This window comes from Sphingomonas sp. CBMAI 2297, from assembly GCF_029870595.1.
Lineage (GTDB): Bacteria > Pseudomonadota > Alphaproteobacteria > Sphingomonadales > Sphingomonadaceae > Sphingomonas.
In genome coordinates this window covers 1-57,671 of record NZ_JAPDIR010000002.1, presented here as the reverse complement: position 1 = coordinate 57,671, position 57,671 = coordinate 1, and the positions used below count along the sequence as shown (strand labels likewise).

General features: G+C 68.3%; 48 protein-coding genes (1 of these 48 running past the window's edge). 28 read left to right on the top strand and 20 right to left on the bottom strand.

What is annotated here, in order from left to right; translation table 11 throughout:
* The 4 genes from OMP43_RS02980 to OMP43_RS02965 form a co-directional block, all read right to left on the bottom strand.
* Nucleotides 1–784, bottom strand: the 5' portion of a protein-coding gene (locus OMP43_RS02980; protein ID WP_280278176.1) for an acyltransferase family protein. 1,244 nt of this gene lie to the left of the window's left edge; only the first 784 of its 2,028 coding nucleotides appear in the window; its start codon is at nt 782–784; its stop codon lies off the left edge, out of view.
* Between the two features lie 96 nt (nt 785–880).
* Entirely contained in the window at nt 881–1,489 is a 609-nt protein-coding gene (locus OMP43_RS02975) for an FKBP-type peptidyl-prolyl cis-trans isomerase (RefSeq protein WP_280278174.1), read from the bottom strand.
* A 93-nt stretch (nt 1,490–1,582) separates the two neighbouring features.
* On the bottom strand, nt 1,583–1,789 hold the full coding sequence (rpsU, locus tag OMP43_RS02970) for a 30S ribosomal protein S21 (RefSeq protein WP_010545388.1): 207 nt from the start codon (nt 1,787–1,789) through the stop codon (nt 1,583–1,585).
* 146 nt (nt 1,790–1,935) lie between these two features.
* Nucleotides 1,936–2,502 (bottom strand): DUF3617 family protein, encoded by a 567-nt coding sequence (locus tag OMP43_RS02965; protein ID WP_280278168.1) that lies wholly within the window; start codon nt 2,500–2,502, stop codon nt 1,936–1,938.
* A gap of 90 nt (nt 2,503–2,592) precedes the next feature.
* Here OMP43_RS02965 and OMP43_RS02960 point away from each other — a divergent pair, with 90 nt between their 5' ends.
* The 3 genes from OMP43_RS02960 to OMP43_RS02950 all read left to right on the top strand — a co-directional run bounded on the left by OMP43_RS02960 (nt 2,593) and on the right by OMP43_RS02950 (nt 6,146).
* Complete coding sequence (locus tag OMP43_RS02960; RefSeq protein ID WP_280278167.1) at nt 2,593–3,882, top strand: MFS transporter; 1,290 nt, start codon at nt 2,593–2,595, stop codon at nt 3,880–3,882.
* A gap of 253 nt (nt 3,883–4,135) precedes the next feature.
* The gene (locus tag OMP43_RS02955; RefSeq protein WP_280278166.1) at nt 4,136–4,876 is read left to right on the top strand and encodes a response regulator transcription factor; all 741 of its coding nucleotides are present in this window, start codon (nt 4,136–4,138) and stop codon (nt 4,874–4,876) included.
* 4 nt (nt 4,877–4,880) lie between these two features.
* Entirely contained in the window at nt 4,881–6,146 is a 1,266-nt protein-coding gene (locus OMP43_RS02950; RefSeq protein ID WP_280278164.1) for an ATP-binding protein, read from the top strand.
* A 146-nt stretch (nt 6,147–6,292) separates the two neighbouring features.
* Here the strand turns inward: OMP43_RS02950 and OMP43_RS02945 are convergent, their stop codons facing one another.
* From OMP43_RS02945 to OMP43_RS02935, 3 genes are all read right to left on the bottom strand, one after another.
* A complete protein-coding gene (locus tag OMP43_RS02945) occupies nt 6,293–6,682 on the bottom strand; it encodes a response regulator (protein ID WP_086128821.1) in 390 nt (129 codons plus the stop codon).
* Nucleotides 6,683–6,756: 74 nt separating this feature from the next.
* On the bottom strand, nt 6,757–9,216 hold the full coding sequence (locus OMP43_RS02940) for an ATP-binding protein (protein WP_280278161.1): 2,460 nt from the start codon (nt 9,214–9,216) through the stop codon (nt 6,757–6,759).
* On the bottom strand, nt 9,216–10,655 hold the full coding sequence (locus OMP43_RS02935; RefSeq protein ID WP_280278159.1) for a GGDEF domain-containing phosphodiesterase: 1,440 nt from the start codon (nt 10,653–10,655) through the stop codon (nt 9,216–9,218). Before OMP43_RS02935 ends, OMP43_RS02940 begins: the two co-directional genes overlap by 1 nt.
* Nucleotides 10,656–11,101: 446 nt before the next feature.
* Here OMP43_RS02935 and OMP43_RS02930 point away from each other — a divergent pair, with 446 nt between their 5' ends.
* Genes OMP43_RS02930 through OMP43_RS02920 form a run of 3 tightly spaced genes read left to right on the top strand, consistent with a single transcriptional unit; the run spans nt 11,102 to nt 14,638 of the window.
* A complete protein-coding gene (locus tag OMP43_RS02930; RefSeq protein ID WP_280278157.1) occupies nt 11,102–12,418 on the top strand; it encodes a UDP-glucose/GDP-mannose dehydrogenase family protein in 1,317 nt (438 codons plus the stop codon).
* 25 nt (nt 12,419–12,443) lie between these two features.
* Complete coding sequence (locus OMP43_RS02925) at nt 12,444–13,268, top strand: carbon-nitrogen hydrolase family protein (RefSeq protein WP_280278156.1); 825 nt, start codon at nt 12,444–12,446, stop codon at nt 13,266–13,268.
* On the top strand, nt 13,265–14,638 hold the full coding sequence (locus tag OMP43_RS02920; protein WP_280278155.1) for a glutamate--cysteine ligase: 1,374 nt from the start codon (nt 13,265–13,267) through the stop codon (nt 14,636–14,638). The genes OMP43_RS02925 and OMP43_RS02920 overlap by 4 nt, the downstream gene beginning before the upstream one ends.
* 45 nt (nt 14,639–14,683) lie before the next feature.
* On the opposite strand, the gene OMP43_RS02915 is transcribed toward OMP43_RS02920, so the two are convergent.
* On the bottom strand, nt 14,684–14,929 hold the full coding sequence (locus OMP43_RS02915; protein ID WP_280278153.1) for a hypothetical protein: 246 nt from the start codon (nt 14,927–14,929) through the stop codon (nt 14,684–14,686).
* Nucleotides 14,930–15,121: 192 nt separating this feature from the next.
* On the opposite strand from OMP43_RS02915, the gene OMP43_RS02910 reads away from it, so the two are divergent.
* From OMP43_RS02910 to OMP43_RS02875, 8 genes are all read left to right on the top strand, one after another.
* Nucleotides 15,122–15,802 carry a LuxR C-terminal-related transcriptional regulator gene (locus OMP43_RS02910; protein ID WP_280278152.1) on the top strand — a complete coding sequence of 227 codons (681 nt, stop codon included), beginning with the start codon at nt 15,122–15,124 and terminating at the stop codon, nt 15,800–15,802.
* 84 nt (nt 15,803–15,886) lie between these two features.
* A complete protein-coding gene (locus tag OMP43_RS02905) occupies nt 15,887–16,780 on the top strand; it encodes a BadF/BadG/BcrA/BcrD ATPase family protein (protein ID WP_280278151.1) in 894 nt (297 codons plus the stop codon).
* Entirely contained in the window at nt 16,770–17,651 is an 882-nt protein-coding gene (locus OMP43_RS02900) for an N-acetylmuramic acid 6-phosphate etherase (RefSeq protein WP_280278149.1), read from the top strand. The genes OMP43_RS02905 and OMP43_RS02900 overlap by 11 nt, the downstream gene beginning before the upstream one ends.
* A complete protein-coding gene (gene nagA / locus OMP43_RS02895; RefSeq protein WP_280278148.1) occupies nt 17,648–18,799 on the top strand; it encodes an N-acetylglucosamine-6-phosphate deacetylase in 1,152 nt (383 codons plus the stop codon). The genes OMP43_RS02900 and nagA overlap by 4 nt, the downstream gene beginning before the upstream one ends.
* A gap of 55 nt (nt 18,800–18,854) precedes the next feature.
* Nucleotides 18,855–19,796, top strand: a complete 942-nt coding sequence (gene cysD / locus OMP43_RS02890) for a sulfate adenylyltransferase subunit CysD (protein WP_280278146.1) — start codon at nt 18,855–18,857, stop codon at nt 19,794–19,796.
* Nucleotides 19,797–19,953: 157 nt separating this feature from the next.
* Nucleotides 19,954–21,867, top strand: coding sequence for a sulfate adenylyltransferase subunit CysN (gene cysN / locus OMP43_RS02885; RefSeq protein WP_280278144.1), 1,914 nt, complete (start codon nt 19,954–19,956; stop codon nt 21,865–21,867).
* Complete coding sequence (locus tag OMP43_RS02880) at nt 21,864–22,583, top strand: 3'(2'),5'-bisphosphate nucleotidase CysQ (RefSeq protein WP_280278143.1); 720 nt, start codon at nt 21,864–21,866, stop codon at nt 22,581–22,583. Before cysN ends, OMP43_RS02880 begins: the two co-directional genes overlap by 4 nt.
* A 150-nt stretch (nt 22,584–22,733) precedes the next feature.
* The gene (locus OMP43_RS02875; protein WP_280278142.1) at nt 22,734–23,882 is read left to right on the top strand and encodes an SET domain-containing protein; all 1,149 of its coding nucleotides are present in this window, start codon (nt 22,734–22,736) and stop codon (nt 23,880–23,882) included.
* A 151-nt stretch (nt 23,883–24,033) separates the two neighbouring features.
* On the opposite strand, the gene OMP43_RS02870 is transcribed toward OMP43_RS02875, so the two are convergent.
* Both OMP43_RS02870 and OMP43_RS02865 read right to left on the bottom strand, forming a co-directional pair.
* Nucleotides 24,034–25,884 (bottom strand): CHASE4 domain-containing protein, encoded by a 1,851-nt coding sequence (locus tag OMP43_RS02870; protein WP_280278141.1) that lies wholly within the window; start codon nt 25,882–25,884, stop codon nt 24,034–24,036.
* Nucleotides 25,884–27,776, bottom strand: coding sequence for an EAL domain-containing protein (locus tag OMP43_RS02865; RefSeq protein ID WP_280278139.1), 1,893 nt, complete (start codon nt 27,774–27,776; stop codon nt 25,884–25,886). Before OMP43_RS02865 ends, OMP43_RS02870 begins: the two co-directional genes overlap by 1 nt.
* 146 nt (nt 27,777–27,922) lie before the next feature.
* Between OMP43_RS02865 and OMP43_RS02860 the strand changes: the two genes are divergently transcribed.
* From OMP43_RS02860 to OMP43_RS02850, 3 genes are all read left to right on the top strand, one after another.
* Complete coding sequence (locus OMP43_RS02860; protein WP_280278137.1) at nt 27,923–28,792, top strand: CoA ester lyase; 870 nt, start codon at nt 27,923–27,925, stop codon at nt 28,790–28,792.
* Between the two features lie 61 nt (nt 28,793–28,853).
* The gene (locus OMP43_RS02855; RefSeq protein WP_280278135.1) at nt 28,854–30,998 is read left to right on the top strand and encodes a PAS domain S-box protein; all 2,145 of its coding nucleotides are present in this window, start codon (nt 28,854–28,856) and stop codon (nt 30,996–30,998) included.
* Nucleotides 30,995–31,351, top strand: coding sequence for a response regulator (locus OMP43_RS02850; protein ID WP_280278134.1), 357 nt, complete (start codon nt 30,995–30,997; stop codon nt 31,349–31,351). Before OMP43_RS02855 ends, OMP43_RS02850 begins: the two co-directional genes overlap by 4 nt.
* Nucleotides 31,352–31,671: 320 nt before the next feature.
* On the opposite strand, the gene OMP43_RS02845 is transcribed toward OMP43_RS02850, so the two are convergent.
* Nucleotides 31,672–39,612: an Ig-like domain-containing protein gene (locus tag OMP43_RS02845; RefSeq protein ID WP_280278133.1), complete on the bottom strand. Its 7,941-nt coding sequence runs from the start codon at nt 39,610–39,612 to the stop codon at nt 31,672–31,674.
* 347 nt (nt 39,613–39,959) lie between these two features.
* Here OMP43_RS02845 and OMP43_RS02840 point away from each other — a divergent pair, with 347 nt between their 5' ends.
* The gene (locus OMP43_RS02840) at nt 39,960–40,595 is read left to right on the top strand and encodes a tail fiber protein (RefSeq protein ID WP_280278132.1); all 636 of its coding nucleotides are present in this window, start codon (nt 39,960–39,962) and stop codon (nt 40,593–40,595) included.
* A gap of 94 nt (nt 40,596–40,689) precedes the next feature.
* Here OMP43_RS02840 and OMP43_RS02835 read toward each other — a convergent pair whose 3' ends face one another.
* Nucleotides 40,690–40,980, bottom strand: coding sequence for a hypothetical protein (locus OMP43_RS02835; RefSeq protein WP_280278130.1), 291 nt, complete (start codon nt 40,978–40,980; stop codon nt 40,690–40,692).
* A 143-nt stretch (nt 40,981–41,123) separates the two neighbouring features.
* Here OMP43_RS02835 and OMP43_RS02830 point away from each other — a divergent pair, with 143 nt between their 5' ends.
* Complete coding sequence (locus OMP43_RS02830) at nt 41,124–41,654, top strand: GNAT family N-acetyltransferase (RefSeq protein ID WP_280278129.1); 531 nt, start codon at nt 41,124–41,126, stop codon at nt 41,652–41,654.
* Between the two features lie 6 nt (nt 41,655–41,660).
* Here OMP43_RS02830 and glmS read toward each other — a convergent pair whose 3' ends face one another.
* The 3 genes from glmS to glmU are packed head-to-tail and all read right to left on the bottom strand — an operon-like array spanning nt 41,661 to nt 45,281.
* A complete protein-coding gene (gene glmS, locus OMP43_RS02825) occupies nt 41,661–43,484 on the bottom strand; it encodes a glutamine--fructose-6-phosphate transaminase (isomerizing) (protein ID WP_280278127.1) in 1,824 nt (607 codons plus the stop codon).
* Nucleotides 43,485–43,515: 31 nt separating this feature from the next.
* Complete coding sequence (locus OMP43_RS02820; RefSeq protein ID WP_280278126.1) at nt 43,516–43,923, bottom strand: hypothetical protein; 408 nt, start codon at nt 43,921–43,923, stop codon at nt 43,516–43,518.
* Complete coding sequence (gene glmU / locus OMP43_RS02815; RefSeq protein ID WP_280278125.1) at nt 43,923–45,281, bottom strand: bifunctional UDP-N-acetylglucosamine diphosphorylase/glucosamine-1-phosphate N-acetyltransferase GlmU; 1,359 nt, start codon at nt 45,279–45,281, stop codon at nt 43,923–43,925. The genes OMP43_RS02820 and glmU overlap by 1 nt, the downstream gene beginning before the upstream one ends.
* 342 nt (nt 45,282–45,623) lie before the next feature.
* Here glmU and OMP43_RS02810 point away from each other — a divergent pair, with 342 nt between their 5' ends.
* A complete protein-coding gene (locus tag OMP43_RS02810) occupies nt 45,624–46,310 on the top strand; it encodes an HAD hydrolase-like protein (protein WP_280278123.1) in 687 nt (228 codons plus the stop codon).
* 45 nt (nt 46,311–46,355) lie between these two features.
* On the opposite strand, the gene OMP43_RS02805 is transcribed toward OMP43_RS02810, so the two are convergent.
* From OMP43_RS02805 to OMP43_RS02785, 5 genes are all read right to left on the bottom strand, one after another.
* Nucleotides 46,356–46,721: a VOC family protein gene (locus OMP43_RS02805; RefSeq protein ID WP_280278122.1), complete on the bottom strand. Its 366-nt coding sequence runs from the start codon at nt 46,719–46,721 to the stop codon at nt 46,356–46,358.
* A gap of 87 nt (nt 46,722–46,808) precedes the next feature.
* Complete coding sequence (locus tag OMP43_RS02800) at nt 46,809–47,819, bottom strand: nucleotidyltransferase family protein (RefSeq protein ID WP_280278121.1); 1,011 nt, start codon at nt 47,817–47,819, stop codon at nt 46,809–46,811.
* Nucleotides 47,816–48,661, bottom strand: a complete 846-nt coding sequence (locus tag OMP43_RS02795) for an HprK-related kinase A (RefSeq protein WP_280278119.1) — start codon at nt 48,659–48,661, stop codon at nt 47,816–47,818. Before OMP43_RS02795 ends, OMP43_RS02800 begins: the two co-directional genes overlap by 4 nt.
* Complete coding sequence (locus OMP43_RS02790) at nt 48,658–48,927, bottom strand: HPr-rel-A system PqqD family peptide chaperone (protein ID WP_280278118.1); 270 nt, start codon at nt 48,925–48,927, stop codon at nt 48,658–48,660. Before OMP43_RS02790 ends, OMP43_RS02795 begins: the two co-directional genes overlap by 4 nt.
* A gap of 241 nt (nt 48,928–49,168) precedes the next feature.
* Nucleotides 49,169–49,555, bottom strand: a complete 387-nt coding sequence (locus OMP43_RS02785) for a hypothetical protein (protein WP_086128788.1) — start codon at nt 49,553–49,555, stop codon at nt 49,169–49,171.
* Between the two features lie 128 nt (nt 49,556–49,683).
* Between OMP43_RS02785 and OMP43_RS02780 the strand changes: the two genes are divergently transcribed.
* The 8 genes from OMP43_RS02780 (at nt 49,684) to OMP43_RS02745 (ending at nt 57,450) form a co-directional block, all read left to right on the top strand.
* The gene (locus OMP43_RS02780) at nt 49,684–50,880 is read left to right on the top strand and encodes an ATP-binding protein (protein WP_280278114.1); all 1,197 of its coding nucleotides are present in this window, start codon (nt 49,684–49,686) and stop codon (nt 50,878–50,880) included.
* Nucleotides 50,881–50,972: 92 nt separating this feature from the next.
* Complete coding sequence (locus OMP43_RS02775) at nt 50,973–52,004, top strand: substrate-binding domain-containing protein (RefSeq protein ID WP_280278112.1); 1,032 nt, start codon at nt 50,973–50,975, stop codon at nt 52,002–52,004.
* Nucleotides 52,005–52,057: 53 nt separating this feature from the next.
* On the top strand, nt 52,058–53,434 hold the full coding sequence (gene pstC / locus OMP43_RS02770; RefSeq protein ID WP_280278111.1) for a phosphate ABC transporter permease subunit PstC: 1,377 nt from the start codon (nt 52,058–52,060) through the stop codon (nt 53,432–53,434).
* Nucleotides 53,427–54,725: a phosphate ABC transporter permease PstA gene (gene pstA, locus OMP43_RS02765; protein ID WP_280278110.1), complete on the top strand. Its 1,299-nt coding sequence runs from the start codon at nt 53,427–53,429 to the stop codon at nt 54,723–54,725. Before pstC ends, pstA begins: the two co-directional genes overlap by 8 nt.
* Nucleotides 54,725–55,519, top strand: coding sequence for a phosphate ABC transporter ATP-binding protein PstB (pstB, locus tag OMP43_RS02760; protein WP_280278108.1), 795 nt, complete (start codon nt 54,725–54,727; stop codon nt 55,517–55,519). The genes pstA and pstB overlap by 1 nt, the downstream gene beginning before the upstream one ends.
* Nucleotides 55,520–55,529: 10 nt before the next feature.
* Entirely contained in the window at nt 55,530–56,234 is a 705-nt protein-coding gene (phoU, locus tag OMP43_RS02755) for a phosphate signaling complex protein PhoU (protein WP_280278107.1), read from the top strand.
* 19 nt (nt 56,235–56,253) lie between these two features.
* On the top strand, nt 56,254–56,946 hold the full coding sequence (gene phoB, locus OMP43_RS02750) for a phosphate regulon transcriptional regulator PhoB (protein WP_280278106.1): 693 nt from the start codon (nt 56,254–56,256) through the stop codon (nt 56,944–56,946).
* 213 nt (nt 56,947–57,159) lie between these two features.
* Nucleotides 57,160–57,450, top strand: coding sequence for a hypothetical protein (locus OMP43_RS02745; RefSeq protein ID WP_280278105.1), 291 nt, complete (start codon nt 57,160–57,162; stop codon nt 57,448–57,450).
* Nucleotides 57,451–57,671 lie beyond the last annotated feature (221 nt).

Sequence of the window (57,671 nt, the reverse complement as noted above, 5' to 3'; positions counted from 1 at the left end):
TCGCATCGTAAAGGAAGACAGGCAAGACGAGCAGCACAACTCCGAGCAATCCCGCTGCTTCGGCAAGCGCACGCCGCGCCCGCATCCTATCGCGCAACGCCGGCTCGCCGATGGCGAGCAGCCCACCGACAAGCAGTTCCCAGCTTCGGCTGGGCAGAAGGTAGAAGTTCGCGCCCGGATGGGTTCCGCTCAAATGCGTCGACAACGCGAAGGAGGCGATCGCCACGAGTGCCATTGAGGCAACCGCGACGCGATCACCCATCCTGCGCAGCAACAGCAACGCCAGTGGAAAGAGGATATAGAACTGCTCTTCGACCCCAAGGCTCCAGAGATGCACCAGGGGATTGGGGCCCTCGGGCGCCGCGAAATAACCTTGGGGCTGGCGCCAGAGATAGATATTTGCAGCGAAACACAGAGAAGCGAGCATTTGCGCCCCAAAGGACGCCACCACATCGAGATCCACCACCAGCATCGCCAACAGCGAGCAACAGGTCAGGACGACCAGCAATGCCGGGAAGATGCGCAGGATGCGCCGCGCGTAGAATTGCGACAGGCGAAAAGTGCCTAGCGCGGTCTCGCGCCAGATGATGGATCCGATCAGATAGCCGCTGATCACGAAGAAGATATCGACGCCGGTAAAACCGCCGGAAAAGCCAGGAACCCCGGCGTGAAACGCCATGACCGACAGCAGCGCCACCGCGCGCAGGCCATCCACTTCAGCACGATAGGGAAGTACCGCAGCGGGCTCGCCACTACGGGCCACGGTCCGGCCTTCAGCACTCATGGCGGCACGCGTCTATCCGCAACCCGTTCGCCCGACGCCTGCCGCCCGGATATCGGACGATGCCGAGCCGATCCACTTGCCCAGCCGGGCCGAAAGTCAGCGGACCTCGCCCCCTGCCCCGGGCCCATCCGGTTGTGCGCCGCCCGGAGCGCCGCCCTGCTGCTGCATCATCTGCTGCTGGAGCATCATCTGGCGCAGCTCGGCCGCCGGGATGATCTGCTTGATCTCGAGATCGAACTGCAGGAGCTTGCCGTAGAGCGGATGCTGGGTACCCGCCTTCTCATAAGCGAGATTGGCCGGGATCCAGACGCGCAGCTTCGAATCCTTGCTCATCATCTTGAGCGCTTCGTCGAAGCCGGGGATCGCGCCGCCCACCGGCAGCCGGATCTCGCCCGCCGGCTGGAAGATGGTGCCGTCGCGCAGCGTGCCGACGGTCCAGACGGAAACCCCGTCGCCTTCCTGCGCCTTCGGACCGGTGCCTTCCTTGAGCACCTGATACTGGAGCCCCGACTCGGTGGTCCGCACGCCGAGCTGCCCCTTGTTCCAGGCAAGGAACTGGGTGTCGTCGCCCTTGACGGCGACGGGCGCGCGCGTGCCGGTCCAGGCCAGCGCCACCGCGACGGCGATCGCCAGCACCAGCCCGGCCCAGAGCCAGACCTTGTAGCTGCGCTTGACGGGCTGGAGCGGAACGGCGGTCACGGACATGCGATGAGCTCCAGGCACAGGTAGCCGGCTACCCGAAAGTCAGAAAAGTCACGACGGCATCGCACGCGGCGCGTGCAATGCCCTGTCGCGAAATCAACGGGCGCTGTCGCGCTCCATGCGCTTGCGCTCGAGCTTGCGCGCGCGGCGGACCGCGGCGGCACGCTCGCGGGCGCGCTTCTCGCTGGGCTTCTCGTAGTGACGGCGAAGCTTCATCTCGCGATAGACGCCCTCACGCTGCAGCTTCTTCTTGAGCGCGCGCAGCGCTTGGTCGACGTTGTTGTCGCGAACGATGATCTGCATAAACCCGTCAGTGCTCCGGTCTTCAATTCAATAGAAAAGGGTTCGCCGGAACGCGGGGTTGCGGCGTCGTGGCGGCCACCTAACAGCGCAATTCCGATTTTTCAAGCGCGAACAGGCTCCAGCCCCGTAATGATGCGGCGAGCCGCTCAGGCGGCCGGCTGGCCCTGGCAGAGCCCGAGCCGCTTGCCATAGACGCGCAGCCGGATCGCGGCATAGCCGGGCTGGCCCTTCTCGCCGCTCTTCTGGTCGACCGTCACGTCATAGGCCTGCTTGCCCATGGTGCCGGCATAGAGGAGCGTGGTCTTCGCCCCGCTCGCCTGGGTGCACTGGATCTCGACGTCGAGCCTGCCGCCCTTCTGCACGAAGCGCGGGAAAGTGCAGGTGCCGGCGACCTTTTCGAGATTCTCGATGTCGAGCGGCTTGAGGTCGCTCGCCGTCTGGCACTTCACGGCGTGGCGCTCCTGCTTCCTCACCGCCGCCAGCTGGTCCGCCTTGTCCGGCCCGTCGGCGAACTCGGCGGAAATCACCTGCATGCCCGAATCCCAGGTGCCCGGCTGCATCAGCATCTTGGAGTGCGCGGCCTTGGACAGGCCCGCGACTTCCTTCATCGAGGCGTTGCGCACCTCGAACTCGCCCGTGGCGGCGGCTTCGCGCTCCGCGGCGGACTGGCAACCGGCAAGGGCGAGGGCGCCGACGAGCAGGATGGCACGCATTTTACGAAAGACCCCTCTCCAAATTCGCGGCGACACTCAGCCGATATCGCGGCCAAAGACAAGCGCGATTCCTGACGGCATAGTGACGCGATGACAGCAGCCGACACCGCCACGCCGCCGCCGCGACACCGCCTGCGCTCGATCCTGGGGGGATCGGCCGGCAATCTGGTCGAATGGTATGACTGGTATGCCTATTCGGCCTTCACGCTCTATTTCGCGCCGCACTTCTTCCCCAAGGGCGACCAGACCGCGCAGCTGCTCAACGCCGCGGCGGTGTTCGCGGTCGGCTTCCTGATGCGGCCGGTAGGCGGCTGGCTGATGGGCATTTACGGCGACCGCTATGGCCGCAAGGCCGGGCTCACCCTTTCGGTGACGCTGATGTGCGCCGGATCGCTGCTGATCGCGGTCACTCCCGGCTATGCGACGATCGGCGTCGCCGCGCCCGCGCTGCTGGTGCTCGCCCGGCTGATGCAGGGCATCTCGGTGGGCGGCGAATATGGCGCGAGCGCCACCTATCTCTCCGAAATGGCCGGCAAGCGGCATCGCGGCTTCTGGTCGAGCTTCCAGTACGTCACCCTGATCTCCGGCCAGCTGGTGGCGCTGCTGGTGCTGCTGGTGCTGCAATCCATATTGAGCGAGGCCGCTCTCGACGCCTGGGGCTGGCGCATCCCCTTCCTGATCGGCGGGGTGCTGGCGGTGATCGTCTTCTGGCTGCGGCGCCGGCTGGCCGAGACCGAGAGCTTCGAGAAGCGCGGCGGCGGCCAGTCGAGCATGTTCGCGCTGTTCCGGCACCATCCGCGCGAGGCCGGGCTGGTGATGCTGCTCACCGCGGGCGGCACGCTCGCCTTCTACGCCTATTCGATCTACCTGCAGAAATTCCTGGTCAATACCTCGGGCTTCGACCGGGCCACCGCCTCGCAGATCAACGCCGCCGCCCTGTTCGGCTTCATGCTGATCCAGCCGCTGGCCGGCGCGCTGTCCGACCGGATCGGGCGCAAGCCGCTGATGATCGGCTTCGGCGTGCTCGGCGTGCTGCTCACCTGGCCGATCTTCACCACGCTGGAGAGCGTGCACAGCCCCATGCTCGCCTTCCTGATCATGCTGGGCGCGCTGGCGATCGTGACCGGCTACACCTCGATCAACGCCGTGGTGAAGGCGGAGCTCTTTCCCGCGCATATCCGCACCCTCGGCGTCGCCCTGCCCTATGCCGTCGCCAATGCGCTGTTCGGCGGGACGGCGGAATATGTCGCCCTGTGGTTCAAGGACGCGGGCTGGGAGCGCGGCTTCTACGTGTATGTCACCGCGATGATCGGCGTGTCGCTGGTCACCTATCTGAGCATGCGCGATACCGCGAAACATTCGCGGATCCTCGAGGATTGATAGCTATTGCTAATCATTAGCATGATTTTGCCATCATCCCCTTGCAGGCGGGAGTCCAGGGCGATGGAGCGCGCGCTGGCGACTCCAGGATCCCCGCCTGCGCGGGGATGACCCTGCGCGGAGATGACGGGGCAGGAGCAGGAATGACGAGCAGGAGCGGGGATGACGGCCTTTCCCTCTCGCTGCATCCATATGTTTCGGCGCATTGCAGCCCTGCAATACCAGCGTTAGGCTCGCCCCCGATCACCAGTGGATGCTGCAAGACGCATTAGCCTTGGACCTCGAGACCCGCCTGCTGATCGTCGACGACGATCCCGGTATCCGCGAGCTGACCGCGGCTTTCCTGTCGCAGCATGGCTATGTGGTCGACACGGCTTCGGGCGCGACCGAGATGCGCGCGCTCGCGACCCGGCACGATTATGCGCTGATCGTCCTCGACGTGATGATGCCGGGCGAGGACGGGCTCGCCATCCTGCGCTCGATGGACCGCGAGACCGGCCCCGCGGTGATCCTCCATTCCGTGATCGGCGAGGATATCGACCGGATCGTCGGGCTGGAGATGGGCGCGGACGACTATGTGCCCAAGCCGGCCAATCCGCGCGAACTGCTGGCGCGGATCCGCTCGGTGCTGCGCCGCAGCCATGGCGACCGGGCCGCGCCGGCGGCGGTGCCCACCCGCGCCTTTCTGCGCTTCGCCGGCTGGCGGCTGGACCCGGTGGCGCGCCAGCTCTGGGATCCGGACGACGTGATCATCAACCTGTCCGACGGCGAGTTCCGGCTGCTGCTCGCCCTGGTGGAGCGGCCCCGCCGGGTGCTCACCCGCGACATGCTGCTCGACTTCTCGCGCGGTCCCAATGCCGAGCATTTCGACCGCGCGATCGACGTGCAGATGAGCCGCCTGCGCAAGAAGCTCGCGCGCCCGGGCTCCGAGGACCTGATCCGCACCATTCGCAACGAAGGCTATATGTTCGTCGCCGAAGTCACGGCCAAGTGATCCCGTGACCCGGCGTTCGATCACGGTTCCCATCGTCCTGCTCGTCATCGCCGCCGCCCTGATCGCGACGACGACGCAGTTCACGATCATGTTCAACGGCCCGCCGCCCGGGCCGGGGCCGCTGCCGCTGGCCCGCGTCGCCGAGGCGCTGCGCACCGGCATCGTGCCGCCCACCGCCCGCGCCCGGATGACGGTGACCCGGACCAACGAGGACAAGTTCGGCCGCCAGGACGAGCGCCCCTCCCCCGCGCGCGACGCGGCGATCGCCCGGCTGATGGAGGTGCCGGCCGAACGCATCCACGGGCTCTACCAGCTCCCGGCGCGCGATCCCGAGCAGGACATGCGCGGCAGCTTCACCGTGGCGATGGAGAACGGGAATGGCTGGATCGTCGCATCCAGCGTGTACCGCCCGACCTTCACGCGCTGGCACCTCGCCCGGCTGCTGGGGATGCTCGGCACGCTGCTGGTGCTTTCCCTCCTCGCCTGGGCAGTGGCGCGCCGCATCTCGCGGCCGATCCGCGACCTGGCGGGCGCAGCGACCCGGGTGCGCCTGGGCGCACGCCAGCCGATTCCGCAACGGGGCCCGCGCGAAGTGCACGAACTCGCCATCGCGCTCGATTCGATGCAGGAGCGGATCCTGCTCGAGGCCGAGAACCGCAGCGCGATGCTGGGCGCGATCGCCCATGACCTGGGCACGCCCCTGTCGAGGATCGCCTTCTGGGTCGAGCAGCTTCCCGACGCGGCGAGGCTGCGCGCCGAGGCGGACATCGAGGAGATGCGCGCGATGCTGAAGGCCGCGCTGGCCTTCACGCGCGACGGGCGGGATGGCGCGTCGCATGCGAGGCTCGACCTGGGCAGCCTGATCGAGAGCCTGGTCGACGACCTTGCCGCGGCGGGCAAGCCGGTCAGCGTCGAGCCGGGGCCGCGCGCGGTGGTGCGCGGCAATTCGGCGGCGCTGCGGCGGCTGTTCGCCAACCTCATCGAGAATGCGGTGCGCTATGGCGAGCGCGCGCGGCTGCACTGGAGCCTGGGCGAAGCCACGGTGGACGTGCTGGTGGAGGACGACGGACCCGGCTTCGACCTGGCACGGGCCGAGGCGCTGTTCGCGCCCTTCGTGCGCGGCGAGACCTCGCGCAGCCGCGAGACCGGCGGCACGGGGCTGGGGCTCGCCATCGTCCGCTCGGTCGCCGAGGCGCATGGCGGCACCGTGACGCTGGAGAATCGCCTGGGCGGAATCGGCGGGCGAGTGCGCGTGCGGCTGCCGACCTGAGCCTCCGCCGGCGGGCGGCGGCGCTGGCGCGCCAACTCGATCGACAAAGGCGTTTATCCCCTTGGGACAAGGAGCGCCCGATAGCCGTCATCCCCGCGCGGGCGGGGATGACGGGCGTAGTTTCAAGAGCTTGCTTGGGTTCTCACCTAAAGGATCATGCCCCCGCCGCCGCGGATCGCGAGCACCCGGCCGATCGAATCGAACAGCGCGTCCATCGCCACCGGCTTGAACAGCACATCGTCGGCCCCGATCGCGAGGCAGCGCTCGCGCAGGTCCACCGCGGTATCGGCGGTGACGACGATGATCGGCAATTCCCCCTTCGCGTCGCCCCGCGCGCGAATGCGGCGGATCGTCTCGAACCCGTCCATGCCGGGCATGCGCAGATCGACGAGCACGACGTCGAACGATTCCGCGTCGAGCATCGCCAGGCCCTCTTCGGCCCAGCTTGCCTCCGCCATGGTCGCCCCCGCGACGTCGAGCATGTCCTTCACGACCCGACGGTTCATCGGATCGTCCTCGATGAAGAGGATATTCATGCCCGTCCGCCCGTGGCGACCGGTTTCCCCGAGATGCGCGCGACCGTTTTTTTCATGTCCGGTGTGCTATCGCCCTAAGCCGCCCGAGATACAAGCGGGTCCCCCTCCCTCTTGCCGGAATTTTCTTCCGCTGACGGAATGATAGCATCGATCAGGCCGACGCCGGTAATAGGTTTTTCGATTATTTTGCTGCCACTTGCTGCAATCAGCTCAGCAGCGGTCTCCGCATCGGGCTTGAGCCAGAGCACGGCGAGCGCCGCGTCCGGGGCCACCGCGCGCAGCTTCGCGAGCACCGCGGCGGGGCCATCCGCCTCGGCCTTGAGCGTCCCCTCATCGGCAAGGAGATGGCTGACACCGCCGGCCTCGAGCATCGGCAGGGCCTCGGCCGCCGAGCCGGCGAAGCGCAGCCGGGCGACGCGCGGCTCCAACAGGGTGCGCAGCATCGAGCGGGCGATGGGATTCCGGTCGAGCACGACCAGGTCGAGCCCCGCCGCGCCTTCGTCCGCCACGGCCGCCGCGGGCGCCTCGGCCGGGACGAGCGGCAGGTCGAGGATGAAGCGCGAGCCCTTGCCGTCCTCGCTCTCCACCATGATGTCGCCGCCCAGCGCGCGGGCGAGGTTGCGGCAGATGGCGAGGCCCAGGCCGGTGCCCCCGAACCGGCGCGTGGTGCTGGTGTCGACCTGGCGGAAGCTCTCGAAGATCTCCTCGAATTTCTCGCGGGGGATGCCGATGCCGGTATCCTCGACGGCCAGCCTGAGCCGCCGGGCATCGCCTTCGCCCTCGGCCACCGCGCGCAGCGTGACGCTGCCCTTCTCGGTGAACTTGATCGCGTTGGAGAGCAGGTTGAACACCATCTGGCGCAGGCGGGTGGCGTCGCTGACGATCCAGTGCGGCGCATGGCTGAGCTCGAGCCGGAAGCCGAGCCCCTTGCCGCGCGCCTGCTCCTCCCAGAGGCGGGTGACGTCCCTCAGCGTGGCGGGCAGGTCCATGGGCGCCGCCTCGACGCTCAGATTGCCCGTCTCCATCTTGGCGACGTCGAGAATGTCGTCGACCAGCGCGCGCATGGTGATGCCGGCGCCATGGACGATGCCGATCCGCTCGCGGGTCTGCGCCTCGAGCTTCGGATCCGAGAGCATGACCTGGGTCATGCCCAGGATGCCGTTCAGCGGGGTGCGGATCTCGTGGCTGGTGGTCGCGAGGAACTCGGTCTTGGCCTTGAGCGCCTTTTCCAGCGCCACATTGGTCTCGCCCAGCACGATGTTGGCGGCGCGCACCTTGTTGCGGCTGCGGCGAACCGTGACGAGGCCCCAGCCGAGCGCGGCCATGACGATCACCGTCGCGGCGCCGATCAGCAGGAACAGCGTCTGGAGATAGCGGGCCCGCCCCTCGGCTTCCCGGGTCTGGAGCAGCAGGATCTGGTTCTGCTGCTTCGCCCAGTCGAACTTCGCCGCCATCAGCGCCGCGCCGGCGGTCGCGGCCACCTTGGTGGATTCATCGTCGAGGCGCTTCATTGCCTGAAGGTGCACCAGCGCCTCTCGCGCATTCTCCGCCTTGCTGAATATCTGATAGGCATAGAAATGGTCGCTGCGGAATTCGACCGTGGTCTTCCCCAGGTCCATGCCGTCGAACGTGCCGTGGATGAACCGCAGCGCCTCCCCGATATTCCCCCGCTCGGAAGCCAGGGCGGCCGCGGTGGCGAGCAGGTGCCGCCGCAGCACATCGGCATCGGCGCCGCGGATGAGCTCGAACCCGCGCGTGATCGTGCGGTTGGCGTCGTCATAGCGTTTCAGCGCCACCTGGCTGCGCGCGAGGTTGCTGAGCAGGCGCGCCTCGAGCAGCGGCTTGTTCATGCCGCGCGCGACGACGATCGCCGCCTCATATTCCTTGCTCGCCTCCGCGTCCCGGCCGAGCTTGGCGAGCACATTGCCGCGGCTGTTGTGGAGCGAGAGCGAAAGCACCGGATCATCGGTGAACAGCACCGCGGCCTGGTGGAAATATTCCTCGGCGCGCGCATCGTCATTGGCGACGCTGTAGAGCCCGCCGATGTTCTGCAGCGCGATCGCCTGGCTGCGCGGCTCCTTCACTTCGCCGAAGATGCGGAAGGCGTTCTGATAGCTTTCCAGCGCCTGCACCGCCTGGTCGCGCGCCATGAAGAAGGCGCCCTGCGACATCATCAGGTCGCCGCGCAGCTTGATCGGCTCCGGGATCGAGCGGATCAGGTTCAGCCCGTCGGTCAGCAGCGGCGCGGCCTTGGCGGGCTCCTCGTTGCGGATATGCGCCTCGGCGGCCAGCCAGCGCGCGGTGGCCAGCGCCAGCATCCGTCGCCGCTCGTCCCGCAGGCCGAGCGCCAGCCCGTCGATCGCGGCGGCGTGGCGGAGCGCCTCCGCCTGATCGGACATCATGCTTTCCTTGGCGGCCCGGATCTGGGCCTCGATCGCCGGCGGGAAATCGGAACGGGGTTGCGCCTGGGCAAGCGCCGGCGCGGCCGCGAGCAGCGCGGCAAGGGCAAGGACGGAACGCAGCAGCGCGCGCATCACGCGCGCTTCCAGAAGCTCTCGGGCCGGACGAACGATGCCGGATGGCCGTTCGCATTGTCGAGATGGCCATCGTCCGCCAGGAACTTGCGGAACGCATCGAGCCCGAGCGGGCGCGAGATCAGGAAGCCCTGCACCATGTCGCAGCCCATCACGCTGAGCAGCGCGAGCGCGGACGGCGTCTCCACTCCTTCGGCGGTGACTTCCATCTCGAGCGCATGGGCGAGATCGATCGTCGAGCGCACGATCAGCGGATCGCGGTTGCTGCTGGTGAGCTGCATCACGAACATCTTGTCGATCTTGAGTTCGCGCGCGGGCAGCTTCTTCAGATAGGCGAGCGAGGAGAGCCCGGCGCCGTAATCGTCGATCGCGAGCGTCACGCCGCTGTCGGCGAAGAACTGGAGATGGCGGATCGCGCTCTCCGGATCGCGGATCACCGCGGTCTCGGTGATCTCGAAGCCGAGCTTCGCATCGGTGTTCGCCAGCATCTCGCACACTTCGTTGACGAAGCCGGGATCGGCGAGGAGCTGGCCCGAGATATTGACGAAGAGCAGCATGTCGAAGCCGTCGGCGCGCAGCTTGCGCTGGTCCTCGATCACCTGGCGCAGCGTCCACAGCGTGAGCGTCGAGATCTCGCCCGCCTGCTCCGCGACCGAGATGAAATCGCCCGGCAGGATCAGGCCGCGCGTGGGATGCTGCCAGCGGACCAGCGCCTCGGCGCTGGCGATCTCCTGCCGGCGGACATGGACCTTGGGCTGATATTGCAGGAACATCTCGCCATTGGCGATCGCGCGCGGCAGCTCGCGCATCAGGGTGAGCTTGTCGAAGGCCAGGTCCGCGCGCGACAGGTCGAGCATCACCACCCGGCCGTCCGCCCGTGCCTGCTCGAGCGCGGATTCGGCGGCTTCGGCGAGCAGCACCTCGTCATCCTCGACCGAGGGCGCGGCGGCGACGCCGAAATGCATCTGGAGATGATGCGGCTCGCCATCGAGGTCGAGCGTGCGCTGGAAACCCTTGCGGATCCGATCGATATCGTCGGCGGCGGCCTCGGGCGTTTCCCGCTCGAAGCAGATCTCGATCACCGAGCGGCCGGCGGCGGCGATGCGGACGTCCGGCACCAGGCCGGAGATTCGCCGCGCCACGTCCAGCACCAGCGAATCGGCGCGGGCGCGGCCCAGATGACGGCGCAGCGACGCGAAATTCCCGATCTCGCACAGGCCCAGAACGCTCCAGAAGCGCCCCTCGACATGGCGATCGTTACTTGCCCGGTGCAGTTCGCGCTTGCCGCCCCGCCCACGGGCACCGGCATCCGCACTGCCGGCGCGCGCGCTGTGCACCTGCACGAATTCCCTCGCGATTCCCGCGCGTTCCGCGGTGATCGCGACGGCGCTCGTGGAAGCACCGACCAAGGTCGCCAAGGGCTCTCTGCGTGCCGACATGCCCGCCATGCCTAGGCCCCGACCCTTGAAGGAACGGTTAAATCACGCGTTCGAAGCAGTTTTTGCGAAGCCAACTCCGCAGAAATCCGGATTGATTCATTGTTAAGAAGCCTTTAACCATCTGAATCGCGCACAAGTGCGCACCGATGGGAGACTATGAATGTTCGCGTTTTTCAGCCTGATGTTCCGTGACGGCGGCGGTAACGAAATCCGCCCGTTCTGAGGAACGTTCATCCGGGCCGGCAGTGGAGCGACCTCAGTTGAGGCCGTGCTGACCGGCCCGGACGACAACTGAAAGGGCGGCCGCGAGCCGCCTTTTTTATTGCCCGTTTCCTTGTCCGCATTTTTCTTGCCGGCCGCGCCGGAGAGCGTCGCCCCCCGCCCCCTTGCCCCCGGCGCTGGCGTCGCTATCTGCGCAACAGACTTTCTTCCCAAGGGGATCCACGTTGCGCATAGCGATGATCGGCACGGGCTATGTCGGCCTGGTTTCCGGTGCCTGTTTCTCGGACTTCGGCCATGAAGTGGTCTGCGTCGACAAGGATGCGCGCAAGATCGAGCTGCTCGATCAGGGCGTGATGCCGATCTACGAGCCGGGCCTCGACGCGCTGGTCGCCTCGAACGTGAAGGCCGGCCGCCTCTCCTTCACCACCGACCTGGCCGAAGGCGTCAAGGGGGCCGATGCGGTGTTCATCGCGGTCGGCACGCCGAGCCGCCGCGGCGACGGCCATGCCGACCTGAGCTATGTCTTCGCCGCCGCGCGCGAGATCGCCGAGAACCTGACCGGGCCGGCGGTGATCGTCACCAAGTCGACCGTGCCGGTCGGCACCGGCGACGAAGTGGAGCGGATCATGCGCGAAGTGGCGTCGGGCACCGGCGCGAAGGTCGTCTCCAACCCCGAATTCCTGCGCGAAGGCGCGGCGATCGAGGATTTCAAGCGGCCCGACCGCGTGGTCGTCGGCACCGACGACGAGGAAGCCCGCGAAGTGATGCGCGCGATCTACCGCCCGCTCTCGCTCAACCAGAGCGCGCCGATCCTGTTCACCAGCCGCCGCACCAGCGAGCTGACCAAATATGCGGCCAACGCGTTCCTGGCGGTGAAGATCACCTTCATCAACGAGATCGCCGACCTGTGCGAGGAAGTGGGCGCCGACGTGCAGGAAGTGGCGCGCGGCATCGGGCTCGACAACCGGATCGGCAGCAAGTTCCTCCATGCCGGCCCCGGCTATGGCGGCTCCTGCTTCCCCAAGGATACGCTGGCGCTGCTCAAGACGGCGGGCGACAACGAGACTCCGCTGCGCATCGTCGAGGCCACCGTGCAGGTGAACGACGCGCGCAAGCGCGCCATGGGCCGCAAGGTGATCAAGGCGATGGGCGGCGACGTGCGCGGCAAGACCGTGGGCATATTGGGCCTCACCTTCAAGCCCAATACCGACGACATGCGCGACGCGCCCAGCCTGTCGATCGTCGCGGCGCTGCAGGATGCCGGCGCCACGGTGAAGGCCTATGACCCCGAAGGCTTCGAGCAGGCGCGCCCGCTGCTGCCGAACGTCGAGTTCAGCGAGAGCGCCTATGCCGCGGCGGACGGCGCGGACGCGCTGGTGATCGTGACGGAGTGGGATGCGTTCCGCGCGCTTGATCTCGGTCGCATCAAGACGATGCTCAAGGCGCCGCTGCTCGTCGACCTGCGCAACATCTATCCGCCCGCGGAGGCGGCGCGTGCCGGCCTCAAGCTGGTCGGCGTCGGCAAGCCGAAGCACGACTGATCCCGGCCCGGAGGGGGAGGAAGCGATGAAGGCCAGCCTGCTGCAGATGACGAGCGGGATCGATCCGGCCGCCAACGCCCGTACCGTCACCGATGGTATCGCGCGGGCGGCGGCGGCGGGCAGCGCGATGCTGTTCACGCCCGAAATGTCCGGCCTGCTCGACGGCGATCGCGAGCGTGCGCGCGCCCATGTGGTGGCCGAGGCGGAGGATCCCGTCCTCGCCGCGACGCGCGAGGCGGCGGCGAAGCACGGCATCTGGGTGCATCTCGGCTCGCTGGCCCTGAAGGGTGAAGGCGAGAAATTCCTGAACCGCGGCTTCGTCATCGACGGCACCGGCGCGATCCGGGCGCATTACGACAAGCTGCACCTGTTCGATGTCGACCTCGCCACCGGCGAGAGCTGGCGGGAGTCCAACACCTATTGCCGGGGCGAGCGCGCGATCGTGGTCGACACGCCGATCGGCAGGCTGGGCCTCGCCATCTGCTACGACATGCGCTTCCCGGACCTGTTCCGCGCGCTCAGCGATGCCGGCGCCACCGTCCTCGCCGTCCCCGCCGCCTTCACCCGTCCCACCGGCCAGGCGCATTGGCACGTGCTGCTGCGCGCCCGCGCGATCGAGGCCGGCGCCTATGTGATCGCCGCGGCGCAGACCGGCCTGCACGCCGATGGCCGCGCCACCTATGGCCATTCGCTGGCGATCGATCCCTGGGGCGAAGTGGTGCTCGACATGGGCGAGGCGGCCGGCCTCGGCTCGGTCGAGATCGACCAGGCCCGTGTCGAGGATGTCCGTTCCCGCGTGCCGGTGCTGCGCCACCGCCGCCCTATCCCTCCCGTCGAGACCTTCGCATGAGCACCAAGACCGAAAGCAACAAGGTGTCGGCCCCGATCGAGGATCGCGCCCAGCTGATCGAGTATTTCGCCCGGGGCGAAAAGCCGAAGGAACGCTGGCGCATCGGCACCGAGCACGAGAAGTTCGTGTTCGCGACCCGGGACTTCCACGCTCCCAGCTATGACGAGCAGGGCGGCATCCGCGACCTGCTGGGCGAGCTGACCCAGTTCGGCTGGAAGCCGGTGCTGGAAGGCGGCAACGTCATCGCGCTCTCGGGGCCGGACGGCACGGTGAGCCTGGAGCCGGCCGGCCAGCTGGAGCTTTCGGGCGCGCCGCTCGAGAATCTCCACGAGACCTGCGGCGAGACCGGGCGACACCTGGAGCAGGTGAAGCAGGTCGGCGACAAGCTTGGCCTCAACTTTCTCGGCCTGGGCATGTGGCCCGACAAGACGCGCGCCGAGCTGCCGATCATGCCCAAGGGCCGCTATGGCATCATGCTGCGGCACATGCCTCGGGTGGGCAATCTCGGCCTCGACATGATGCTGCGCACCTGCACGATCCAGGTGAACCTGGACTATGCCTCCGAAGCGGACATGGTGCAGAAGTTCCGCGTCGGCCTGGCGCTGCAGCCGCTGGCGACGGCATTGTTCGCCAACTCGCCCTTCACCGAAGGCAAGCCCAACGGCTATCTGAGCTATCGCAGCCATATCTGGTCGGACACCGATCCGGCGCGAACGGGCATGCTGCCCTTCGTGTTCGAACCGGGTTTCGGCTATGAACGCTATGCCGAATACGCGCTCGATGTGCCGATGTACTTCGTCTACCGCGACGGCAAATATATCGACGCGGCCGGGCAGAGCTTCCGCGACTTCCTGAAGGGCGAACTGCCCGCCTATCCCGGCCACAAGCCGACGATGGACGATTGGGCGGACCATCTCTCCACTGCCTTTCCCGAGGTCCGCCTCAAGACCTTTCTCGAGATGCGCGGCGCCGATGGCGGGCGCTGGGGGCGGATCTGCGCCCTCCCCGCGCTCTGGGTCGGCCTGCTCTACGATCAGGGTGCGCTCGATGCGGCATGGGAGCTGGTGAAGGACTGGTCGATGGAGGCGCGCGAGACGCTGCGCAGCTCGGTGCCGAAGCTGGCGCTCGACGCGCCGCTGCCCGGTGGCGGCAAGCTGAGGGACATTGCCGGCGAAGTGCTCGACATCGCCGCCGCCGGCCTCAACGCCCGCGCCCGGCTCAACGCCTCGGGCGACAATGAATCCGGCTTCCTCGATCCGCTGCGCGAAGTGGTGCGCACCGGCAAGGTGCCGGCCCAGGTGCTGCTCGACCGCTTCGACGGCGACTGGCAGGGCGATATCCGCCGCGTCTATGAGGAAGCGCGTTTCTAGCCTTCCCGGCCCGTGGGAGCACGCCGGGAAGGCCAGATCCCCTGCCTAGCCCCGTAACGCCCGCTCCACTTCCTGGAGCCGGCCGTCGATCGCGGCCACTTCGTCGTCATCGCCCTTGCGGATCGCGGCGACGATCAGGTCCACCAGCTGCTGCGCGGCGGAACCGCCGAAGCGCAGCACCAGCTCCTCGCCGGAAAGCATCGCCACGTCGCGCAGCGTCACCCGGCCGCCCGGGACGGCATCCTGTTCGAGATCGGGGTCCTTGCGCTTCGCATTCGCTGGCATGGTCATTCGTCTCACTGGTCTCGGGCGAAGCCTGCGCCCCGCGGACAGGAGGGAAAACTCGTAAATTTACGTGTTTCCGGCGAGCCGCTGAGGGTCTCCCATCACCCTTGCCCCCGGGCTGGCCGAGGGCCACACAGGAACCGTGACGTCTGGGAAACGTTCTCCGACGGAACACGATAAGATTGTGGTTGGAGGGTTATGACATCTGGGGAAAGCGCCGAGCCCCGCCCCGACGAAGACTTTGAACTGCGCCTGAGGGCCCTTGAGGTAGGGCTATGGGACTATGACATCGATGCCGATCTGCTCGTCTGCGACGCGCGCTGGTATCAGATTACCGGGCTGCAGCCCAACATGGTGCGCAGCCTTGCCGATTTCCGGCCCTTCATTCACCCCGAAGACGAGGAACTGGCCACCACCATAGACCTGGCCATGGTCGTGGAGCTGATCGCGCGCGACCTGCGCTATCATGTCGATTTCCGATTGATCCGGCCCGACGGGCAGACGCGCTGGATCCGCTCGGTCGCCTGCCTGTTGCTCGACTCCGGATCCGGCCATCACAAAGCGGTGGGATGCATCACCGACAATACCGACTTCGCGCTGATCGCCGCCGCCCGCGCCTTCACCCGCCCCGCGACGCGCAGCGATCCGGACATTCCCGATCCCGCCGCGGCGATCGGGGCCGCCGGCGCGGCGCTGAGCGAGCGCGAGATCGAATGCCTGCGCTGGGTGAGCCTGGGCAAGACCGCCTGGGAAACCGCGACGATCATGGGCCGCAGCCAGCGGACGGTGGAGTTCCACCTGGTCAACGCCACGCGCAAGCTCTCGGCGTCGAACAAGATCCACGCGGCGGTGATCGCGGTGCGCAAGGGCCTGATCTGACCGACAACGGCCATATCCGCGGATTATGGCCCTCCGGGCGGTTCGGCATGGCAAAATGCGCGCCGGCTGCTGTAGGGAGCGAGCATGGCCTATTTCCTCGGGATAGATGCGGGCGGCAGCCATTGCCGCAGCCGGCTGACGGACGAGCGCGGAACCATCCTCGGCACCGGCGAGAGCGGCCCGGCCAATACGCGGATCGGCATCGAGCGGCTCCACGCGGTGCTGCGCGACGTCGCCGGCCAGGCGATCGCGGCGGCGGGACTCGGCGAGGACGAGGTTTCGACGATCCGGGCCGGCATGGGCATCGCCGGGATATCGCGCCCCGGAATGCGCGAGCAGCTCGCCGCCCTCCCCTTTCCCTTCGCCGCGATCGAGTTCGTCACCGACGCGGCGATCGCCAATCTCGGCGCGCATGCCGGCGTCGAGGGTGCGACCCTGATCATCGGCACGGGCAGCGTGGCCGAGGTGCGGGTGGGCACCACCAGCTTCACGATCGGCGGCTATGGCTTTCCGATTTCCGACGAGGGCAGCGGTGCCGCGCTGGGCCTCAGTGCGATGCGCCATGCGCTCCGCGCGCTCGACGGGCGCAGCGAAGTGACGCCGCTCAGCCACGCCGTCACTGCCGGCTTCGGGCACGACACGGCCCGCGCGGTCGCCTGGATGGATGCCGCGACACCGAAGGACTATGCCGCCTTCGCCCCGCTGGTGATGGACTATGCCGAGAACAACGACGCGATCGCCCGCTCGATCGTGGAGGACGCGGCGCTGCACATCGAACGATTCATCGAGACGATCTTCGCGCGCGGGGCCGTTCGCTGCGCGCTCGCCGGGGGGCTGGCGATGCGGATGAAGCCCTGGCTGCGCGCACGCACCGTGGCGCGGCTCGTCGACGCGGTCTCCGATCCGCTCGACGGGGCGTTGCTGCTCGCCGGCCTGCCCTCCACTGCCCTCCCGACCCGGAAGTCCGATGCCGACTGAAGCCGCAGACCCCCGTTACCGCGAGATCGACCGCTGGCCCACCGAGGCGGCAGTGGAGGCGATGCTCGAGTCCCAGCTCGCGGCGATCGCAGCGCTGAAAAGCCAGGCCGGCGCGATGGCGGCGGCGATCGACGCGGCCGCCGAGCGGCTGCGGCATGGCGGGCGCATCGCCTATGCCGGGGCGGGCACCTCCGGCCGGATCGGCGTGCAGGACGGCGTGGAGCTCACGCCCACCTTCAACTGGCCGGTCGAGCGCCTCGCCTTCCTGATCGCGGGCGGGCCGGCGGCGCTGACCCGGACCCAGGAGGGCGCGGAGGACAGCCGCGAGGCCGCGCTGGCAGCCGTCGTCGCCGAGGAGATCGGCGCGAACGACGTGCTGATCGGCGTCGCGGCGAGCGGGCGCACGCCCTATGTGGTGGCCGCGCTCGAGGCGGCGCGCGGCGCCGGCGCGCTGACGATCGCTCTCGCCAACAATGCCGGCACCCCGGTCCTGGCCGCGGCGGAGCACGCGATCCTCGCCGATACCGGCAGCGAAGTGGTGGCGGGCTCCACCCGGATGAAGGCGGGCACCGCGCAGAAAGTCGCGCTGAATCTCCTCTCCACCGGGATCATGTTGCGCCTGGGGCTCGTTCATGAGGGACTGATGGTCAACATGCAGGTCTCGAACGCCAAGCTGCGCGCCCGTGCGATCCGCATGGTCGGCGCGCTGGCGGACGTGGACGGCCCCGCGGCCGAGACGGCGCTCGATGCGGGCGGGCGCGACATCAAGCGCGCGGTGCTGATCGCGCGCGGCCTGGCCCCGGCGGAGGCCGAGGCGCGGCTGGCGGCGGCACGGGGCAGCCTGGGCGCCGTGCTGGACGTGCTGCCGTGAGAGCGCTCGTCAACGGGCGCATGCTGCTGGCCGAGGGCTGGCGCGACGATGCCTGCCTGGTGATCGAGGGCGACCGGATCGCGGCGATCCTCCCTGCGCCGCCCGCCGGCGCGGAAACCGTCGATCTGGGCGGAGCGACGCTGCTCCCCGGCTTCGTCGACGTGCAGGTCAATGGCGGCGGCGGCCGGCTGTTCAACGACGATCCGAGCGTGGAGACGATCCGGGTGATCGCCGAGACGCACCGGCGCTTCGGCACCACCGGCCTGCTGCCGACCCTGATCAGCGACGATCTGTCCGTGGTTGAGGCCGGCATCCGCGCCGTGGACGCCGCGATCGCGGCGGGCGTCCCCGGCGTGCTCGGCATCCATATCGAGGGGCCGTTCCTCAACCCGGTGCGCCGGGGCATCCATAGCGAGAGCAAGATCCAGCCGCTGCGCGACGAATTCCTCGCGCTGCTGGAATCGGGCCGCCGCGGCAAGACGCTGGTGACGCTGGCGCCCGAAGTCGCGACTCCCGGGCAGATCGCCCGGCTGGCCGCGGCGGGCGTGATCGTCTCCGCCGGACATTCGGATGCCCGCTACGAGACGGTGCGCGACGCGATCGACAATGGGCTGACCGGCTTCACCCATGTCTTCAACGCCATGTCCCCGCTGCTCAACCGCGCGCCGGGCATGGTGGGCGCGGCGCTCGAGGATCCCGACGTCTATGCCGGGATCATCGCCGACGGCCATCACCTGCATCCGGCGACGCTCCGCGTGGCGCTGCGGGCAAAGGGGCCCGAGCGGCTGATGCTGGTGACCGACGCGATGCCGAGCGTAGGGAGCGACGAGACGGTGTTCCTGATCCATGGCCGCGAAATCCACCGCGACGGCGACCGGCTGCTCGGGGCCGACGACACGCTGGCGGGCTCGACGCTCACCATGGCGGGCGCGGTCAAGGGGATGATGGCGCAGGGCCGGGTCGGGCTGGACGTCGCCGCCCGCATGGCCGCGGCGACCCCCGCCGCATTCCTGGGGCTGGGCGGGCAGCTGGGCCGGATCGCCCCCGGATTCCGGGCGGACCTGGTGCTGGTGGACGCGGAGCTGACGGTGCTGGAGAGCTGGATTTCCGGCGAGGCCGTCCGGTATCCCGCCCTAAACATAAACTAGATCGCGCGTTCCCGGGCGGCTTCCTAAATCGCCCGCCATGCTGCATTCCGGGAACATGACGGAGACACAGGCGATCGGCGCGACCCGGGGGATTTCGCCCGCGCGGCTGACGCATCTCCAGCGGCTCGAGGCCGAGAGCATCCACATCCTGCGCGAAGTCGTCGCCGAGGCGGAGCGTCCGGTGATGCTCTATTCGATCGGCAAGGACAGCGCGGTGATGCTGCACCTCGCGCGCAAGGCATTCTATCCGGCGCCCCCGCCCTTCCCGCTCCTCCATGTCGATACGACCTGGAAGTTCCGCGCGATGTACGATCTGCGCGACAAGGCGGCGCGCGACGCGGGCATGGAACTGATCGTCCACAAGAATCCCGAGGCTGAGGCGCAGGGAATCAACCCGTTCGATCATGGCGGCCGCCATACCGACATGTGGAAGACCGAGGGACTGAAGCAGGCGCTCGACCAATATGGCTTCGACGCGGCGTTCGGCGGCGCGCGGCGCGACGAGGAGAAGAGCCGCGCCAAGGAGCGCGTGTTCAGCTTCCGCACCGCGTCGCACCGCTGGGATCCCAAGAACCAGCGGCCCGAGCTGTGGCACCTCTACAATGCCCGCAAGCACAAGGGCGAGAGCATCCGCGTCTTCCCGCTCTCCAACTGGACCGAGCTCGACATCTGGCAATATATCCTCGCCGAGGGGATCGAGATCGTCCCGCTCTATTTCGCCGCGCCGCGGCCGACGGTGGAGCGCGACGGGCTGATCCTGATGGTCGACGACGATCGCTTCCGGCTGAACCCGGGCGAGGTGCCGGTCACCCGTTCGGTGCGTTTCCGCACCCTCGGCTGCTATCCGCTGACCGGCGCGGTGGAGAGCGAGGCGGATACGTTGGAGGCCGTGATCCGGGAGATGCTGCTGACCACGACCTCGGAGCGCCAGGGCCGCGCGATCGACCATGACCAGGCGGCAAGCATGGAGAAGAAGAAGCAGGAGGGGTATTTCTGATGGCCCGCGCTTCTTCCCGCATTCTCGCCCCTTTTTCCGGCGCCCTCGCCCCTTTCCCCGTCATCCCCGCGCAGGCAGGAATCCAGGGTTTCTCTGCCGTGTCGCCCGTGACTCTGGATCCCCGCCCGCGCGGGGATGACGGGCTCGGGGAACACGCATGACCTCCTACCGCCCCGACGCGCTCATCGCGTCCGACATCTCCGCCTATCTCCGGCTCCATCAGAACAAGTCGCTGCTGCGCTTCATCACCTGCGGCAGCGTGGACGATGGCAAGTCCACGCTCATCGGGCGGCTGCTCTATGATTCGAAGATGATCTTCGAGGACCAGCTCGCCAGCCTCGAGGCCGACAGCAAGCGGCTGGGCACGCAAGGGCAGGAGATCGATTTCGCGCTGCTCGTCGACGGCCTCGCCGCCGAGCGCGAGCAGGGCATCACCATCGACGTCGCCTATCGCTTCTTCGCGACCGAAAAGCGCAAGTTCATCGTCGCCGACACGCCTGGCCACGAGCAATATACCCGCAACATGGTGACCGGCGCGTCGACCGCCGATCTCGCCGTGATCCTGATCGACGCGCGCAAGGGCGTGCTCACCCAGACGCGGCGGCACTCGTACCTCTGCCACCTGCTCGGCATCCGCCACATCGTGCTGGCGGTGAACAAGATGGACCTGATCGGCTATGATCAGGCCGTCTATGACGCGATCGTCGAGGACTATCGCGGATTTGCCGACAGCATCGGCATCGCCGGCTTCACGCCGATCCCGATCTCGGGCTTCAAGGGCGACAACATCACCGGCCCGAGCGCGAACACGCCCTGGCATGCGGGGCCGGCGCTGCTCGAGCATCTGGAGAGCGTCCAGATCGATGCCGATGCGGACGCCGCACGGCCCTTCCGCCTGCCCGTGCAATGGGTGAACCGCCCCAATCTCGACTTCCGGGGGTTCGCCGGCATGATCGCGTCGGGCAGCATAAGCCCAGGCGACAAGGTGCGCATCCTGCCCTCGGGCCAGACCAGCAGCGTCGCGCGGATCGTCGCGCTCGGCGGGGATCGGGCCGGGGCGGTGGCGGGCGAGAGCGTGACCATCACGCTGGCCGACGAAGTCGACTGCTCGCGCGGCGACGTGATCGCCGCCGCCGATGCGCCGCCCCAGGTGGCCGACCAGTTCCAGGCCACCATCGTATGGATGGATCAGGCCGAGATGCTCCCCGGCCGCGCCTATTGGCTCAAGCTCGGCACCCAGATGGTCAGCGCCACCGTCCAGCCGCCGCGCCATGCCGTGTGCGTCAACACCATGGCCGAGCTTAGCGTGAAGACGCTGGGGCTCAACGATATCGGCGTGGCCGAGGTCTATACCGATCGCGGCATCGTCTTCGAGCCCTATGCCGAGAGCAAGGATCTGGGCGGCTTCATCCTGATCGACAAGGCGACCAACGCCACCGTGGCCGCGGGCATGCTCAACTTCGCGCTGCGCCGCGCGCAGAACGTGCATTGGCAGGCGGTGGAGATCAACCGCGAGGCCCATGCCCGGCAGAAGCACCAGGCGCCGCGGCTGCTCTGGTTCACCGGGCTCTCCGGCTCGGGCAAGTCGACCATCGCCAACATGGTGGAGAAGCGCCTCCACGCGCTCGGCAAGCACAGTTTTCTGCTCGACGGCGACAATATCCGCCACGGGCTCAACCGGGATCTGGGCTTCACCGATGCCGACCGGATCGAGAATATCCGCCGCGTCGGCGAAGTCGCCCGGCTGATGACCGATGCGGGGCTGATCGTGCTCACTGCCTTCATCTCGCCCTTCCGCGCCGAGCGCGAGCTGGTCCGCAAGCTGCTGCCCGAGGGCGAGTTCTTCGAGATCTTCGTCGACACGCCGCTGGCGGTTGCCGAGGCGCGCGACGTGAAGGGGCTCTACAAGAAGGCGCGCGCCGGCCAGATCGCCAATTTCACCGGCATCTCGAGCCCCTATGAGGCGCCACAGAATCCGGAGATCCGGGTGGACACGACCAGGGAGACGCCCGAAGCCGCCGCCGAGCGGATCGTGGAAGCGATCATGGGCACCTGGAGTCCGGTGATTTGACCGACGCGGAACTCGCCCGGGCGATCGCCGACGAAGCGGGTGCGCTGCTGCTGCGCATCCAGGACGAATGCGCGGGCGGGGATCGCGGCGACCGCGAGGCCAATATCCTCATCCTCGACCGGCTGCGCGCGGCGAGGCCCGGCGACGCGATCCTTTCCGAGGAATCCGCCGACGATCCGGCCCGGCTGTCGGCACGGCGCGTGTGGATCGTCGATCCGCTCGACGGCACGCGCGAGTTCGCGGAACGGCGCGAGGATTGGGCGGTGCATGTCGCGCTGGCCGTGGATGGCCGGGCGGCGGTAGGCGCCGTCGCCCTGCCCCGGCTCGGCTGCACGCTCTCCAGCGACTGCCCGCCCGCGCTGCCCGAGGGTGAATTGCCGCCGCGCATGCTGGTGAGCCGCAGCCGGCCAAGCCAGCTCTGCGCCGGCGTGGGCGAGCGGATCGGCGCGGTGCATATCGGCATGGGCTCGGCCGGTGCCAAGGCAATGGCGGTGGTGCGCGGCGAGGCCGAGATCTACCTCCATTCGGGCGGCCAGCATCAATGGGACAATTGCGCGCCGGTGGCGGTGGCGCTCGCCGCGGGGCTCCATGCCTCGCGGATCGACGGTTCGCCGATCGTCTACAACCAGGCCAGCACGAGCATCCCCGACCTGCTGATCTGCCGCCGCGAATGGGCGCCGATCGTGCTCGAGGCGGTGCGGGACTGCGGCGCGTAGATTCCCCTCCCTGGAAAGGAGGGGGTTCTTGTGAGATTCGCCCCGTAAGTGACTCTTCGCGATTCCCCGCGACTCGCGGAGTCACCGCGAGTCGCGCGTAGACGACGAATCCGGGACATGGTAAACGCTCCGTTTGGGAGGGAGCGTAATTTGACCGCCGATATCTGGTTCCTGCTGGCGATCGGCTTCAGCTTCGCGGGCTATGCGACCTATCTGATCGGGCTGCGTCGCGAGCTGGTGGAGCCGAACCGCGCGTCATGGCTGATCTGGAGCGCGGCGACTTCGCTCGAGGCGCTGACCTATGCCGCGGTGAATCCGGGCGCGCCGCAAGGCTGGGTGTTCGCGCTCTCCTCGATCGCCTGCATCCTGGTGACGATCGGCATCTGGCGGCGCTCGTCCTGGGCCCCGCCCTCGCCCACCGAGACCTTCTGCATCGCGGCCAGCCTGAGCGCGCTGATGCTGTGGCTCGTCTTCCGCGAGGCTTTCTGGGCGCACATGCTGGTGGTGCTCGCCGTCCCGGTGAGCTTCTGGCCGACCTGGGCAAGCGTGTGGACCGATCGCAACCGCGAGCGCTCGCCGGCCTGGGGCCTGTGGACCTTCGGCGATCTCGCCACGCTGCTCGTCGCGGTGCGCGCGACCCAGCCGGGGGTGGCCGAGCTCGCCTATGTCATCGTCGAGCTCCTCTGCCATGCCAGCATATGGTTCCTGATCGGCCTGGCGACGATCAACCCGCTGCGCGCCTTCGGCACGCGCCGCGGCGGGCTGCGCTGGCTCGATCGCTACCGGCCTTCGAACAATCTGTTCAAGGTGGGCGAGAACCATCTGGGCAAGGCCGTGTTCGCCGCGAGCGCCTTTGCCGAGGGCGATGTGCTGATCGAGTTCACCGGCCGGCGTTTCCGCGCCGACCAGATCCCCAGCCTGATGCGCGGCCGGGGCGACCGCTTCGTGCAGGTGACGCCGGACCATTATATGGGCCCGTCCGGCCGGATCGACGATCTGGTCAATCACAGCTGCGACCCCAATGCCGGCCTGCGTTTCACCGATACGGGCGTGTTCCTGGTCGCGGTGCGCGCGATCCAGCCGGGCGAGGAAATCGCCTGGGACTATTCGACGACGCTCCGGGAATCGAACTGGCACATGATCTGCCAGTGCCGCGCGCCCGAATGCCGCCGGGTGATCGGCAATTTCGACAGCCTCGACCCGGACCGGCAGGAATGGTTCCGGGCACGCAACCTCGTCGCACCCTATCTGCGCCGCAAGGACGAAGTGGCGGGGACGCGGAAGGCCGTGGGGCGGTAACTAAACTCCTTCTCCCCTTGTGGGAGAAGGAAGGGGCCCGCTCGCGAAGCGAGTGGGAAGGATGAGGGGGGACGGAGGCTCACTCCCCCTCACCCTTCCGCCGACTTCGTCGGCTCCCTCCCTCTCCCACAAGGGGAGAGGGAAAGTGGAATTACGCCGCAATCCCGTTCGGCTGCACCAGCCGCGCCGTGCCCAGCGTCAGGATCGCCTTGGCCCCGGTTCCCTTGCCGTCGCTCACCAGGTCGAGCTTGCCTTCCATCGTCAGCATCGAATTGGCGCACCAGTGGAGGCCCAGGCCGCCCGATTTGTGCGCCCGAGTGGAGAAGCCGCGCTGGAAGAGCGTCGGCGCCGTAGCGGGGTCGAATCCCTCGCCATCGTCGCGGATATGGATCTCGGTGCTGTCGCCCTTGTCCCGGATCGTCACCGAGATCGAGCCGCTGCCGCGCCCGGTCGCGGCGATGGCCTCCGCAGCATTGGCGAAGAGATTGCCGACGACCTGGCTGAGGATCACGCGGTTGGCCATCACCCAGTGCGGCTTGGACGGGAAGCTGAAGGCAATCGAATTCTCGCCCGAATAGCGCGCGATGGTGGCGTTCTGGGCGACGATATCGGTGATGTCGCAGGCATCGAGCGGCGGGCGCTCGTGCGCCGCCTCCTGCTGCTGGCCGATGATCTCCAGCACATGGTGCAGCGCCTCGCGGCCGATCGCGATCTGCGCGCGACGATCGGCCCGCTCCTGCTCGACGCTTTCGATCGCGGCGGCAAGGAAGGCGACGAGCTTCTGCCGGCGCACCGCGGGAAGCTCCTCGCTCGCCAGCTCGCCGAGCGCGCGATCGAGCAATGCCCGGTCCATCGGCGCGCCGCTGCCCAGCCCCTGGCTGAGCACGGTGCTGATCGGGTTCAGCGCATTGCGGACATTGTGCATCACCGCCACCGCGCTCTCGCTGCGACCCAGGGTGAAGCTCTGCACCTCGAGCTGCTCGCGCAGGTCCTTGAGCTGCCGGAGCATCGAGTTGAAGCTGGTGACCAGGCTGCCGATCTCGTCGTCGCGCGGCCTGTCCGTCAGCAGTCCGAGCGTGCCCGAGGCGCGGACCACGCCCATGTGGCGCTCGACGCGCTTCAGCGGCGCGAGGACGAGGCGCGCGATCATCCGGCGCAGCACCAGCAGCACGATCGCCAGCAGGATCGACGACCCGACCACGGCGAGCACGAGCATCCGCGTGCCGAGCGTCGAGAGGTCGCGCGGCACGCTATAGGTGGCCGTGGCGACCGGGCGGCCGTCCGGCCCCGGGATCGGCACGGCGATGCGGGTCCGGGTAGCGCCCGGGGCCTTGGTGATCGCGGCGACAGGATGGTCGAGGGCGAGGGCGGCCTCGAGCTGGAGCAGGGTACTGAGCTGCGCCGCGGTGACGGCGCGGGCCATCAGCACATAGCCGCGCGGCGTGCCGCTGCCGTCGCTCCTGCGCACCTGCGCGATGCCGATCGCGGCCAGCGTGTCTCCCAGGCGAATGAAGAATCCGGCCGAGCTCTGTCCATGCAGCATCCGCGCGAAATCGAACCGGGCGATGGCCTGGGCGAGGCGCGCGCGCATCGCGGGCACATCGGCCTGCTTCTCGAGGTCGAGCCAGCGCGCGATCACGATTTCGCGATCGGGCCGGACATAGGCCATGCCGTTGACGTCGAGATTGACCATGGCCAGCGTGGAGAAGCTCTCGTCCTCGAACGCCTTGGTCGGATGCGCCATATAGTCGTAGGACGAGTTCCAGTCGCCATAGTCGCGCACGGCGTTCTCGACCTTGGCCGAGACATCGTGGACGACCGCCTGGGTGCGCGCGACATGCGCGTCGACCGCGTCGCGCTCGAGCCGGTTGAAGCTCGGCGTGATGACGGTGGCGAGCATCAGCGTCAGCGCGGCGGCGCCGATGACGCCGACGCCGGTGAGGATCAGGACCAGTTTCGCGCCGAGCGAGGCCGGCGCCTTGAGGCGCCTTGCGCGGGGCATCAGCCGCGCGTCCCGTTGCCCAGCTCGACCTCGACGGCCTCCGCGTCGCCGATATATCCCCTCTGCGCGAGCACCAGCGCATCCTCGGCGTCCATCGGGCGCGCGAGATAATAGCCCTGGAGGTGGCTGCAGCCGGCGACGCGAAGCGATTGGAGCTGCGTCTCGGTCTCGACGCCCTCGGCCACCACTTCCATGCCCAGCGCCCGGCCGAGATGGATGATCGAATGGACGATCGCCGCGCTCTCGCGCTCGCGGCCCATGCCGTCGACGAAGCTGCGGTCGATCTTCAAGCAGTCCAGCGCGAAGCGGCGGATGTTGTAAAGGCTGGAATAGCCGGTACCGAAATCGTCGAGCGCGATGCGGAAGCCCATCTGGCGGAGCTTGAACAGCGTATCGGCGGCGCGCTCGACATCGTCGAAGATCGCGGTCTCGGTGATCTCGATCTGGAAGCGCCCGGGCTCGACGCCGGCATTGGCCACCCGCTCCATCACATGGCCGACGAAATTGTGGCGGCGGAACTGGCGCGGCGAGAAGTTCACCGAGACATATTGGCCGGGCCAGGTCTTGAGCGTCTCCACCGCCTGGTCGATCACCCAGTCGCCCAGTTCGTGGATCAGGTTCGATTCCTCGGCGATCGGGATGAACATGCCGGGCGAGACCATGCCATATTCCGGGCTGCACCAGCGGATCAGCGCCTCGAAGCCGGTGATCTCCAGCGCGTCGCGCCCGACGATCGGCTGGAAGACCAGCTTCAGCTCGCCCTTGGCGATCGCTTCGGAGAGACCGCCCTCGATCTGGCGGCGGAAGCGGATCGATTCGTCCATCACTTCGTCGAACAGGCGGACGATGCCGCGGCCATTATGCTTGGCCTCGTTGAGCGCGAGATCGGCCCGGCGCATCACGTCGATCGGGTCGTGGATTGTGCGCGGCTGGACGACCATCAGGCCGACCGAGGCACCGCCCTGGACCGAATGGCCGAACACCTTGAAGCTGATCGATACGGCCTTGAGCATGCGCTCGGCGATCATCGTCGCCTCGTCCTCGCCGGTGACCGGGTAGAGCATCGCGAACTCGTCGCCGCCCAGGCGCGCGACGAAGCCGTTGGCGGGCACCTGCTGGCGCAGGATCTCGCAGACCATGCGGATCAGCTCGTCGCCCGCGAGATGGCCGAGCGTGTCGTTGACGATCTTGAACCGGTCGAGGTCCATCATCGCCATGGCGAAGCATTGCTCGCCCTTCACTGCCTTGCCGAGCATGTGGAGGAAGGCGAGCCGGTTGGGCGCGTCGGTGAGCGAATCATGGTTCGCCATGTGCACGGCGCGCGATTCATTGGCGGCGAGCTCGAGCTTCTGTTCCTCGAGCAGGGCGATCGCGTTGCGCAGCTTGGCGTCCGCTTCCCAGCGATGGGCGAGCGCGGTGGCGGTCTGGATCACCTCTTCGGCCTGGAAGGGCTTGGCGATGTAGAAGATCTTGTCGACCGGGCCCGCGGCGCGGCTGATGTCGAGGGGCGAGAAATCCGAATAGCCGGTGACGATGACGAGATTGATGTCGGGATCGAGCGCGCGGATGCGGCGCGCGGTTTCCTTGCCGTCGATCCCCGGGGGCATGCGCACGTCGATGAAGGCGACCGAGAAGCGCTTGCCGGTTTCCAGCGAATCCTTGATCGCCTCGACCGCGTCGAGACCCTGGTTGAAATGCGCGCACTGGAAATCGATCGCGTCGTCGGCCGGCTCGGGCACGGCATCGTCGTCGCCGAACAGTTCGGCCGCCATCGCGTTCAGGGCGCTGGCATTGCCGCCTTTGCGGGGCCCGAACACCTGGCGATATGATTCGTGCATCGCCGGTTCGTCGTCCACGATCAGAATGCGCACGTTCGAAATCCCCTCGCTCATTCCCAAACGAGGTAAGCGGACAGCGTTAAGGAGGGGTAAAATCCGGCCCCCGCACAGAGGGAAAACCGCCAGCCAGGGTTAAGAACGGCGCGCGGTTTACCCGCCGGTCCGCGCGCGATAGCTAGTCCTCCACGATAGGAGGATGCATGACCGACCCGCTGGCCGCCCGATCTTTGCTGTTCGCGCCGGGCGATTCCGAGCGCAAGCTCGCCAAGGCAGGCGCGAGCGAAGCCGACCTGGTGCTGCTCGACCTCGAGGATGCAGTGGCCGAGGCCAACAAGCCCGCTGCCCGCGCGCTGGTCGCCGGGCATCTGAAGACCGCCGCGCGCGCGCAGCCGCAATGGGTGCGGATCAACCCGCTCGACACGCCGCACGCGCTGCTCGACCTCGCCGCGATCGTGCCCGGCGCGCCCGACGGGATCATGCTGCCCAAGGCGACCCGCGCCGAGGCGGAGCTGCTCCATCACTATCTCACCGCGCTGGAGGCCGCGCACGGCCTGCCCCCGGGCGGGATCCGCACGATCGTGGTGGCGACGGAAACCGCGCCGGCCATCTTCGGCCTGGGCGATTATGCCGGCTGTCCGCGCCTCGCCGCGCTCACCTGGGGTGCCGAGGACAGCGCCACCGCACTGGGCGCGACCCATAATCGCGACGAGACCGGCGAATATGACTTTCCCTACCAGGTCTTCCGCGCCCTCGCCCTGGCCGGGGCCGCCGCCGCGGCCGTGACGCCGATCGAGACGATCCATGGCGATTTCCGCGATCTCGACGGGCTGGAAAAGGTTGCAACCAAGGCGCGCCGCGCGGGTTTCCGCGGGATGCTCGCCATCCATCCCGATCAGGTGCCGGTGATCAACCGCGCCTTCTCGCCCTCCCCCGCGGAGATCGATCGCGCCGAACGGATCGTCGCGGCCTTCGCGGCGTCGCCGGGCGCGGGCACGATCGGCCTGGACGGCGAGATGCTCGACATGCCGCACCTGAAGCGCGCACGGGCGGTGCTGGCGATGCGCCGGTAGCAAGCGTTGATTTACCTTGGCGCAAGGCTAGGAAATTGCTGATGCTTTCCATCGAGCCCCGATGACCGACACGCCGGCCGAGCCGCTTCCGGTGGGCGAGGACGAGTTCCGCATGATCGCGGACAGCGCCCCCGTCGCCGTATGGGTGACTCGGCTGGATCGCAGGCGCAGCTTCGTCAATCGCGCCTATGTCGCCTTCCTCGGCGTCTCCTATGAAGAGGCGCTCGATTTCGACTGGCGGCGGATCATCCATCCGGACGATGCCGCGCAATTGCTCGCGCAATCGGTCGCGGGCGAGGCTAGCCTCGGCACCTTCGAGCTCGAGGGGCGCTATCGCAACGTCCATGGCGAATGGCGCTGGCTCCACTCCACCTCGCAGCCGCGCCGGGACGCGCGGGGGCGCCATATCGGCTTCATCGGCGTCGCCCATGACGTGACCGAGGCCAAGACGGCCGAACTCGCGCTGCGCGAGCGCGAGGCGCAGCTCTCGGCGTTCATCAGCCAGACCACCGCCGGCTTCGCCCAGGTGAACATCGAGGGCCGCTTCACGCTGGTCAATGATCGCTTCTGCGAGATCGCCGGCTGGAGCCGCGATGCGCTGATGGGCGGCATGACGATGCAGCAGATCACGCATCCGGACGACCTCGCCCGCAACCTGCCGCTGTTCGAGAAGGTGGTGCGGGACGGCACGCCCTATACCCATGAGAAGCGCTATGTCCGCCAGGACGGCGGCGTGGTCTGGGTGAACAATTCGGTCGCGGTGATCCGCCGGCCGACGGGCGAGCCCTTCGGCGTGCTTTCGGTGACGCTGGACGTCACCCAGCGGCGCGCCGACGAGGACGCGCTGCGCAAGAGCGAGGAGCGGCTGCGCCTCGCTACCGAGGCGGCCGGCATGGCCACCTGGGAGCTGGACCTCGAGACGATGGACGGCGCCTGGTCGCCCAACCGCTTCGACCTGCTCGGCATGCCGCGCCGGCCCGATCCGCGCGGCAGCTTCGACGAATGGATCGCCCGCGTGCATCCCGACGACCGGATCATGGTGCGCGACGCCGCGTTGCGCTGCTTCGCCGAGGGCGCGCCCTATGCGATCACCTATCGCATCCTGCGCGCCGATGACGGTGCCGAGCGCTGGCTGCAGAGCCATGGCAGCCGGATCGACTATGACGACGGCCGGCCGAGCCGCTTCGTCGGCGTCTCGTTCGACGTCACCGATCGCAGGCGCGCCGAGCAGGAGCTGCGCGAAAGCGAGACGCGCTTCCGCACGATCTTCGAACAGGCCAACGACTTCCTGATCACCACCACGCTCGACAATCGGGTGACCTCGGTGAACCCGGCGGTGGTGGAGGCGATCGGCTATCGCGAGGACGAGATCCTCGGCCGCTCGATCCGCGACTTCATGGACGCGGACCAGTTCGCGATCAGCATGGACGCGTTCAACCGCAAGCTGCAGCATGGCGGCTCGACCCGGCTGACGCTGAAGCTGCGCGCCCGCGACGGACGCGAGCTGATCTGGGAAGTCAATTCGCGGCTCAACCTCGACGCCCAGGGCCGCCCGGTGGCGCTGCATGCCATCGGGCGCGATATGACCGAGGCGAAGCGCGCCGAGGCGCATCTCCGCCTGCTGGTCGACGAGCTCAACCACCGCGTGAAGAACACGCTGGCGATCGTCCAGGGCATCGCCCAGCAGAGCTTCAAGGACGACGTGCCGCCGCACCAGGCCCGCGCCGCGTTCGAAGGCCGGCTGGCCGCGCTTTCCGAGGCGCACAATCTGCTGACGCGCGAGCATTGGGGGCCGGTCTCGATGCGCCGGATCATCGAGGATGCCCTGCGCCCGCATGGCGAGCCGAGCCGCTTCGCGCTCGATGGGCCGGACTTGCCGATCCAGCCCAAGACGGCGATCAGCCTTGCGCTGGCCATCCACGAGCTGGCGACCAATGCCGTGAAGCATGGCGCCCTGTCACGGCCGGAGGGGCGGATCACGATTCGCTGGCGGTGCGAGGATAGGGACGGCGCTCCGGCCAGGCTCGCGCTGCGCTGGGAGGAAGCGGGCGGCCCGCCGGTCGTGGCGCCGATACGGCGCGGCTTCGGCACGCGGATGATCGAACGCGGCCTCGCCGCCGAGCTCGGCGGCACGGTACATATCGAGTTCCGCCCCGGCGGCCTGGTCTGCATCGTCGACGCGCCGCTGCCCGAAGGTGCCGCGTGAGCGGGCTGCCGGGGCTGCGCGTGCTCGTCGTCGAGGACGAGCCGGTGGTCGCCATGTATCTCGAGGATCTGCTCGCGGCGCTGGGGTGCGAGATCATCGGCCCCGCGAGCAGGCTGGCCGACGGGATGGCGCTGGCCGAAGGTGGCGGCTTCGACGTCGCGATCCTCGACATCAACCTTGGCGGCGAACGCAGCACGCCGATTGCGGAGGCATTGCGCGCGCGCGGCGTGCCCTTCGCCTTCGCCAGCGGCTATGGCGCGCCGCCGGAGGGGTTCGGCACGAACGTGCCGATGATCGAGAAACCCTATCGCGAAGCCCAGCTGGCCGACGCACTCGCCCGGTTGCGGGCCTAGGTTGGGGACTCATGCTCCTTCAATCGTCATCCCCACCATCCCTTCCCCGTCATCCCCGCGCAGGCGGGGATCCAGGGCCAGGAGCAAGGGGCGCGCGGCTTGCTTTGCCGTTTCCGGCAAGCACCCGCGGGATTGCTTCGATCATCCCCTACTACCCTGGATCCCCGCCCGCGCGGGGATGACGGGTGTAGTTTCAGAGGCTTGTTTGAGTTCTCACCCTGGGCAAGCCCCGGGCCGGAACCCGTTGCTCACCGCCTCGGCGGTATAGGCTCGACTGGGAGCAGGCCCGGGACGGCGCCGGCCGGCCCGGGCTCCTATCCCTACCAGCGCTTCGACAGGCGGAGCTGCAACGTGCCGGCCTTCTCGCCCTGAGCCGCGCGCAACCCGGTCTCGAAGTCGAACGACCAGCCGCTGGAGAGGATGTCGAAGCGGGTGCCGAAGCTCAGCTGGAGCTGCTCGCGCCGCCAGCCATTGCCCGCCAGCGCATAGATCGCCGCACCCGGGATATCGGCATAGTCGAGCCACTGGGCATCGACATTGGCGAACTCGTGGTTCCACTCCACGCGCAGGCGCGGGGTGATCGAACCGAAGCCCGTCTTCTGGCGATATTGCAGGCGGCCGCCGAGCGTGCCGGTGATGGAGCGGACCTGACGGGCATCGAAGCGCAGATTGTAGCGCCCGGCGCCGCTCTCCGCATAGGCATCGAGATCGGCGTCCATATACTCGCCGCGGCCATAGATCGACCATTGCAGCGGCCCTTCGGCCCGATCGATCCCGAGCGAGATCGCCGCGATGGTGTAGCTTCCATCGCGACTGCCACGCGCCGTCGCATTCACCGCCTGGGCAATGCGCCGGGTGGTGAAGTCGAGCTGGCCGCGGCCGATCATGCCGTCGATGAAGGTGCCGCTGGCGGGCTGGACGCTCGCATAGGCAGCATAGATCGTGCTCGTGCCGCGCACCTGCGCCGCGGTGCCGATCCGGCTCAGATCATTGCCATAGCCGCCACCCAGGCCGACCAGCACGCCCTCGGAGAGCTTGATGTCGGCACCGGCGCTGAGCCCCGCGGTGGTGGCGGTGATCTTGCTGCGGTCGGTGCGCCTGTCGCGCGTGCCGATGTCGATCGCGCCGCCCGCCCAGATGGCGAGCGAACCGATCCGACGGTTGCCGTCCTCGTCCACCGCGCCCTTGCCCGGTGCGGCACGCTCGTCGCCCGCCGCGCCATCCGCGCCACCGGCACCGCCCGTGCCGGCGCCACCCGTGCCCGCGATTGTCCGGCCGGAGCCGAGCTGATCGCCACGCGAGAGCGGCGACTGCGGATTATTGACGACCCGGCCGATCGCCGGATCCTCGCCCGAGACGCGCATCCGCTCGGTGATCGCCAGGCCCCAATTCTTGTCGTCGGGGCGCTGCATCGGTGCCGAGCCGTCACGCGAAGCCAGCGTCACGCCCATCGCAAGGCCGGCGCTGCCGCCGCCATTGTGGAGCTGCTCGGCGCGCCGCATGAAGTTGGACACCTGCGCCCGGGCGAAGCGGCGGGTCGTCTCGGCCTGCGCGTCGCTGATCGCGGCGATATCCGGATCGTTGCGCGGATCCGGACGCGCCTGGACGGTGAGCGTGACCGTCGACGGAGCCGAGGCGCCGAAGACGTTGCTCAGCGTATAGGCGACCACGATCTGCCCGCCGAAGCGATTATTCGGTGTCACGTCGAGGCGATAGGTGCCGTTGCCAGTCGCCACGATCGCGGTGGTGGCCGAATTGGCCGGCGATATGCTCACCACGTTCGCGCCGGTGAACGGCCCGCGCGCCGCCCCGTCGGTGAGCATCACCGAGACCATCTGGCCGTCGCCCGCCGTCGCGGTCTTGGGTGCCGCGACCGGTACCTGGCCGACCACGGTGATCGTCACCGTGCCCGGTGCCGAGGCACCGCCCGGACCGACCGCCACATAAGTGAAGCTGTCGGCGCCGGCGAAATTCGCGGCCGGCGTATAGGTCGCGATATAGGGCGAGGTCGGCGCCGCCGCGACCGGGGTCAGGCTGGGCCCGGCCCCGCCGCTCAGCGTGACCGTGCCGTGCGCCGGCTGGCTGGCGAGCTGGATCGAGTCATAAACGCCCGTCACCAGCGCGGAGAGGTTGATCTGGACACTGGTCCCCGCCGTCGTGGTGCTGCCCGCGACCGTGGAGGTCCCCGGCCCCGCATTCGGCGGCGGCGGCGTCGCCACCGTCAGGCTCACCGTCGCCGCGGCGGAGGTGCCGCCGGGGCCGCTGACGGTATAGGTGAAGCTGTCCGCGCCGAAATAGCCGCTGGTGGGCGTATAGGTGACCACGTCGCCATTGACCGCGGTCGTGCCATGGGCCGGCGCCGTGACGACGGTGAGCATGTTGTGCACGCCGGTGACCGAGGGTGCCAGGTCGATGGGCGTGCCGCTGCTGTTATAGCCGATAGCCACGCCGCTCTTGTTGGCGGCGACCGGCGCGGCCGGCGTCGCCACCGTCAGGCTCACCGTCGCCGGCGCCGAAGTGCCGCCGGGGCCGGTCGCCGTGAAGGTGAAGCTGTCCGCACCGTAATAGGTCGCCGGGTTCGGCGTGTAGGTCACCACGTCGCCCGCAATGGTCACCGTGCCGTGCGCGGGCGCCGTGCCGATCGCGATGCTCGAATGGACGCCCGTGACCGAGGTCGACAGGTCGATCGCCGTGCCCGTGCTTGCATAGGGCACCGCCACGCCGCTCTTGTTGGCGACGGTCGGTGCCGGCGGTGTCGCCACCGTCAGGCTCACCGTTGCCGGCGCCGAGGTGCCGCCGGGGCCCGTCGCCGTGAAGGTGAAGCTGTCCGCCCCGTAATAGGTCGCCGGGTTCGGCGTGTAGGTCACCACATCGCCCGCGATCGTCACCGTGCCGTGCGCCGGCGCCGTGCCGATCGCGATGCTCGAATGGACGCCCGTAACCGAGGTCGACAGGTCGATCGCCGTGCCGGTGCTCGCATAGGGCACCGCCACGCCGCTCTTGTTGGCGGCGACCGGCGCGGCCGGCGTCGCCACCGTCAGAGTCACCGTCGCCGGGGCCGAAGTGCCGCCGGGGCCCGTCGCCGTGAAGGTGAAGCTGTCCGCCCCGTAATAGGTCGCCGGGTTCGGCGTGTAGGTCACCACGTCGCCCGCGATGGTCACCGTGCCGTGCGCCGGACCGCTGGCAACCGCGATGCTCGAATGGACGCCCGTGACCGAGGCCGACAGGTCGATCGCCGTGCCGGTGCTCGCATAGGGCACCGCCACGCCGCTCTTGTTGGCGGCGACCGGCGCGGCCGGCGTCGCCACCGTCAGGCTCACCGTCGCCGGGGCCGAAGTGCCGCCGGGGCCGGTCGCCGTGAAGGTGAAGCTGTCCGCCCCATAATAGGTCGCCGCAGGCGTATAGGTCACCACATCGCCCGCGATCGTCACCGTGCCATGGGCTGGACCGGTGGCAACCGCGATGCTCGAATGGACGCCCGTGACCGAGGCCGAGAGGTCGATCGCCGTGCCCGTGCTCGCATAGGGCACCGCCACGCCACTCTTGTCGGTCACGGTCGGCGCGGCCGGCGTCGCCACCGTCAGGCTTACCGTCGCCGGGGCCGAAGTGCCGCCGGGGCCAGTCGCCGTGAAGGTGAAGCTGTCCGCACCGTAATAGGTCGCCGGGTTCGGCGTGTAGGTCACCACGTCGCCCGCGATCGTCACCGTGCCGTGGGCCGGCGCCGTGCCGATCGCGATGCTCGAATGGACGCCCGTGACCGAGGTCGACAGGTCGATCGCCGTGCCCGTGCTCGCATAGGGCACGCCGACGCCGCTCTTGTTCGCCGCGACCGGTGCCGGCGGCGTCGCCACCGCCAGGGTCACCGTCGCCGGCGCCGAGGTGCCGCCCGGGCCGGTCGCCGTATAGGTGAAGCTGTCCGCGCCATAATAGTTGGTGGTCGGCGTATAGGTGACCACGGTACCCGCGATGGTCACCGTGCCGTGCTGCGGCCCGGTGGCGACCGCGACCGTCGAATAGACGCCGCTGATCGACGGCGCGAGATCGATGGCCGTGCCGGTGCTGTTATAGGGAATCGCGGCATTCTTGTCGGCGACCGTCGGTGCCGTCGGCGTCGCCACCGTCAGGCTCACCGTCGCGACGTTCGAAGTGCCGCCGGCACCCGTCGCCGTATAGGTGAAGCTGTCCGTGCCGAAATAGCCGGCCGTCGGCGTATAGGTCACCACATCGCCGGCAATGCTGGTCGTGCCGTGCGAAGCCGCCGTGCCGATCGCGACGCTGCTGTGCGGACCGCCGGTGATCGAGGCCGACAGGTCGATCGGCGTGCCGGTGCTGCCATAGGGTATCACCACGCCGGGCTTGTTCGCCGCGATCGGCTTGTCGATGAAGGTATAGGCCACGGAATTCGTGCTGGTCTGGCCGTTGACGGTGACCGTCAGGTTGGCCGCGCCCGAGCCGACTGCCGGCGTGGTGACGGTGAGCGAAGTCGCGCTCGCCGCGGTTACCGTGCCGTTGCCCGCCGCACCGAAGGTCACGGTGTTGTTGCCCGGCGTCGTGCTGAAGCCGGTGCCGCTGACAGTCACCACCTGGCTGACCGGGCCCGAAGGCGGCGAGACGCCGGTCACCGTCGGCACCACGGCGATGCTGCCGCTACTGGCCGAGCCGGTGGTCGGATAGCCGCTGGGCGTGAACGCCCCGAGCACGAGGCCCGAGACCGAGCCTGGGGTGATGCCGGCATAGGTCAGCGTGACCGTGCAGTTGCCCGAGGGGACGGAGAAGACGTTGAACTGGTAGTTCGCCCCCGAATCCGCGCCGCTGGCGCCACAGGTCCCGCCCGGCGCGCCGCTCACGCGGCTGAGCAGCGCGCTGCCGCTGAGCAGCGGCGCGATGTTCGGCGTAGCCGAACTGTTGGGGTTGCCGAAGGTGATCGTCAGCGTCCCCGTCGAGCCGACGCCCAGCGAGGCCGTGGAGAAGCTGAGCGAAGTGGTGACGGCACCCGCCGCGCCGATGGTGAAGCTCTGCTGCACCTGCGCCGCCGGGTTCCAGTTGGTATCGCCCGCTTGGTTGGCGTTGATCGTGCAGGTGCCCGTGCCGACCATCGACACGGTGTTGCCGCTAATCGTGCAGACCGCCGGCGTCGCCGAGCTGAAGGCCACGACGAGCGGCGCGTTCGTCGTCGCGCTCACGGCATAGGTCGCGCCGCCCACCGTCGCGCCGGTCGGCGCGGTCGAGGCGAAGGTGATCGTCTGGTTGCCCTTGGCAATCGTGACCGTGACGATCGAGCCGATCGTGGTGACCGGCGTGCCCTGGCCGTCGGTCACCTTGATCTGGTAGCTGAACGATCCCGCGACCGTCGGGCTGCCGCTGACGGTGCCGTCGGAGCCGAGCGTCGTGCCCGGCACGAAGGCGCCCGCATTCAGGCTGTAGGTATAGGGCGTGAGGCCGCCCGAGGCCGTATTGGCCTGGCTGTAGCTCCCGCCGACGATCAGGCCCGAAGCGGAGCCGGTGGCGAGCACCAGATTGGCCGGAGTCACGGTGAAGCTGCGCGAGACGTCGGTCGCCGCGGCCCAGTTGGCGTCGCCGGCCTGGCTCGCCGTGATCGCGCAATTGCCCGTCTGGAGGAGCGTGAGCGTGGTGCCGGAGACGGTGCAGACGCTCGTGGTGGTCGAGGCGAAGCTGACCGTCAGGCCGGAGGTCGCGGTGGCCGACAATGTCAGCGGCGAAGCCGAGAGCGAAGCATTGGGCAGCGCCGCGAAGCTGATCGTCTGGCTGCCCGAGACCACGGTGATGCTGTAGGACTGCGTCGCGGTATAGGGGCCGCCGCTTCCCGCCGACGAGCCGTCGGTGACGGTGACGTCGAAATTGGACGTGCCGGTGGCAGTTGGCGTGCCGGTGATGACGCCGGCAGCGCTCAGCGTCAGGCCCGTCGGCAATGCGCCGCTGGTGCGGGCAAAGGTGTAGCCCGTCGTGCCGCCGCCGCCGGTGAAGCTCTGCGAATAGCTGGTGCCGACCGTGGCGCCCGGCAGCGCGCCGGCGGCCGGGGACAGGGTGACCGTGGGTGCCGCGATGCTCAGCGTGAGCGAGCCGGTCGGCTGGGTGAAGGGGCCGGTGCCGAGCGAGCTGTCCGTCACATTGGCGGTGAAGGTGAAGTTGCCGCTCGCCGCCGGCGTGCCGGTGACGGTGCAATCGCCGTTGAGCTGCGTGCCCAGGGGCAGCGCCCCGGATGCCAGGGTCGTGGAGCAGCTATAGGTCGCCCTGCCGCCGCTCGTGTTGATCTGCACGCCCGACAGCGCGATGCCGCGCGTGCCGCTGCCGGCAAGGGTCGATACCAGTGTCGGGTTGCTCACCGGCACCGTGACCGTGGCCGGGGCCGAGGTGCCGCCCAGATTGGTCGCAGTGAAGGTGAAGCTGTCATTACCCCGGAAACCGGCGGGCGCGTCATAGGTGACGAGCCCGGCGGCATTGACCGAGACCGAGCCGCCCTGGGCCGTGGTCGCCGAACCCACCGCGAAATTGGTCGGGCTGTTCGTCGCATGGCCGGCAATGCTGAAGGTCAGCCCGGTGCCGTTATAGGCGACCGCGGACGCGGTGAACGAGCTGGCGACCGGCGCGGCAATATAGGTATATTGATCGGCCGCGCTGGTCGCGCTGGTGCCGCCCGGCGTGGCGACCGTGACGTCATAGGTGCCGGCCAGGCTCGCTGGACTGTTGTTCACAGTAATCTGGGTGTTGCTGTTGATCGTGTAGGCCGCGAGCGTCGCGCCGAACTTCACTGCTCCCGTCGGGTTCGCCGCCGAGAAGCCGGTGCCGGTGATCGTCACCGTGGTGCCGCCGCTGGTCGGGCCGGCGGTCGGCGAGATCGACGTGACCGTCGGTGCCGCCACATAGGTGAACTGGTCCGCGGCGCTGATCGCGCTGGTGCCGCCAGGCGTGGTGACCGTGACGTCGTACGTGCTCGCGGCATTTGCCGGCGACGTCGCGGTGATCTGCGTGTCGCTGTTGATCGTATAGGTCGCAAGCGCGGCGCCGAACTTCACTGCCCCTGTCGGGTTCGCCGCCGAGAAGCCGGTGCCGGTGATCGTCACCGTGGTATTACCGCCAGTCGGGCCGGCTATGGGCGAAACCGCCGTAACCGTCGGTGCGGCGACATAGGTGAAGCGGTCCGCCGCGCTGGTCAGGCTGGTGCCGCCCGGATTGGTGACGGTGATGTCCACCGTGCCCGCGCTGCCGGCCGGCGAAGTCGCGGTGATCTGGGTGTTGCTGTCGATCGTATAGGTCGCGGGATTCGCGCCGAACAGCACCGCCCCCGTGTTGTTCGCGATCGAGAAGCCGGTGCCGGTGATCGTCACCGTGGTATTGCCCCCGATCGGGCCGGCGGTCGGCGAGACGCCACTGACGGTGGGCAGCGGCGGGTTGACGGTCAGCGAGAAAGTCTTGGACGACGTGCCCGTCCCCTGATGGCTCACGGTGACGGTGAAGGTCGTGGCGGCAATCGTGGCGGTCGGCGTTCCGGTGATGGCGCCGGTGCCGGTGTTGAACGAAAGGCCGCTCGGAAGCGTGCCGCCGCTCAGCGCATAGCTGTAGGTCCCCTGGCCGAAGGACGCGGTGACCGGCGTGAAGTTCATCGCCGTGCCCACGACGCCCGTGGCCGACGCGATCGCCTGGTTGGCCCGGACGCCGCAATAGACGGTCCAGGTCACAGTGCCGCCGGGGCCGCTGCCCGGAATCGTGCCGGAGGGCGTTACGGCGCGGGAATCCACCGGCAGGGTGAAGGATCCGTTGCCACTCGCCGCCGACGTGCTGGGCACGATGTCGATGCCGAGCCCGCTCAGGCCCGAATAGGTCAACCTCGCGGTGATCGAAGGATCCGAGACCGTGTAGCTGTAATACAGAACGGTTCCCGCCGCGTAATTGACGATGCCCGTCTGATTGCCGGGAGGTGCCGGGTTCGTGACGGGGCCGCTGGTGATGACATAGGCGCCCCCGTCATAATTGGCGGGATTGTTCCTGAGGTAGTTGCAGCCATCGCCATCGGCGGCCCGGACGGCGGCCGGCGACAACAGGATCAGGGCAGTCGACAGCGCCAGCACCAGGGCATGCGCCTTGCGCCAAAGGCCATTCGACAGCGAAGCGATATCGGGGAGCAATCCGATCAGGGCCGCGAGCCATTGCCACCTGAAGGGCCGGAATGCCGTGCGCCCTCCGGACCCGGCACGCACCATGTTCCCCACATGGGCCGCCTTTGGCGTGAAAAGCTGCTTCATATCCCCCGACCCCAGCTTTCACGCGCCGGATGCAGATCCGGCGCGTTCTTGCAATCGATTCACGACGAAACGGCAAGCATCCCCACTTGGCCGCTACATCCCCATTTACGCGCTACAACTCGCTAAAATGAGATGGAATCGTAAAAAACCCGTCATGTTATGCATATGATTTCATAAACATGCAATCTTATCCGCTGTCCTGACTTGAGATGTGGGCGGGGGCGCAATCCTCAATTATTACACCAATTCGGTGCCACAAATGATTTTGGTCCGATTTGGCAATGTGGACGGGACGCGTTCCGATTTTTGAGTTACCGTCCGGCCCGCTTCAAATTGGGAGGGGCAGAATGTCGGAACCATATATCGGCCAAATCATGCAGGTCGGCTTCAACTTCGCGCCGCGCGGCTGGGCACCGTGCCAGGGCCAGATCATGTCGATCCAGCAGAATACCGCGCTGTTCTCGCTGCTCGGCACCGTCTATGGCGGCAATGGCCAGAGCACTTTCGGCCTTCCTGACTCGCGGGGCCGCGTCTTTATCGGCCAGGGCAACGGCCCCGGGCTCACCCCGATCACCCTGGGCGAACTCGGCGGCGTGAACAGCGAAGTGCTCAGTATCCTGCAGATGCCGATCCACAACCACCTCGCCACCTTCACGCCCACCGGCGGCGGCACGGTATCCGGCACGCTCCAGGCGATGACCGGCGCACTCAACGCGGAGACCGCCGCACCGAGCGCCGGCTCGTTCCTCGGCGTCGCCAATGATTCCTCGGGCAGCGTCACGCCGACCTTCTATGTGCCGGCCGGCCAGTCGGGCACCACGCCGGTCAACCTGGGCGGCCTGAACATCACCGGCGGTGGCGGCGGCACCGGCACCGTGACCGTCGCCAATAGCGGCGGCAGCCAGCCGGTTCCGGTCATGCAGCCCTATCTCGGCATCCAGACCAACATCGCGCTGACGGGTGTCTTCCCGTCGCGGAACTGAGCCGGAGCTCGATAAAGGCCCCGACCGCGCGCGCTGCACCGGCAGCGGCGCGGCCGGGCTTTTCATGGGCCAGGTCACGAACCCGGCCCGCCGGTCAAGAAAAGACCGCCTGATAGTGGCGCGTGGTGGCCGAAGGGACCAGCTGGCTGATCAGGATTTCGTGCGGGCCGCCCTTGCCGCAATCCATCTCGTACGAGGCATCCATGAGATAGACCTCAAGCGGCGCTTCGAAGAAGAGCGAGAAGGGCACGCGCGTGTCGATGCCGATCAGGGCCGGCCTGCGCTCGATGCGAGCCAGCGTGATCTCCACCGGGTTGGGCAGGGTGCTGAGGCGGACCTTGCGACCGACCCAGGGCTCGAAATCTTCCGGTGCCAGCATTCTCATAGGATAGTCTTCCCCCTCCCGCCGAACGAATGACCGCTTCGGCTATTAAAAACCTATCCTGCCGGGTCCGCGGCGGCGCGTGAAGCCGGTCCACGCCATTTCGGGGCAAAAGCCGATACCATGCCATGCTAAAGGCCGATCGCATGCTAGCCTTCCCCACCCCGCGACCGCTGCCGATGCTGCCGGAGGCGCTGCGCATGCTGGACATGGCGCTACCGCCCGCACGCGCGGCCGACCTGCCGCTGCTCGCCGATCTGCATGCCGCCTCGCGCATGGCCGAGCTGCTCCTCGCGCCCTGGTCCCCCGCGCAGAAGCGCGACTTTCTCGACGAGCAGTTCGCGCTCCAGCACGCGCATTTCGTGAAGCACCATCGCAAGGGCGATTTCCGGCTGGTGACCCGCCGGGACGCGCCGATCGGCCGCTTCTACTTCGATCGCGGCGGCCCGGAATGGGTGCTGATCGACATCCTGCTCGACGCAAGGGCCCAGGCCGGCGGGATCGGCAGCGCGCTGATCGGCTGGCTGCAAGGCGCCGCGCGCGATGCAGGCGCCGCCGGCCTGCGCCTGAGCGTCGCCCGCACGAATACGCGCGCGCATGCACTCTACCGGCGGCTGGGCTTTGCCGATGCCGGCGAGGTCGCCGGCACCCATGTCGCCATGTTCTGGCGGCCCTGAAGCCGTCTATTCGACAGTGACCGACTTCGCCAGGTTGCGCGGCTGATCGACATCCGTGCCCTTGGCCACCGCCACATGATAGGCGAGCAGCTGCACCGGCACCGCATAGACGAGCGGCGCGATCAGCGGATGGACCTTGGGCATCGTGATCGTCGCCACCGTGCCCTCGCCCGCCGCTTCGATGCCGTCATAGTCCGAGATCAGGATCACCTTGCCGCCGCGCGCCTGCACTTCCTGCATGTTCGACACGGTCTTCTCGAAGAGCGGACCCGAGGGGGCGATCACGATCACCGGCACGGCATCGTCGATCAGCGCGATCGGGCCGTGCTTCATCTCGCCGGCGGCATAGCCCTCGGCATGGATATAGCTGATTTCCTTGAGCTTCAGCGCACCCTCGAGCGCCAGCGGATAATCGGTGCCGCGCCCCAGATAGAGCACGTCGCGCGCCGCCGCGACGATGCCGGCCATCGCCTGGATCGCCTCGTCATAGGCGAGCGCGCCGTTGAGCGCGGCCGGCGCTTCGGCGAGGTGCTTGACGATCGCCTTCTCCTCGGCCTCGGTGAGCTTGCCCTTCGCCTTCGCGAGATTGGCGGCGAGCGCGGCGAGCACCGCGAGCTGGCAGGTAAAGGCCTTGGTCGAGGCGACGCCGATCTCCGGCCCGGCATGCGTCGGCAGCAGCAGATCCGCCTCGCGCGCCATCGAGCTGGTGGGGACATTGACCACCGCGGCGATCGTCTGGCCCTCGGCGCGAGCATGGCGCAGCGCCGCGAGCGTGTCCGCCGTCTCGCCCGACTGGCTGATCACGATCATCAGCCCGCCCTCTTCCATCACCGGCGCGCGGTAACGGAACTCGCTCGCCACATCGAGGTCGACCGGCACGCGGGCGAACTGCTCGAACCAGTATTTGGCGACCATGCCGGCATAGAAGCTGGTGCCGCAGGCGACGATGGTGACGCGCTTGATCGCCGACAGGTCGAAATCGGGGATCGGCAGCGTGACCCGCTCCTCCATCCGCTGGAGATAGGCGCGCAGCGTCTGGGCGACGACGATCGGCTGCTCGTAGATCTCCTTGAGCATATAGTGCCGGTGGTTGCCCTTGGAGACGAGATCGCCGGTGACGCCCGAGATGGTGATCGGCCGCTCGACGGGATTATTGTCCCGGTCGAAGATCTGGGCGCCGTCATGGGTGATGACGACCCAGTCGCCCTCGTCGAGATAGGCGATGCGCTGCGTGAGCGGGGCGAGCGCCAGCGCGTCCGAGCCGAGATAGGTCTCGCCGTCGCCATAACCGACGACCAGCGGCGAACCGAGGCGCGCGCCGATCAGCAGGTCCGGATGCTGGCGGAACAGGATGGCGAGCGCGAAGGCGCCGTGGAGGCGCGGCAGCACTTCGGCGACTGCCTCGGCGGGAGCCATGCCAGCCTCGACCTTCTCGCTGACGAGATGCGCAACGACTTCGGTGTCGGTCTCGCTCTCGAACTTGCGGCCGCGGGCGATCAGCTCGTCGCGCAGCGGCTTGAAATTCTCGATGATGCCGTTGTGGACCAGCGCCAGCTCGCCGGTCGCGTGCGGGTGGGCGTTGTTCGTGGTCGGGCCGCCATGCGTCGCCCAGCGGGTGTGCGCGATGCCGGTGGTGCCGGGCAGCGGATTGGCCGCGAGTTCCTTGCCGAGATTGACCAGCTTGCCCGAGGCGCGGCGCCGCTCGATCCGGCCGTCCACGTCCGTGGCGATGCCGGCCGAATCGTATCCGCGATATTCGAGGCGCTTGAGACCGTCGAACAGCCGCTCCGCGACTTCCTCCTTGCCGACGATTCCGACGATTCCGCACATGCTCTGGGTGTTCCTGCTCTGGGCCCGGCGATCAGCCGAGGATTTCGATCTGGGCGACGCTATCGACCGCGATGCGCGTCTGGAAATGCGAGCCGACCGGCACGCGGCGGGCAATGCCCTTCACGCGCACCCGCTTGCCGGTGAGCACGTCCTCGGGATAGCCGCCGAGCTTCTGCTTCAGCGCGGCGATCGCCGCCGAATGCAGCTCGATGGTGAGGTTGCCCGCGTCGCGATAATTGGCCGCCGAGTTCAGATAGACGCTGAAGCCGCCCGCGCCGGCCGAGGCGACGACGAACTCGAACACGCCCTCGACCTCTCCGGTCTTCGAGGCCGCCACGGCCTCGATCGCCTGGCCGGGGCTCATCGGCGCGGCGGTCTGCGCGACGACGGGCGCGGCGACGGTCAATGCAAGCATCGAGAACAGGGTTCGCATACGCATCACTTCTTCGCCGCCTCCTTCTTCGCCTTCATTGCCTCGCGGAATTTCCGCGCCCAGCCCGGCTTCACCTGCTGCTCGGCCCGGGTGATCCCGAGCGCATCGCCTTCCACGTCGCGAGTCACCACCGAACCGGCCCCCACGATCGCGCCGTCGCCGATGGTGACGGGCGCGACCAGGGCGCTGTTGCTACCTACAAAGGCGCCGTTTCCGATCACTGTCCGGTACTTTAAAAATCCGTCATAATTGCAGGTGATGGTGCCGGCGCCGATATTCGCCCCGGCCCCTACCGTGGCATCGCCGATATAGCTCAGATGGTTCGCCTTGGCGCCGGGGCCGATCACTGCCTTCTTGATCTCGACGAAATTGCCGACCTTGGCGCCCTGCTCGATCCGCGCGCCGGGGCGCAGACGGGCATAGGGCCCGATATCGGCGCCGGACAGGATCTCGGCGCCCTCGATATGGCTGAAGGCATGGATGGCGACGCGGTCCGCCACCGCGACGCCGGGGCCGAACACCACGTGCGGCTCGATCGTGACGTCACGGCCGACCTGGGTGTCATAGGCGAACCACACCGTCTCCGGCGCGACCAGGGTGGCACCCTCGACCATCGCGCGGGCGCGGCGGCGCTGCTGCCATTCCTGCTCGAGCAGGGCGAGTTCGCCACGGCTGTTCACTCCCGCCACCTCGATCGCGTCGGTTTCGATGCCCACCGAGAACCGGCCGTCCTGGCGGGCCAGCTCGACCAGATCGGTGAGGTAATATTCGCCCGCCGCATTGTCGTTGCCCAACCGGGCGAGCAGGCGGAACAGATCGGACGAGCGCACCGCCATCAGGCCGGAATTGCACAGCGTCACTGCCCGCTCCTCGGGCGTGGCGTCCTTATACTCGACGATCTTGTCGAGCCGGCCGTCGGGGCCGACGATCACCCGGCCATAGGCGCCGGGATCGGCGGGCCGGAAGCCGAGCACCACCACGCTGGGGCCGCCATCGCCGTGGAGCGCCTCGATCATCCGGCGCATCGTCCCGGTCGTGACGAGCGGCACGTCGCCATAGAGGATCAGCACGTCGCCCTGGAAGCCGGCCAGCGCGCCCTCCGCCATGCGCACGGCATGGCCGGTGCCGAGCTGCTCGGCCTGTTCCACGGTCTCGACGCCAAGCGGATGGACCGCCGCCTCGACCTGCTCGCGGCCTGCGCCGACCACCACCACCTCGCGCTCCGCGCCGAGCGCCTTCACGCTGTCGATCAGGTGGAGCAGCATCGGCCGCCCGGCAATGGGATGGAGCACCTTGTGGGTGTCCGACTTCATCCGCGTGCCCTTGCCGGCCGCGAGGATGATTGCTGCGATCGGTGCGGTCATTTGTCCTCCGTTAGGGTGTGTACCCGGTCCCCGCAACGGCCGTGATCGCCCTGGGAAGGCCGCCGGCAAGGAAGGTCGCGCAGTCGCGTAGCGGCGCTACGCACAAGCGATCCTGACGCCGTCCGGCGGCCTTCCCAGGGCGACCCCTTCGGGGCGGGCGGATTTTGGCGCATGGCGGCGTCGCTCGTCGGTCACGATGCAAAGGCATCGCTCCCTCCTCGCTCCTACCCTTGCGCCAAAATCCGCTCCGTCACGGCGGTTGCGGGGACCGGGTACACACCCTGCGTCCCCTGCCACGTTACACTTGCCAATTCCATAGCCCCGCTGGCAGGCAGCACCGCGATGGCTGATTTCCCCTTCGACATCGTCGGCTTCGACCTGGACGGCACCCTGATCGACACCAGCATGGACCTGCTGGGCGCCACCAACCATGCGCTTGGCCTGGCCGGGCGGCCGCTGCTCGACAAGGCGGCGGTGATGACGATGGTGGGGCGCGGCGGCAAGCACATGCTGGAGCAGGCGCTGGAAGCGTCGGGCGGTTGTGACGAAGCCGAGATGGCCTGGCTCCTCCCGGCGCTGCTCGACTGGTATCGCGACCATCTCACCGACCATTCGCGCCCCTTTCCGGGCATGATCGAGGCGCTGGACGCGCTGGCGGCCCGCGGCGCGACGCTGGCGATCGTGACCAACAAGCGCGAGGATCTGGCGGTGAAGCTGATCGGGGAGCTGGGGCTGCGCGCGCGGTTCGCCACGATCATCGGCGGCGACACGATGGGCAGCGGCAACGCCAAGCCGTCCGCCCTGCCCATCCGCGAGATGATCCGGCGCTGCGGCGGCGGTCGCGCGGCATTCGTCGGCGATTCGATCTTCGACACGCTGGCCGCGAGGAATGCCGGGGTGCCGAGCATCGCCGTCAGCTTCGGCTTCCTCTCCCAGCCGGTGGAGGAACTCGGCGCCGACGCGGTGATCGACAGCTATGCCCAGCTGATGCCGGCGCTGGAGCGGCTGGGAGTCGCGCTTCCGGCCTGACCTTCAACCGTCATTCCCGCCTGCGCGGGAACGACGCCGGCAGAACTAGTCCCGCTCCTTCAGCTGGTGGAGCAGGATGGCATTGCCTTCGCTGTCCGCGATCACCCGCATGCGGCAGACGGGCGAGTGGATCAGGTCGCTCTTGAAGACGACGCCCTTCGCTTCCAGCTCCGCGCAGAGCGCATCGAGATCCTCGACCTCGAAGGCGATCGTGCCGCCGGCATCGGATGCCGGCCTGTCGCCGGTGACGTTGGTCAGCGCGAGGCAGCCGCCACCCGGCAGGTCGAATTCGATCCACGGAATCCCCTCCGGCGCCCGGCTGGGCGGCAGGCCGAGCGTCTCCTCGTAGAAGCCGCGCGCCCGCGCGAGGTCGACGACCGGATACATGGTGAACGCGACCTTGCGGAACATGGCGATCTCTCCTGCTCGAATGCCCGCGCAGGATAGCCGCGAGCATCCCGCAAGGCAAGAATTCGTTCCCCTTTTGTTTCAACACCTTCAGCCGACCGGCCGATAGCCCTTGCGATATTTGGTCCAGAGGTGCCGGGCCAGCAACAGGGGCGGCATGCGCAGCCAGTGGCTGCGGACATAGAAGACCAGCCGGGTGAGCCTGCGGGTCTGGCGGCCCCAGCCGTCCCGGGCCGTGAGGCGGCGGAGGTAGAGGCGATCGAGCGCGCCCAGGCCCCGCCATTCCGCGGGCACCTCGGTGCCGTACAGGGCATGCGACAGGCGGGCGGCGCGGGCCAGCGCACGGGCCAGGCCATGGTGGCGGGCGCGCTCCGGCAGGCCGGCGGGCGCCTCGGACGCGAACATGCAGTGGATGTCCCACAAATTGCGCATCCCGCCGGCGAGATCGCCGTCCGCCAGCAGGTGCGCGGCGGCATGGAGCAGGCGATCCGGGCCGGAAAGGACGGACAGGCCGTTGCAGAGCGGCTCGCTGGCGGCCAGCAGCGCCTCGGCATCGGGGGCGATCCTGGCCGTCAGGGGCAGGATCGTGTGGTGGACGTCGATCATCCGGTCGCGCTCGCGGTGGATGAGCGGGGGCAGCTCGTGCATCCAGCGGCGATAATAGGCGTCGTCATAGGGATCGGGCTTCACCCATTCCCAACCGGCGGCGAGCAGGGCGGCCTCGGCCTCGCCGATCCGGCCGCGGGGGACCAATATGTCCAGATCGCCGATGTTGCGCCCCACCGAGGGCGAGAGCCCGGCGGCGGCGAAGGCGGTGCCCTTGAGCAGCACCACCGGCATGCCGAGCGGCGCCAGCGCCCGCCGGGCCATCTCCGCCTCCCAGAGCGCCGCCAGGCGGACTTGCCCGGCCGAGGCGATCGCGTCGTCGACCAGGCGCTGGACCCCGGCCGGAAGCGCCAGGCCGTTCAGCCGGTGCGCGAGCGTGCCCGCCATCTGCTCGGCGCGGGCCACGGCGAAGAGCTCGGTCCATTCCCGCGCGGAGAAGCCGAGCGCGGTGCCGGGATCGCGCAGCACATGGGCCAGGCGCCAGCCGGGGCTCATGCCAGCGCCTCGACCAGGGCGATGCCGCTTTCGGTGTCCGGATAGTCGATCGCGCGCGCCGGAATGGCCTGCACGAGCCGGGTGAGCGCCTCGAAGCCGCGCTCGGCGAGGTGGACATAGTTGGTCGAAGCCTGGGTCAGCCGGACGAACGCCTCGCTGGGCGGCACCGGCCGTTCGGCGGCCGCGAAGCCGAAGCGCGGGAAGAGGAGCAGGGCCGGCTCGGCGGGCACGGCCATCGCGGCGATCGCGCGGGCATCGGGAACGAGATGGCGGATATCGCCCTTGGGCGTGCCGGCGAGCAGCGGCCCGAACCGCCCCCCGGGCAGCGCGGCGCGGGCGACCGCGATCGCCTGGTTCTTGAGGCTGATCGGCCGGGGAAAGCCATGGGCCAGGCCGGTGGCGGGGTCGATCAGCACGAACTCGTCGCCCATCAGCCGCCAGCCGCGCGCCATCAGCAGCGCCGCGAGCGTGGATTTGCCCGCGCCCGAGATGCCGGTCATCAGCACCGCCCTGCCGTCCCGCTCGACCGCGGACGCATGCAGCAGCAGGAAGCGGCGCTGGGCGAGCGCCATCTGGAGGTTCATCCCCATTTCGGCGGCGAGCAGCCCCTGGGCCAGCGGCAGCGGCGCGGCGTCCGGAATGCTGTAGTCGCCGCCGATATGGACCGCCGGGCGGAGGAACTTCCGCCAGGGCCGCGCGGCGAAGAGGTGGACGTTGAAGTCGGGAATGTCGGGCCGGGGATAGTCGCGGTACAGATCCTCCAGCTGCGCGATCGGCGCCCGCCAGTCGCTGCCGATGCGGAAGCCGGCGGGGCCGATGGCGAGGCGGGTGGCGTGCCTCACAGCCGCTCCACCAGGCCTGCCTGGACCAGTTCGTCGAGGCGCATGGCCAGCGCGGCGGGATCGGCGTCGAGCAGGTCATAGCGCTCGGCCAGACGGGCGAGCAGCTGGTCGACGGTGAGTTCGTCGGCGGCGAGCGCCTCGAGCATCTCGGGAACGGGCGCGTCGACGACATGGGTGATGCCAGAGGCGCGGTGATAGATCAGCGTGAGCGCGTCCAGGGGGACGATGCGCAGGGTCTCCGGCGGCGCGGCGCGGTAGGCCGTCATTTTGTTTCACGCGAAGGCGCGAAGGCGCGAAGAAGGAAGGGGTGGTTCGCGCAGAGGCGCAGAGAGCGCAGAGGTGCCTCGCGCCGCGCCAGCGGTGCCCTCCATTGCGACGTTTCCAGAATTCCTGCCGCTGCCGCGGCGCTGGGGCTAGCCGTGAGCAAAACCCCTCTGCGTTCTCCGCGCCTCTGCGCGAACAGAATCTTCTTCGTCGCGCCGCCGCGTCGCTGCGCGAACATGGGCCTCAGCCGCGCGGCATCTGCAGCGAGGCGAAGCAGGTGAAGCCGCTGGTGCCCGACTGGAGGCGGCGGATATAGTTGGTATAGGCGCGGCTCTGCTCGTAGGTGGTGCCGGGCAGCGTGCCGCCGTTCAGCGCGCGCTTGACGTCCTCGGCCTTGAACGGCGTGCCGGCCGCCGGAAAGGCGCCGGGAGTGCCGGCGGGAACGAGCTTGCCGTCGGCGGCGACATATTGGCCCGCGCGGCCGGGATCCGGCACCGGGATCTCGCAATGCATCACCGAGGCGCTGGTCTGCGCCAGCGCCGGCCGGATCGAGACGATCGCCGATGCGCTCGCGGCGCCCAGCATCAGCGCGCGGCGACTAGCCTTGGGAGCCGGATCTTCGTCTGCCATGACGCATTGTCCTGCGCTCCGCCCTCTTTCGCAATCGTAAATTGTGGGACAGCCGCGCCTCCGCTTTCGCGGAAGCGCCCTCAGTTGCGGGATGACGAACGCGCGCGCCGCCCCTAGTAAGGCGCTGAATGCCCTATTCTCCTGGTATAAAGGCGCTCGTGGCGCTCGGCATCGCCGCCGCGGGCGCGCTCGCGGGGCTGCTGCTCAACGGCGACGTGCAGGTAAGCCTCGTCATGCTGGTATGCGGCGTCGCCGCCGTGCTGGTGGCGACGGCGGGCGGCGATCCGATGGGCCCGCTCGACACCGCGCCCGCGGCTGCCGAGGGCCCGGGCATCGCGGAGGTGCTCGACGCGATCGCCGAGCCGGTGCTGCTGATCGCCGACCGGCGCGTGATCGCGGCCAATCCGCCCGCGCGCACCCTGCTTGGCCAGCATATCCTGGGCGAGGACGTGCGCATCGCCATCCGCCACCCGGCCGCCGCCGAACGGCTGATGAACCCGAACGATCATGATTCCTCGGCCCCCATCCATCTGGTCGGCCTGGGCACGCGCGACCAGCGCTGGGAGATGCGGGTGACCGCGCTGGGCGACGGCCGCCGCATCGTCCACCTGATCGACCGCACCGGCAGCTATGCGAGCGAGCGCATCCGTGTCGATTTCGTCGCCAATGCCAGCCACGAGCTGCGCACCCCCCTCGCCTCGCTGCTCGGCTATGTCGAGACGCTGGAGGACGGCGCGAGCGAGGAGCCCGGCATCCGCAAGCGCTTCCTGAAGATCATGCACGACGAGGCGCGCCGCATGCAGCGGCTGATCGACGACCTGATCTCGCTCAGCCGGATCGAGGCGGAGAAATATCGCGCGCCCGACAATCCGGTGGCGATGGACGAGCTGATCGACGAAGTGTGCCTGGAGCTCTCCGGCGCGCCGCGCGCGGCGGACGTGGTCACCGAGATCGCCGAGACCGAGCCGGTGCGCGGCGACGCCTCGCAGCTCAGCCAGCTGCTCCACAACGTGATCGGCAACGCGATGAAATATGGCCGCGAGGGCACGCCGATCCTCGTCAGCCTCACGCCCGAGGGCGATTCGATGGTGCGGTTGACCGTGACCGACCAGGGCGAGGGCATCGCGCCCGAGCATCTGCCCCGCCTGACGGAGCGCTTCTACCGCGTCGATTCGGGACGCAGCCGCACCCTGGGCGGCACCGGGCTGGGCCTCGCCATCGTCAAGCACATCGTCGAGCGGCACCGCGGGCGGTTCGACATCGCCAGCACCGTGGGCAAGGGCTCGACGGTGACCGTGCTGCTCCCCGTCCACCGATTGTCATGAACCTGTCACGCTAGGGGCCGAAGGGCCCCGATGGGGGCGGCCGTCCGGGCGCGTGCCCCGTGATTCTTAAATCCCAGGGACAGGAGACGGCGATGCTTGGCAGACTTGTGCTTTTCGCGCTTTCCGCAGTGGCTCTCTCGGCTTGCGACAGCGGGACGACCCGCCCGATCCGCGCCGTGGGCAGCTCGACCGTCTTCCCCTTCACCACCGCGGTGGCCGAGGCCTTTGTCAACCAGGACAAGCGCCGCGCGGCCCCGGTGATCGAATCGATCGGCTCGGGCGCGGGCTTCCGCGCCTTTTGCGAAGGCGTGGGATCGCAGTATCCCGACATCGCCAACGCATCGCGCCGGATGAAGCGCACCGAATACGACACCTGCCAGAAGAACAATGTCGGCGATATTCTGGAAGTGCAGATCGGGCTGGACGGCGTGGTGCTGGCCGAAAGCAATGCCGGCCCCCGGCTGAAGCTCAGCCGCAAGGACCTGTATCTCGCGCTGGCGGCCAACCCGATGGGCAAGCCCAACACCGCCAAGACCTGGAAGGACGTCAATCCCGCGCTGCCGGCGATCCCGATCTATGTGATGGGCCCGCCCTCGACCAGCGGCACGCGCGATGCCTTCACCGAGCTGATGCTCGAGCCGGGTTGCCTGGAGGCCTATCCCGAGGCCAAGGCGCTCAAGGAAGGGCACGACCCGGCCAAGTTCCAGGACGCATGCCTGCGCATCCGCGACGACGGCCCCTATGTCGACAAGGGCGAGAACGACAATCTGATCGTCCAGGGCCTGAGCCAGAACCCCAATGCGCTGGGCATCTTCGGCTATTCCTATCTCGAGGAGAATATCGACCGGCTGCACGGCACGCCGATCGAGGGCGTGGAGCCGACCAACAACGAGATCGTTACCGGCAAATATCCGGGCGGCCGCCCGCTCTACATCTATGTGAAGCAGCGCCACATCAAGGCGGTGCGCGGGATGCAGGATTTCCTGAACCTCTATGCCACGATGTGGAAGCCGAAGGGCGAACTGACCAAGCGCGGGCTGATCGCGGCGCCGAGCGAGGTGCAGGAGCATTCGGCCGAGATCATCGAGAAGGGGATTGCGCTCGACCCCTCCCAGCTGCACTGAAACGAGGACATCATCGCTTTCCTTCCTGAATCCCGTACCGAGCTGACGTCCTGGTGAATGTCTTCGCGCTCCTGTTCGTGGTGGTCGGCCTTGGCCTGATCGGCTGGCTGACCGCGCGCGCGCGCGCCGTGCGGTTCGATCGCGGCGGACAGAAGCGGCTGCATTCGCTGCCCTCGCAGCATGGCTGGTACGTGGCGATGTGGACGGTGCTGCCCGCGCTGCTGTTCGTCGCGGCCTGGACGGCGCTCAGCCCCGCGCTGATCAAGGACCAGGTGCTCAAGGCGCCGGCAGCCAGCCAGCTCTCCGATTTCGCGTTCGAGCGCGACACGATCCTGGGCGAGGCGCGCGACGTGGCGCTGGGCCGGGCCGACTCGACCTTCGATCCCACCGCCGATGCGCTGGTGGCGCCGATGCGCGAGGCGATCGCCTTTTACGGCTGGACCGGCACGGCGATCGCCATCCTGCTGGCCTTTGCCGGGGGCGCCTTCGCCTTCAGCCGGATCAGCCCGGCCTTCCGCGCCCGCACCAAGGTGGAGCGCGGGCTGATGCTGATCCTGCTCGTCGCCTCGCTGATCGCGATCCTGACGACGATCGGCATCTTCCTGTCGCTGTTCTGGGAATCGATCCGCTTCTTCGCGATGGTGCCACCGCAGGATTTCCTGTTCGGCACCCATTGGAGCCCGCAGCTGATCGATCCGAACAGCCCGGGCAAGTCGCTGGGCGCGGTGCCGCTGTTCTGGGGCACCTTCTTCATCGGCGCGGTGATCGCGATGCTGGTCGCCATCCCCTTCGGCCTGATGAGCGCGATCTACCTGACCCAATATGCCGCCCCGCGCGTGCGCCGCTGGATGAAGCCGATGCTCGAGATCCTCGCCGGCGTGCCGACGGTGGTCTATGGCTATTTCGCCGCGCTGACCGTGGCGCCGGCGGTGCGCGACCTGGCGGTGCATCTGGGCATGCCCTTCGCCTCGGCCGAGAGCGCGCTGGCCGCCGGCCTGGTGATGGGCGTGATGATCATTCCCTTCGTCTCCTCGCTGGCGGACGATTCGATCGCCGCCGTGCCCACCGCGATGCGCGACGGCAGCCTGGCGATGGGCGCGACCAATTCCGAGACGATCTCGCGCGTGCTGCTCCCCGCGGCGCTGCCCGGCGTGGTGGCGGGCGTGCTGCTCGCCGTTTCCCGCGCGATCGGCGAGACGATGATCGTGGTGATGGCCGCTTCGGGCGCGGCCAACATCACGCTCAACCCGTTCGAGAGCGCCACCACCGTCACCAAGCAGATCGTCGACCTGCTGACCGGCGAGAGCGAGTTCGACAGCCCCAAGACGCTGGCCGCCTTCGCGCTGGGCCTGACGCTGTTCGTGATCACCCTGCTGCTCAACATCGTCGCGCTGCGCGTCGTGAAGAAGTATCGCGAAGCCTATGAATAAGCGCGCCGCCCCCGCCCCCGTGCCCGAGCGGACGCCGACCGACTGGAAGAGCGCGGCGATGCAGAAGCGCATCCGCCGCCGCTATGCCGCCGAGCGGCGCTTCCGCCTGTTCGGGATGCTGGCGGTGATCCTGTCCGCCGCGTTCCTGGCCTTTCTGATCCTCACCATGGTGGCGAACGGCGCGCGCGGCTTCACCCGCAGCGAAGTGGCGCTCGACCTCGACTTCCCGAAGATGGGGATGATGGTCGACCGCGCGCATCTCTCGACGCCGGGCGCCGACCTGGCGCTGTCGGGCGCCGGGCTGCAGGACAAGGTGGAGATCGCGGCGGAGAGCGGCGGCGACCATTCGCTCGCAGCGAACAGCGCCTGGCTCACGGTGCGCGATGCGATCAAGGCCGATCCCTCGATCCTGGGCGGCCGGAAGACCATCTGGGTGCCCGCCTCGACCGCGCTCGAAATGGGCGCGCGCGGCGAAGGCACGGCGGCGGCGCGGGCCGATGCCAGCCGGCTGCGGAGCGCCGGCAAGCTGCGTACCGGCTTCAATTGGGGCTTCTTCACCGCGAGCAATTCGAACGATCCGGTGGCGGTGGGCATCTGGGGCGCGCTCAAGGGCTCGCTGCTCACCATGCTGGTGACCTTCCTGATCGCCTTCCCGGTAGGCGTGCTGGCGGCGATCTATCTCGAGGAATATGCGCCGAAGAACCGCTGGACCGACCTGATCGAAGTCTCGATCAACAATCTGGCGGCAGTGCCCTCGATCATCTTCGGCCTGCTCGGGCTCGCGGTGTTCCTGGGCACCTGGCAGATCGGCGGGCACAGCTTCGGCCCGCTGCTGCCGCGCTCGGCGGCGGTGGTCGGCGGGCTGACGCTCGCGCTGATGATCATGCCCGTCATCGTCATCGCCAGCCGCAACGCGATCAAGGGCGTGCCCCCGTCGATCCGCGACGCCGCGCTCGGTATCGGCGCGAGCCGGATCCAGGTGGTGTTCCACCATGTCCTCCCGCTCGCCATGCCCGGCATCCTGACCGGCACGATCATCGGCATGGCCCGCGCGCTGGGCGAGACCGCGCCGCTGCTGCTGATCGGCATGCGCGCCTTCATCGTGACCGCCCCCCAGGGCTTCACCGATCCCGCCACCGTGCTGCCCGTGCAGATCTTCCTGTGGTCGGACGAAGTGAGCCGCGGCTTCGTGGAGAAGACCAGCGCGGCGATCATCGTGCTGCTGGTGTTCCTGCTCGCCATGAACGGGCTCGCCATCTATCTTCGCAACAAGTTCGAGACCCGCTGGTAATGACCGACGCCCCTTCCCTTCCCACTGCAACGGCGACCGGGCACAAGATGTCGGCGCGGGGCGTGAACGTCTTCTACGGCGACAAGCAGGCGATCCGCGACGTCTCGATCGATGTCGACATGGACCATGTGACGGCGTTCATCGGCCCGTCGGGCTGCGGCAAGTCGACTTTCCTGCGCACGCTCAACCGGATGAACGACACCATCGCCTCGGCCAGGGTGACCGGCGACATCATGCTGGACGGCGAGGACATCTATTCCGCGGCCATGGACGTGGTGCAGCTGCGCGCCCGGGTGGGCATGGTGTTCCAGAAGCCCAATCCCTTCCCCAAGTCGATCTACGAGAATGTCGCCTACGGCCCGCGCATCCACGGCCTGGCCGCCTCCAAGGTCGCGCTGGACGGGATCGTCGAAGGGTCGCTGCGCCGCGCCGGCCTGTGGGACGAAGTGAAGGACAGGCTGTCGGACAGCGGCACGGCGCTGTCGGGCGGCCAGCAGCAGCGGCTGTGCATCGCCCGTGCCATCGCGGTCGACCCCGAGGTGATCCTGATGGACGAGCCCTGCTCGGCGCTCGATCCGATCGCCACCGCCAAGATCGAGGAGCTGATCCACGAGCTGCGCGGGCGCTATGCGATCGTGATCGTCACGCACAACATGCAGCAGGCGGCGCGCGTCAGCCAGAAGACCGCCTTCTTCCATCTCGGCCAGCTGGTCGAGTATGGCGACACGGACAATATCTTCACCGCACCGAAGCAGGAGCGGACGAAGGATTACATTACCGGCCGTTACGGCTAGGAGTAGGCCCATGGCGAGCAGCCACGAACATACCGTCAAGGCGTTCGATCAGGACATCGGGCAGCTGCGCGCGCTCATCTCGCAGATGGGCGGCCTGGCCGAGCAGGCGATCGAGGACGCGATGCTGGCGCTCCAGCGGGGCGACACCGCGCTCGCCAATGAAGTGCGCCAGAAGGACAAGCAGATCGACGCGATCGAGGCCGAGCTGGAAAAGCTCGTCGTCCGCGTGATCGCGCTGCGTGCGCCGATGGCGGACGATCTGCGCGAGATCATCGCCGCGCTGAAGATCGCCGCCGTGATCGAGCGGATCGGCGACTATGCCAAGAACATCGCCAAGCGCGTGCCGATGATCCATGGCGAGGCAGGCGAGGAGCGGATCGACGTCGTCTCGATCCTGCCCGCGATGGGGCAGCTGGCGGCGGACATGGTGCACGACGTGCTCGACGCCTATTCGGCGCGCGATGCCCAGGCGGCGGTTCGGATCTGCGCGCGCGACACCGCGCTCGACGATTTCTACGATTCGATCTTCCGCACGCTGGTGACCTACATGGTCGAGAATTCGAGGACGATCAGCCAGGTGGCGCACCTGCTGTTCGTGGCGAAGAACCTGGAGAGGATCGGCGATCACGCCACCAACGTGGCCGAAATGGTCTATTTCGCGGCGACAGGCGATTACATGGCCGAGCGCGAGACCGGCGAGGCCCAAGCGAACTGAGCGGGGAAACGGGGAATATATGGCCCGAGTGAAGATGCTTCTCGTCGAGGACGACGCCGCGATCGCGGAACTGGTCGCCTATCACTTCAAGCGCGAAGACTATGAGGTGAAGCACACGCCCGACGGAGAAGAGGCGCTGCTGCTCGCCAAGGAGGCGACGCCGGACATCGTGCTGCTCGACTGGATGGTCGAGGGGCTGAGCGGGATCGAGGTGTGCCGGCGCCTGCGCCGCATGCCGGAGACGGCGAACGTGCCGATCATCATGCTCACCGCGCGCGGCGAGGAGGAGGATCGCGTGCGCGGGCTGGAGACCGGGGCGGACGATTACGTCACCAAGCCCTTCTCTCCGCGCGAGCTGGTCGCCCGGGTGGGCGCGGTGCTGCGGCGCGTCCGCCCGGCCCTGGCCGGTGAGGCGCTGACCTATTCGGACATCGAGATGGACACGGTGGGCCACAAGGTCCGCCGCTCGGGCGAAGTGGTGCAGCTGGGGCCGACCGAGTTCCGCCTGCTGAAGCATTTCCTCGAGCATCCGGGCTGGGTCTTCTCGCGCGAGCGGCTGCTCGACGCGGTATGGGGGCATGACAGCGACATCGAGAGCCGCACGGTGGACGTCCATATCCGCCGGCTGCGCAAGGCGATCAACAAGGGCAACCGGCCGGACATCATCCGCACCGTGCGCTCGGCGGGATATGCGCTCGACGCGGGGAATTGAGCCGTATCGACATCCAGGCAAACGCATGCCCTCTCCAGCTCCCCTCCCTTGCAGGGAGGGGAATCTGGACGCCGACTGGCTCGCCGGGCTCTACCTTGCCCGCAACAATGGCTACCCCTGCGCACATGACCACAATTTAACGAAACCAACCGCGTTTCCTCGCGTTGCAGGCACGGGCGTAACGATCTCGCCCGGTTTCAGGAGACGCATCCCATGAAACTTCTTGCCCTGGCCGCCGCGCTGACTCTCGTTGCTGGCGCCGCGCACGCGCAAACTTCGGCCCAGAAGGCCGATTCCCCGACCAACAACGATGCCAGCAAGCTGGGCGGCTATGCCCCGGCCGGGCCGCTGTTCAGCACCGGCTCCACGCCGCCGCCGGGAGCCCAGGTGGTCTTCGTGCCCAGCACGCAGACGCCGACCCAGGCCTTCCCGCCGCCGGCACCCAAGGCAGTGTATCCGATGTGCAAGCGCGGCCAGTTCGACGGGTGCCGTCAGCGCCAATAGCGCCGACCGCCCCTTTTTACGGGACCGAATGTGCCGGGCGCGCAACGTTGCGCCCGGCACATGCGTTTTTTGCCAGGAAGGTGGGGGTGACAGAGAGGAAGTTTCGATGAAGTTCATGCTCCTGGCATCGGCCCTGGCGATGAGCGGCACCGCCATCGCGCAGGACATGCCGCAGACCGCTCCGCAAACCACGCCCGCGCCGCCCGCACCGCCGAGCGACG

Bases quoted from the DNA above. Each gene is read 5' to 3' on its own strand.
- OMP43_RS02975 (WP_280278174.1), bottom strand. From the start codon at position 1,489: ATGTCCGTGACCGCCGTTCCGCTCCAGCCCGTCAAGCGCAGCTACAAG.
- rpsU (WP_010545388.1), bottom strand. From the start codon at position 1,789: ATGCAGATCATCGTTCGCGACAACAACGTCGACCAAGCGCTGCGCGCG.
- OMP43_RS02965 (WP_280278168.1), bottom strand. From the start codon at position 2,502: ATGCGTGCCATCCTGCTCGTCGGCGCCCTCGCCCTTGCCGGTTGCCAG.
- OMP43_RS02960 (WP_280278167.1), top strand. From the start codon at position 2,593: ATGACAGCAGCCGACACCGCCACGCCGCCGCCGCGACACCGCCTGCGC.
- OMP43_RS02955 (WP_280278166.1), top strand. From the start codon at position 4,136: ATGCTGCAAGACGCATTAGCCTTGGACCTCGAGACCCGCCTGCTGATC.
- OMP43_RS02945 (WP_086128821.1), bottom strand. From the start codon at position 6,682: ATGAATATCCTCTTCATCGAGGACGATCCGATGAACCGTCGGGTCGTG.
- OMP43_RS02940 (WP_280278161.1), bottom strand. From the start codon at position 9,216: ATGCGCGCGCTGCTGCGTTCCGTCCTTGCCCTTGCCGCGCTGCTCGCG.
- OMP43_RS02935 (WP_280278159.1), bottom strand. From the start codon at position 10,655: ATGTCGGCACGCAGAGAGCCCTTGGCGACCTTGGTCGGTGCTTCCACG.
- OMP43_RS02925 (WP_280278156.1), top strand. From the start codon at position 12,444: ATGAAGGCCAGCCTGCTGCAGATGACGAGCGGGATCGATCCGGCCGCC.
- OMP43_RS02920 (WP_280278155.1), top strand. From the start codon at position 13,265: ATGAGCACCAAGACCGAAAGCAACAAGGTGTCGGCCCCGATCGAGGAT.
- OMP43_RS02915 (WP_280278153.1), bottom strand. From the start codon at position 14,929: ATGACCATGCCAGCGAATGCGAAGCGCAAGGACCCCGATCTCGAACAG.
- OMP43_RS02910 (WP_280278152.1), top strand. From the start codon at position 15,122: ATGACATCTGGGGAAAGCGCCGAGCCCCGCCCCGACGAAGACTTTGAA.
- OMP43_RS02905 (WP_280278151.1), top strand. From the start codon at position 15,887: ATGGCCTATTTCCTCGGGATAGATGCGGGCGGCAGCCATTGCCGCAGC.
- OMP43_RS02900 (WP_280278149.1), top strand. From the start codon at position 16,770: ATGCCGACTGAAGCCGCAGACCCCCGTTACCGCGAGATCGACCGCTGG.
- cysD (WP_280278146.1), top strand. From the start codon at position 18,855: ATGACGGAGACACAGGCGATCGGCGCGACCCGGGGGATTTCGCCCGCG.
- cysN (WP_280278144.1), top strand. From the start codon at position 19,954: ATGACCTCCTACCGCCCCGACGCGCTCATCGCGTCCGACATCTCCGCC.
- OMP43_RS02870 (WP_280278141.1), bottom strand. From the start codon at position 25,884: ATGCCCCGCGCAAGGCGCCTCAAGGCGCCGGCCTCGCTCGGCGCGAAA.
- OMP43_RS02865 (WP_280278139.1), bottom strand. From the start codon at position 27,776: ATGAGCGAGGGGATTTCGAACGTGCGCATTCTGATCGTGGACGACGAA.
- OMP43_RS02860 (WP_280278137.1), top strand. From the start codon at position 27,923: ATGACCGACCCGCTGGCCGCCCGATCTTTGCTGTTCGCGCCGGGCGAT.
- OMP43_RS02855 (WP_280278135.1), top strand. From the start codon at position 28,854: ATGACCGACACGCCGGCCGAGCCGCTTCCGGTGGGCGAGGACGAGTTC.
- OMP43_RS02845 (WP_280278133.1), bottom strand. From the start codon at position 39,612: ATGAAGCAGCTTTTCACGCCAAAGGCGGCCCATGTGGGGAACATGGTG.
- OMP43_RS02840 (WP_280278132.1), top strand. From the start codon at position 39,960: ATGTCGGAACCATATATCGGCCAAATCATGCAGGTCGGCTTCAACTTC.
- OMP43_RS02835 (WP_280278130.1), bottom strand. From the start codon at position 40,980: ATGAGAATGCTGGCACCGGAAGATTTCGAGCCCTGGGTCGGTCGCAAG.
- OMP43_RS02830 (WP_280278129.1), top strand. From the start codon at position 41,124: ATGCTAGCCTTCCCCACCCCGCGACCGCTGCCGATGCTGCCGGAGGCG.
- glmS (WP_280278127.1), bottom strand. From the start codon at position 43,484: ATGTGCGGAATCGTCGGAATCGTCGGCAAGGAGGAAGTCGCGGAGCGG.
- OMP43_RS02820 (WP_280278126.1), bottom strand. From the start codon at position 43,923: ATGCGTATGCGAACCCTGTTCTCGATGCTTGCATTGACCGTCGCCGCG.
- glmU (WP_280278125.1), bottom strand. From the start codon at position 45,281: ATGACCGCACCGATCGCAGCAATCATCCTCGCGGCCGGCAAGGGCACG.
- OMP43_RS02810 (WP_280278123.1), top strand. From the start codon at position 45,624: ATGGCTGATTTCCCCTTCGACATCGTCGGCTTCGACCTGGACGGCACC.
- OMP43_RS02805 (WP_280278122.1), bottom strand. From the start codon at position 46,721: ATGTTCCGCAAGGTCGCGTTCACCATGTATCCGGTCGTCGACCTCGCG.
- OMP43_RS02800 (WP_280278121.1), bottom strand. From the start codon at position 47,819: ATGAGCCCCGGCTGGCGCCTGGCCCATGTGCTGCGCGATCCCGGCACC.
- OMP43_RS02790 (WP_280278118.1), bottom strand. From the start codon at position 48,927: ATGACGGCCTACCGCGCCGCGCCGCCGGAGACCCTGCGCATCGTCCCC.
- OMP43_RS02785 (WP_086128788.1), bottom strand. From the start codon at position 49,555: ATGGCAGACGAAGATCCGGCTCCCAAGGCTAGTCGCCGCGCGCTGATG.
- OMP43_RS02780 (WP_280278114.1), top strand. From the start codon at position 49,684: ATGCCCTATTCTCCTGGTATAAAGGCGCTCGTGGCGCTCGGCATCGCC.
- OMP43_RS02775 (WP_280278112.1), top strand. From the start codon at position 50,973: ATGCTTGGCAGACTTGTGCTTTTCGCGCTTTCCGCAGTGGCTCTCTCG.
- pstA (WP_280278110.1), top strand. From the start codon at position 53,427: ATGAATAAGCGCGCCGCCCCCGCCCCCGTGCCCGAGCGGACGCCGACC.
- pstB (WP_280278108.1), top strand. From the start codon at position 54,725: ATGACCGACGCCCCTTCCCTTCCCACTGCAACGGCGACCGGGCACAAG.
- phoU (WP_280278107.1), top strand. From the start codon at position 55,530: ATGGCGAGCAGCCACGAACATACCGTCAAGGCGTTCGATCAGGACATC.
- phoB (WP_280278106.1), top strand. From the start codon at position 56,254: ATGGCCCGAGTGAAGATGCTTCTCGTCGAGGACGACGCCGCGATCGCG.
- OMP43_RS02745 (WP_280278105.1), top strand. From the start codon at position 57,160: ATGAAACTTCTTGCCCTGGCCGCCGCGCTGACTCTCGTTGCTGGCGCC.